The 57,671-nt window shown below is 64.9% G+C and carries 48 protein-coding genes and 1 pseudogene (2 of these 49 running past the window's edge); 15 read left to right on the plus strand and 34 right to left on the minus strand.

The annotated features are described in order from the left end of the window. The 3 genes in view from AC07YZ_RS02870 to AC07YZ_RS02880 are tightly spaced (at most 28 nt apart) and all read right to left on the minus strand, a layout consistent with a single transcriptional unit that may run on beyond the window. Positions 1-672, minus strand: the 5' end (the start) of a protein-coding gene (locus AC07YZ_RS02870) for an FAD-dependent oxidoreductase (protein WP_494793633.1). The gene continues 888 nt to the left of window position 1, outside the view; 672 of the gene's 1,560 nt are visible here — the first part of the coding sequence; the start codon lies at positions 670-672; its stop codon lies beyond the left edge, outside the window. A gap of 22 nt (positions 673-694) precedes the next feature. Beyond that, positions 695-1,279, minus strand: a complete 585-nt coding sequence (locus AC07YZ_RS02875) for a twin-arginine translocation signal domain-containing protein (RefSeq protein ID WP_494793634.1) — start codon at positions 1,277-1,279, stop codon at positions 695-697. Between the two features lie 28 nt (positions 1,280-1,307). After that, positions 1,308-2,768, minus strand: coding sequence for a benzaldehyde dehydrogenase (locus AC07YZ_RS02880; protein WP_494793635.1), 1,461 nt, complete (start codon positions 2,766-2,768; stop codon positions 1,308-1,310). A 296-nt stretch (positions 2,769-3,064) separates the two neighbouring features. Here AC07YZ_RS02880 and AC07YZ_RS02885 point away from each other — a divergent pair, with 296 nt between their 5' ends. Then, a complete protein-coding gene (locus tag AC07YZ_RS02885) occupies positions 3,065-5,002 on the plus strand; it encodes a sigma-54-dependent Fis family transcriptional regulator (protein WP_494793636.1) in 1,938 nt (645 codons plus the stop codon). Positions 5,003-5,207: 205 nt separating this feature from the next. On the opposite strand, the gene AC07YZ_RS02890 is transcribed toward AC07YZ_RS02885, so the two are convergent. The 4 genes and pseudogenes from AC07YZ_RS02890 to AC07YZ_RS02905 all read right to left on the minus strand — a co-directional run bounded on the left by AC07YZ_RS02890 (position 5,208) and on the right by AC07YZ_RS02905 (position 8,781). Further along, positions 5,208-6,344 (minus strand): aminotransferase class V-fold PLP-dependent enzyme, encoded by a 1,137-nt coding sequence (locus AC07YZ_RS02890; RefSeq protein WP_494793637.1) that lies wholly within the window; start codon positions 6,342-6,344, stop codon positions 5,208-5,210. A gap of 71 nt (positions 6,345-6,415) precedes the next feature. Further along, a pseudogene (locus AC07YZ_RS02895) lies at positions 6,416-6,799 on the minus strand (oxidoreductase dimerization domain-containing protein); the annotation flags it as partial. Positions 6,800-6,938: 139 nt separating this feature from the next. Beyond that, positions 6,939-7,802, minus strand: a complete 864-nt coding sequence (locus AC07YZ_RS02900; protein WP_494793638.1) for an N-formylglutamate amidohydrolase — start codon at positions 7,800-7,802, stop codon at positions 6,939-6,941. Between the two features lie 4 nt (positions 7,803-7,806). Continuing rightward, entirely contained in the window at positions 7,807-8,781 is a 975-nt protein-coding gene (locus AC07YZ_RS02905) for a Bug family tripartite tricarboxylate transporter substrate binding protein (RefSeq protein WP_494793639.1), read from the minus strand. 95 nt (positions 8,782-8,876) lie between these two features. Between AC07YZ_RS02905 and AC07YZ_RS02910 the strand changes: the two genes are divergently transcribed. Beyond that, positions 8,877-9,794, plus strand: a complete 918-nt coding sequence (locus tag AC07YZ_RS02910; protein WP_494793640.1) for a LysR substrate-binding domain-containing protein — start codon at positions 8,877-8,879, stop codon at positions 9,792-9,794. A gap of 90 nt (positions 9,795-9,884) precedes the next feature. Here AC07YZ_RS02910 and AC07YZ_RS02915 read toward each other — a convergent pair whose 3' ends face one another. Next, positions 9,885-10,364, minus strand: coding sequence for an Lrp/AsnC family transcriptional regulator (locus AC07YZ_RS02915; protein ID WP_494793641.1), 480 nt, complete (start codon positions 10,362-10,364; stop codon positions 9,885-9,887). Between the two features lie 138 nt (positions 10,365-10,502). Between AC07YZ_RS02915 and AC07YZ_RS02920 the strand changes: the two genes are divergently transcribed. Continuing rightward, positions 10,503-11,543 carry a zinc-dependent alcohol dehydrogenase family protein gene (locus tag AC07YZ_RS02920; protein ID WP_494793642.1) on the plus strand — a complete coding sequence of 347 codons (1,041 nt, stop codon included), beginning with the start codon at positions 10,503-10,505 and terminating at the stop codon, positions 11,541-11,543. A gap of 105 nt (positions 11,544-11,648) precedes the next feature. Here the strand turns inward: AC07YZ_RS02920 and AC07YZ_RS02925 are convergent, their stop codons facing one another. From AC07YZ_RS02925 to AC07YZ_RS02950, 6 genes are all read right to left on the minus strand, one after another. Next, on the minus strand, positions 11,649-13,025 hold the full coding sequence (locus tag AC07YZ_RS02925; RefSeq protein ID WP_494793643.1) for an AbfB domain-containing protein: 1,377 nt from the start codon (positions 13,023-13,025) through the stop codon (positions 11,649-11,651). Between the two features lie 315 nt (positions 13,026-13,340). After that, positions 13,341-14,621 (minus strand): TRAP transporter large permease subunit, encoded by a 1,281-nt coding sequence (locus AC07YZ_RS02930; protein WP_494793644.1) that lies wholly within the window; start codon positions 14,619-14,621, stop codon positions 13,341-13,343. After that, positions 14,618-15,187, minus strand: a complete 570-nt coding sequence (locus AC07YZ_RS02935) for a TRAP transporter small permease (protein WP_494793645.1) — start codon at positions 15,185-15,187, stop codon at positions 14,618-14,620. The genes AC07YZ_RS02930 and AC07YZ_RS02935 overlap by 4 nt, the downstream gene beginning before the upstream one ends. A gap of 22 nt (positions 15,188-15,209) precedes the next feature. Next, the gene (locus tag AC07YZ_RS02940) at positions 15,210-16,436 is read right to left on the minus strand and encodes a fumarylacetoacetate hydrolase family protein (protein ID WP_226492807.1); all 1,227 of its coding nucleotides are present in this window, start codon (positions 16,434-16,436) and stop codon (positions 15,210-15,212) included. 55 nt (positions 16,437-16,491) lie between these two features. Beyond that, a complete protein-coding gene (locus tag AC07YZ_RS02945; protein ID WP_494793646.1) occupies positions 16,492-18,273 on the minus strand; it encodes an IlvD/Edd family dehydratase in 1,782 nt (593 codons plus the stop codon). 89 nt (positions 18,274-18,362) lie between these two features. Beyond that, positions 18,363-19,376 carry a TRAP transporter substrate-binding protein gene (locus AC07YZ_RS02950; protein ID WP_494793647.1) on the minus strand — a complete coding sequence of 338 codons (1,014 nt, stop codon included), beginning with the start codon at positions 19,374-19,376 and terminating at the stop codon, positions 18,363-18,365. Between the two features lie 154 nt (positions 19,377-19,530). Between AC07YZ_RS02950 and AC07YZ_RS02955 the strand changes: the two genes are divergently transcribed. The 6 genes from AC07YZ_RS02955 to AC07YZ_RS02980 all read left to right on the plus strand — a co-directional run bounded on the left by AC07YZ_RS02955 (position 19,531) and on the right by AC07YZ_RS02980 (position 26,271). Continuing rightward, a complete protein-coding gene (locus tag AC07YZ_RS02955; protein ID WP_494793648.1) occupies positions 19,531-20,499 on the plus strand; it encodes a LysR family transcriptional regulator in 969 nt (322 codons plus the stop codon). A 151-nt stretch (positions 20,500-20,650) separates the two neighbouring features. Then, positions 20,651-21,361, plus strand: coding sequence for a FadR/GntR family transcriptional regulator (locus AC07YZ_RS02960; RefSeq protein WP_226492803.1), 711 nt, complete (start codon positions 20,651-20,653; stop codon positions 21,359-21,361). A 235-nt stretch (positions 21,362-21,596) separates the two neighbouring features. Next, positions 21,597-23,159, plus strand: coding sequence for a sugar ABC transporter ATP-binding protein (locus tag AC07YZ_RS02965; protein WP_494793649.1), 1,563 nt, complete (start codon positions 21,597-21,599; stop codon positions 23,157-23,159). An 18-nt stretch (positions 23,160-23,177) separates the two neighbouring features. Next, positions 23,178-24,161, plus strand: a complete 984-nt coding sequence (locus AC07YZ_RS02970) for an ABC transporter permease (RefSeq protein WP_494793650.1) — start codon at positions 23,178-23,180, stop codon at positions 24,159-24,161. 59 nt (positions 24,162-24,220) lie between these two features. Continuing rightward, the gene (locus AC07YZ_RS02975) at positions 24,221-25,165 is read left to right on the plus strand and encodes an ABC transporter substrate-binding protein (RefSeq protein ID WP_494793651.1); all 945 of its coding nucleotides are present in this window, start codon (positions 24,221-24,223) and stop codon (positions 25,163-25,165) included. Between the two features lie 95 nt (positions 25,166-25,260). Continuing rightward, positions 25,261-26,271, plus strand: a complete 1,011-nt coding sequence (locus tag AC07YZ_RS02980) for a zinc-binding alcohol dehydrogenase family protein (RefSeq protein WP_494793652.1) — start codon at positions 25,261-25,263, stop codon at positions 26,269-26,271. A gap of 30 nt (positions 26,272-26,301) precedes the next feature. On the opposite strand, the gene pdxR is transcribed toward AC07YZ_RS02980, so the two are convergent. Further along, positions 26,302-27,762, minus strand: coding sequence for a MocR-like pyridoxine biosynthesis transcription factor PdxR (gene pdxR, locus AC07YZ_RS02985; protein WP_494793653.1), 1,461 nt, complete (start codon positions 27,760-27,762; stop codon positions 26,302-26,304). A 101-nt stretch (positions 27,763-27,863) separates the two neighbouring features. On the opposite strand from pdxR, the gene AC07YZ_RS02990 reads away from it, so the two are divergent. Further along, on the plus strand, positions 27,864-28,514 hold the full coding sequence (locus tag AC07YZ_RS02990) for a pyridoxamine 5'-phosphate oxidase family protein (RefSeq protein ID WP_494793654.1): 651 nt from the start codon (positions 27,864-27,866) through the stop codon (positions 28,512-28,514). Between the two features lie 86 nt (positions 28,515-28,600). Here AC07YZ_RS02990 and AC07YZ_RS02995 read toward each other — a convergent pair whose 3' ends face one another. Further along, the gene (locus AC07YZ_RS02995) at positions 28,601-28,825 is read right to left on the minus strand and encodes an oxidoreductase dimerization domain-containing protein (protein WP_494794026.1); all 225 of its coding nucleotides are present in this window, start codon (positions 28,823-28,825) and stop codon (positions 28,601-28,603) included. A 61-nt stretch (positions 28,826-28,886) separates the two neighbouring features. On the opposite strand from AC07YZ_RS02995, the gene AC07YZ_RS03000 reads away from it, so the two are divergent. Continuing rightward, entirely contained in the window at positions 28,887-30,101 is a 1,215-nt protein-coding gene (locus tag AC07YZ_RS03000; RefSeq protein ID WP_494793655.1) for a hypothetical protein, read from the plus strand. Between the two features lie 688 nt (positions 30,102-30,789). On the opposite strand, the gene lpdA is transcribed toward AC07YZ_RS03000, so the two are convergent. The 3 genes from lpdA to aceE form a co-directional block, all read right to left on the minus strand. Next, positions 30,790-32,622: a dihydrolipoyl dehydrogenase gene (lpdA, locus tag AC07YZ_RS03005; RefSeq protein WP_494793656.1), complete on the minus strand. Its 1,833-nt coding sequence runs from the start codon at positions 32,620-32,622 to the stop codon at positions 30,790-30,792. 60 nt (positions 32,623-32,682) lie between these two features. Continuing rightward, a complete protein-coding gene (gene aceF / locus AC07YZ_RS03010; RefSeq protein WP_494793657.1) occupies positions 32,683-34,368 on the minus strand; it encodes a dihydrolipoyllysine-residue acetyltransferase in 1,686 nt (561 codons plus the stop codon). A 98-nt stretch (positions 34,369-34,466) separates the two neighbouring features. Continuing rightward, positions 34,467-37,181, minus strand: a complete 2,715-nt coding sequence (aceE, locus tag AC07YZ_RS03015; RefSeq protein WP_226492795.1) for a pyruvate dehydrogenase (acetyl-transferring), homodimeric type — start codon at positions 37,179-37,181, stop codon at positions 34,467-34,469. A gap of 218 nt (positions 37,182-37,399) precedes the next feature. On the opposite strand from aceE, the gene AC07YZ_RS03020 reads away from it, so the two are divergent. The 3 genes from AC07YZ_RS03020 (at position 37,400) to folD (ending at position 41,504) form a co-directional block, all read left to right on the plus strand. Then, positions 37,400-39,958 (plus strand): PAS domain-containing sensor histidine kinase, encoded by a 2,559-nt coding sequence (locus AC07YZ_RS03020; RefSeq protein ID WP_226492794.1) that lies wholly within the window; start codon positions 37,400-37,402, stop codon positions 39,956-39,958. Further along, positions 39,955-40,581, plus strand: coding sequence for a response regulator transcription factor (locus AC07YZ_RS03025; protein WP_226492793.1), 627 nt, complete (start codon positions 39,955-39,957; stop codon positions 40,579-40,581). Before AC07YZ_RS03020 ends, AC07YZ_RS03025 begins: the two co-directional genes overlap by 4 nt. A gap of 74 nt (positions 40,582-40,655) precedes the next feature. Then, positions 40,656-41,504 carry a bifunctional methylenetetrahydrofolate dehydrogenase/methenyltetrahydrofolate cyclohydrolase FolD gene (folD, locus tag AC07YZ_RS03030; RefSeq protein WP_226492792.1) on the plus strand — a complete coding sequence of 283 codons (849 nt, stop codon included), beginning with the start codon at positions 40,656-40,658 and terminating at the stop codon, positions 41,502-41,504. 104 nt (positions 41,505-41,608) lie between these two features. Here the strand turns inward: folD and AC07YZ_RS03035 are convergent, their stop codons facing one another. Both AC07YZ_RS03035 and greA read right to left on the minus strand, forming a co-directional pair. Further along, on the minus strand, positions 41,609-42,067 hold the full coding sequence (locus tag AC07YZ_RS03035) for a DUF4149 domain-containing protein (RefSeq protein ID WP_226492791.1): 459 nt from the start codon (positions 42,065-42,067) through the stop codon (positions 41,609-41,611). Positions 42,068-42,077: 10 nt separating this feature from the next. Further along, positions 42,078-42,554: a transcription elongation factor GreA gene (gene greA, locus AC07YZ_RS03040; protein WP_226492790.1), complete on the minus strand. Its 477-nt coding sequence runs from the start codon at positions 42,552-42,554 to the stop codon at positions 42,078-42,080. A gap of 194 nt (positions 42,555-42,748) precedes the next feature. Here greA and AC07YZ_RS03045 point away from each other — a divergent pair, with 194 nt between their 5' ends. Continuing rightward, on the plus strand, positions 42,749-43,456 hold the full coding sequence (locus AC07YZ_RS03045; RefSeq protein WP_226492789.1) for a carbonic anhydrase family protein: 708 nt from the start codon (positions 42,749-42,751) through the stop codon (positions 43,454-43,456). A 2-nt stretch (positions 43,457-43,458) separates the two neighbouring features. Here the strand turns inward: AC07YZ_RS03045 and AC07YZ_RS03050 are convergent, their stop codons facing one another. The 13 genes from AC07YZ_RS03050 to bamA form a co-directional block, all read right to left on the minus strand. Next, positions 43,459-44,187: an alpha/beta fold hydrolase gene (locus tag AC07YZ_RS03050; RefSeq protein WP_494793658.1), complete on the minus strand. Its 729-nt coding sequence runs from the start codon at positions 44,185-44,187 to the stop codon at positions 43,459-43,461. 126 nt (positions 44,188-44,313) lie between these two features. After that, positions 44,314-45,288, minus strand: coding sequence for a helix-turn-helix domain-containing protein (locus AC07YZ_RS03055; protein ID WP_494793659.1), 975 nt, complete (start codon positions 45,286-45,288; stop codon positions 44,314-44,316). Positions 45,289-45,353: 65 nt separating this feature from the next. Beyond that, entirely contained in the window at positions 45,354-48,605 is a 3,252-nt protein-coding gene (gene carB, locus AC07YZ_RS03060) for a carbamoyl-phosphate synthase large subunit (RefSeq protein ID WP_226492786.1), read from the minus strand. Positions 48,606-48,635: 30 nt separating this feature from the next. Beyond that, positions 48,636-48,998, minus strand: coding sequence for a hypothetical protein (locus tag AC07YZ_RS03065; RefSeq protein WP_226492785.1), 363 nt, complete (start codon positions 48,996-48,998; stop codon positions 48,636-48,638). Positions 48,999-49,028: 30 nt separating this feature from the next. Continuing rightward, complete coding sequence (carA, locus tag AC07YZ_RS03070) at positions 49,029-50,189, minus strand: glutamine-hydrolyzing carbamoyl-phosphate synthase small subunit (protein ID WP_494793660.1); 1,161 nt, start codon at positions 50,187-50,189, stop codon at positions 49,029-49,031. Positions 50,190-50,440: 251 nt separating this feature from the next. After that, positions 50,441-51,208, minus strand: coding sequence for a TrmH family RNA methyltransferase (locus tag AC07YZ_RS03075; protein ID WP_494793661.1), 768 nt, complete (start codon positions 51,206-51,208; stop codon positions 50,441-50,443). Then, entirely contained in the window at positions 51,205-51,867 is a 663-nt protein-coding gene (rnhB, locus tag AC07YZ_RS03080; protein ID WP_494793662.1) for a ribonuclease HII, read from the minus strand. Before rnhB ends, AC07YZ_RS03075 begins: the two co-directional genes overlap by 4 nt. After that, positions 51,839-52,981 (minus strand): lipid-A-disaccharide synthase, encoded by a 1,143-nt coding sequence (lpxB, locus tag AC07YZ_RS03085; protein ID WP_494793663.1) that lies wholly within the window; start codon positions 52,979-52,981, stop codon positions 51,839-51,841. Before lpxB ends, rnhB begins: the two co-directional genes overlap by 29 nt. Positions 52,982-53,012: 31 nt before the next feature. After that, a complete protein-coding gene (gene lpxA / locus AC07YZ_RS03090) occupies positions 53,013-53,807 on the minus strand; it encodes an acyl-ACP--UDP-N-acetylglucosamine O-acyltransferase (protein ID WP_494793664.1) in 795 nt (264 codons plus the stop codon). Between the two features lie 18 nt (positions 53,808-53,825). Further along, positions 53,826-54,266 (minus strand): 3-hydroxyacyl-ACP dehydratase FabZ, encoded by a 441-nt coding sequence (fabZ, locus tag AC07YZ_RS03095; protein WP_494793665.1) that lies wholly within the window; start codon positions 54,264-54,266, stop codon positions 53,826-53,828. Then, a complete protein-coding gene (lpxD, locus tag AC07YZ_RS03100) occupies positions 54,263-55,315 on the minus strand; it encodes a UDP-3-O-(3-hydroxymyristoyl)glucosamine N-acyltransferase (protein ID WP_226492779.1) in 1,053 nt (350 codons plus the stop codon). Before lpxD ends, fabZ begins: the two co-directional genes overlap by 4 nt. 15 nt (positions 55,316-55,330) lie before the next feature. After that, positions 55,331-55,849, minus strand: a complete 519-nt coding sequence (locus AC07YZ_RS03105) for an OmpH/Skp family outer membrane protein (protein ID WP_413465747.1) — start codon at positions 55,847-55,849, stop codon at positions 55,331-55,333. Then, a protein-coding gene (gene bamA, locus AC07YZ_RS03110) for an outer membrane protein assembly factor BamA (protein ID WP_226492778.1) crosses the window boundary here: on the minus strand, positions 55,849-57,671 show its 3' portion. 478 nt of this gene lie beyond the right edge of the window; only the last 1,823 of its 2,301 coding nucleotides appear in the window; its start codon lies off the right edge, out of view; its stop codon occupies positions 55,849-55,851. The genes AC07YZ_RS03105 and bamA overlap by 1 nt, the downstream gene beginning before the upstream one ends.

Raw genomic sequence — 57,671 nt, forward strand, 5'->3', positions numbered from 1 at the left:
GGTGTCCGAGTGGATGACGGCCCCGTGCGCCACCGCCCACGGCAGGTAGGTCACCAGCATGGACTGCTTGCGGTCGGTGGTGCAGCCGCTGAAGCAAAAGCCGGTCATGGCGCAGTCTTTGATGTTGCGCCGGGCCTTGCCCTGCGGGTAGCCCAGCTTGTCCATGCCCTGGCCGATCAGCAGCGCGCCCGGGCTGGTTTCCTGCGGCCCCACGGTCTTGATGTGCAGGTTGCGCTCCACCTTTTCAAAGATGGGCTTCATCACCGCCGGGGTGAGGTTGGTCAGACCGAATTCCTTGGCCCACAGCTTGAGGTAGTAGTCGGGCGTGCGAAAGCACAGCGCGGCGTTGACCACCGTGGAGCCGCCCACGCAGGCGCCCTGCAGCACCGAGATGTCGCCCGCCGAATTGGTCTGCCCGCCATGGTCCTGGTAGAGCGTGCCCATGGCCACGGCCAGCATTTCGGGGAACTTGTCGGAGGTGATGTACGGCCCGGCCTCCAGCACCACCACCTTCTTGCCGGCCTTGGCCAGCTCATAGGCGGCGATGGCACCGCCCGCCCCCGAGCCCACCACCACGGCGTCGGCCTTCAGGTGGAGCTGGCTGTCCTTGATGTCCGCGGCCTGGGTGACCTTGAGGCCCTGCTTTTCAACTTTGATCGCGTGTTTTTTCATGTTGTCTCCGATGTGGGGGGGCTCAGCGCGTGGGCAGCGGGGCGTTGCCGAGGGACTTCAGGCCGTTGCGTTTCGATATCGGTCCGTCGTATTCCAGCGGCGCCCAGGACGCGGGATTGGCCCAGTACGAAAGTTGCACCAGCTTCTTCAGGCCCGAAGCCAGGGCGCGGTGTGGCACCTCTTTGGCGTTGCCCCAGGCGTCCAGAAAGGCGGTGGCCGTGGCGTCGTCCAGCGCCGTGAAGCGCTTGCCGTGCTGCGCCACCGGGCCTTCGTTGAAATACTGCAGCCCGCCCTTGAGGCCCGCCAGCACGTGGGGCGCCATGGTGCCCAGCAGGGCCGCGTCCAGCGTGCCCAGCAGCACCTCGGGCGTCCAGGGCGCGAGCGCGCTGCCGCCCACCGGCAGCACCACCTCGGCCACGCGGCGAAAGATGTCGGCCTCGGCGGGATTGATGCTCTTGAGCGCCGGGGCCTGGGCCTGCGCCACCGACGCGGCGCCACCGGCGGCCACGCCCACGGCGGCACCGGCAAAGGCCATGAAGTCGCGGCGCGACAGGCGGGCGACGACCGTCAGGGCCTGGTTCAACGGGGATGGGGTGTCCAGATGCATGGTGTGTGTCCTCTTGGCGTGCGTGGGGTCAGAAGGGATAGACGATGGGTTGCTCCATCACACTGACCCACTGGGTCTGGGTGAACTCGTCCAGGTTGGCCGGGCCGCCAAAGCGCCCGCCGTTGCCCGAGGCGCCCATGCCACCAAAGGGCACGTGGAATTCGTTGTTCACGGTCTGGTCGTTGACATGGATCATTCCGGTGTGCAGCCGGTTGGCCACGGCCATGGCCCGCGACACGTTGGCGCTGTGGATGGCGGCAGCCAGCCCGTAGGGCGAAGCGTTGACCAGCTCGACCGCCTCGTCCTCGGTGTCGAACACCGTGATGGGGGCCACGGGGCCAAAGATCTCGTCGGCGAACGCAGGCATGTCGGCGGTCACGCCCGACAACACCGTGGGCTGGAAGAACAGGCCCTCGTGCGTGCCGCCGGTCAGCAGCCGGGCGCCCTGGGCCACGCTGCGGTCCACGATGTCCTGCACGCGGCTGCACTGCTTGGCGTTGATGATGGGGCCCAGGTGCGCGGGGCCGGCGTGCGGGTCGCCCACGTAGAGCGCCTTCGCCCGCTGGACCAGCTTGTCGGCATAGGCCTCGGCCACTTTGCGCTGCACCAGGTGCCGCCCGGCCTGCATGCAGATCTGCCCCTGGTGCAAAAAGGCACCCCAGGCGCCGTTGGAGGCGGCGGCGTCCAGGTTGGCGTCGTCCAGCACGATGAGGGCGTTGTTGCCACCCAGCTCCAGCGCCACCTTTTTCAGCAGCCCGCCACAGGTGGCGCCGATGCTCTTGCCCACCGCCGTCGAGCCGGTGAAGGAAATCATGGTCACGTCTGGGTGGCGCACCACGGCGTCCCCCGTTTCGGGGCCGCCCGGCAAGACGTGCAGCACGCCGTCGGGCAGGCCCGCGTCGGCAAACACCTGGGCAATCAGGTGGCCGCCAGTCACCGCCGTCTGGGCGTCGGGCTTGAGCAGCACGGCATTGCCCAGTGCCAGCGCCGGCGCCACCGAGCGCATGGCCAGCAGCAGCGGGAAGTTCCACGGGGCGATCACCCCCACCGTGCCCATGGGCACGCGGCGCCAGAGGTTGGTGCGCCCGGGCATGGACGAGGGAAACAGCTGCCCATTGGCCTGCATGGGCAGCGCGGCGGCCATCAGCATCTGCTCGTAGGTCGCGTGCAGTTCCCATTCGGCCTTGGGGCCGATGGAGCCGCATTCGCGGATGTTCCAGGTGTTGATCTCGGCGGCGCGCTCTTTCAGCAAACGGGCGGCCTCGCGCATCACCGCCGCGCGCTGGTCGAAGGGCGTGGCAGCCCAGGCGGCGCGGGCGGCCTTGGCGCCGGCGGCGGCGCGGTTCACGTCGGCCGGATTGGCGATGCCGGTTCGTTCCAGGGACTGGCCGGTGGCCGGTTCCCGCACGGCCTGCACGCCGCCAGCGGCGTCTGTCCATCCGTTGCTGAAAATCTTGCCTGACCAAATTGCGGGGCTGCTGACGCTCATGGGTTGTCTCCGTATCGGTATGTGTTCGTGGTGGGTCACCGGTGGCGTTTCTGCAAGCGGTGTGCCAAAACGGCAATCCAGTGCATGCGAGCCCTTTTTCTGCGGGTTTGTCCGGGGTTTTGTGCCCCTTGGCGGCTGCCCATCGCGCTTTCTCACCCTCTGCCACCGGCGAAAACGTCTCACCGAGACGCCTGTTTCGTCTCAACCCGGGACGATCCGTCTCAACGCCGGGTAAACCCGCATGAGACCGCCATCAGCATGAACTAAAGTGCATCAAACCCACCCCGCTGCCGCCCATGAACCACCGCACCCCAGTCCTGCCGAGTCCGCGCATCGACTACCGGCCCGAGCGCATCTGGGAAGCCCGCCAGCACTATTTCAACGAGGGCCAGCTGCCCGTCGGGCTGCTGGAGCAGCCCCTGCTGCGGTCGTGGGAGCGCTGCCGCCAGTCGGGCCGAGCGCCCCAGGAACATGTGGTGTTCGACCCGGTGGGGCGCAGCCACCTGAGCGCCCTGCTGGAGCGCGAACACCGCTTGCTGCAGGCCGCCCGCCCCGAGCTCGACGTGCTGGCCGGGCGCGTGTCCGACGTGGGCTACGCCGTGCTGCTGACCGACACCGTGGGCCAGGTGCTGGCGGTGGCCGGCGCGCTGGACCGCCACTGCCAACCCATGCGCCAGGCGTTTCGCCCCGGGGTCGATGTGTCGGAAGCGGCCATCGGCACCAGCGCCATGGCCGTGGCGCTGGCCGAACAACGCACGGTGCGCGTGCTGGGCCCCGAGCACTACTTCGCCAACAACCAGATCTTTCATTGCTGCGCTGCGCCGGTGTTCGACCCGCGCGGGCGCCTGATGGGCACGGTGGACGTGACCCGCGACGCGCCGCAGCTGGTGACCGGCGTGATGGGGCTCACCCACCAGTGCGCCCAGCAGATCGAGCAGCGGCTGTTCGACGCCCTGCCCGTCTTCATGAGAATCGAGCTGCCCGACACCCAGGGCGCCGCCCTCGCCTTTGACCGCGACGGCGTGCTGCTGGCCGCCAACGGCGCCGCCCGCCACCTGTTCGACATGCCGGTGCTCCGCGAAGGCTGCACCTTTGAAGACCTGTTCGAAGGGCGCTTTGACGCCTGGGCCTCCAGGGCCAGCCGCCAGCCCGCCGGCAGGCTTCCCCTGCAAATGCACGGCGGGGTGCGCCTGCAAGGCGTCTCCCTGCCCCAGCGCCCAGCGGCCCGGGCGTCGGTCAGCCCGGCGGTTCCCGCCAGCGCGCCCCGCACCGCCACCCCCACCGGGGCCACCACCCCGCTGGCGCCGGAGCACCCCGTGGCGCTGCGCGCCCTCGAAGCGGGTCTGCCCGTGCTGGTGACGGGCGAAACCGGTGCCGGCAAAGAGGTGGCGGCCCGCGCCCTGCACCAGGCCAGCCAGCGTGCGCAGGCGCCGTTCCTGGCCATCAACTGCGGCGCGCTCACGCCCGAGCTGATCGCGTCAGAACTGTTCGGCCACGTGGAAGGCGCCTTCACTGGGGCCGTGCGCGGCGGCAGCATCGGCAAGTTCGAAGCGGCGCGGGGTGGCACGGTGTTTCTGGACGAAATTGGTGACATGCCCCTGCCGCTGCAGGTGGCCCTGCTGCGGGTGCTGGACCGGGGCGAGGTGTTGCCCGTGGGCGCCACGCAGCCGCGCGCGGTGGACGTGCGGGTGGTCTGCGCCACGCACCGAAACCTGCAGGCCCTGGTGGCCGAAGGGCGCTTTCGAGAAGACCTGGTCTACCGCATCAGCGGCTTCGTGCTGGCGGTGCCCCCACTGCGCGAGCGCGACGACTTCGACGCCATCGCGGACAGCCTGTGCCAGCAAATCGGCGCCGACGCATCCCGCCTGAGCGCTCCGCTGCGCGCCCAGCTGCGCCAGCACCCCTGGCCCGGCAACGTGCGCCAGTTGCGGCACGCGCTGACGCTGGCTTTCGCGGTGGCCGAACCGCTGCGCCCCCTGACGCTGGACGACTTTGGGCAGGCTTTGCCTGCGGCGGCAGCATCCCCAACAACGCCGTCCCCCCCGCAACCTTCCGGCAACACAGCCGGACCGTCAATCCACGACGCCCAGCGCAAGGCCATCGCGACCGCCTTGCAACAGACCCGAGGCAACGTCACCGCGGCAGCGGCCTTGCTGGGCATGGGGCGCGCCACGCTGTACCGCCGGCTCAAGTCAGACCCGGAGTTGGCCGGCTGCGGCGATCCGCGCGGATAGTGCGACCCGTCGAACAGACAAAAAAGCCCCGGACCGCTTCCCGTCCGGGGCTTTTGTTCTTTGCGCGCTGAAGCCGCTTACGGCCTACTTTTTCGTAAGCGACTGGGGAACACAAGTTGTGCAGTAGACCCCGGGTGGTGAACAGCCGTCAATGCTGCCACGCAAGCTTCGCACCCGGTCAAGATGGGTTCACCGACCACTTGCACTACTTGGCCTTGAGGAACTCTTTCAGCGCATCGAGGCAATATTGAAGACTTTCCCAAGATGTGTCATGACCCGGGGAAAGGCGCAGGACAGCGCTCAGCTTTCGAGCTTGCATATCCCATGGAGTAAACGCGATGGGACTGAGCGCAGCCTCCACATTTCGCACCTGTAAGGCTCGATGGAGAGTAGTTGCGGAACAACTGGCGCACTCAAGAGTCACGATGCCGGAGGAATCATGCTGCCCAGTCCGGTGGGCGCGGATGCCTGGCAGAGTGTCCAGCATGGATCGAAGCCAGTCGGCGCGCTTCTGGATTTCGGAATGTATGTGTTCTATGCCGAAGGTATTCCAGACAGCGATCGAAGCTCCCAAGCCGAGCCGAAGAGCCACAGATGCTTCCGACTGCTCCAGGCGCCGAGCATCCTTGCGGTATGCCCAGGTATTCCCGGGTTGCCATGGGCGCGAGAAGTGATCTGCATTCAGTGGTCGCAAGCGAGGTAGAAAATCCGGGTGGACATAGACAAAACCCGTTCCACGCGGACCACGAAGCCACTTGCGTCCCGGCGCCGTCAATGCGGCGCATTGCAACCGCCGAACGTCCACGGGCCACTGCCCCACCACTTGAGCGCCATCCACCAACAAGGGCACACCAAACTTGGCACAGAGAGCGCCCAAGGCTTCTGCAGGCTGGACCAGCGGGCTATTTGCGGGCATCCACGTAAGAACCACGAGGCTAGCGGGGGTGCGCAACAGCACTTCAAGCGCCTCCAGATCCACTGCTCCATCGGAGTCGCTGGGGATTTCTTCCACCTGCACGCCGAACTGGGTCGACAGCTGCATCAGGATTCCAAGGTTACCGCCCCATTCAGTGCGAGCGACCAGAATACGCCCGCCGTCACTCCAGTCCAAGGCGCTCACAACACGGCTCCAGCCGTCGCTATTACCCTGAGTCAGGGCAATGTCCTCGGGCGAAGCGTGAATCGTTGCCGCGATGCTGCGGTATAGCCCCTCAATGTCGGCTTGCGCTTCTCTTGCCGCGCCGTAGCCACCCAGCTCCTGCTCGCGCTGCGCGTGGAGGTGCATGGTGTGGAGTGCTGCATCAGGAAGTGGCCCGCAGGCGGCATGATTGAAGTAGTGCATCAGGAGTGGACGTTTGGTGAGGCCACAAACGACAGCCGGGACGGCGGAGGCTATTGGTGCAGTTCGTCCAGCTAAGCGCCATGCGGGAAAGGCAGTTTTTGGCCGAGACCTGAAGTCTCGGCCTCCGCCGCCATGCCGATGCTCTCGCCCAGCGTGGGGCGGATGGATGGTCCGGCGCCCATCTCGATGGCCAGCGCGATCTCGCCAACCATGTCGCTGGCGTGCATGCTCGCGATGCCGCCGCCCAGGATCTTGCCGTGGCCGTGGGCCTCGGGCGATTCGTCGAACAGCAGCTTGGAGAAGCCCTCGTCGCAACCGTTGGCGATGGCGCGGCCCGAAGCCGTCCAGGGAAACAAGCCCTTCTTGACCATGATGCCCTGGGCCTGGTCCTCGGTCAGGCCCACGATCTTGAGCATGACACGAGGGTCGTAGGCGCTGGCGCCGGTTTCGTCGTTGCGAAAGCACGCATCCAGAGCGCGGAGATCGACTTCGTTGTCGACCAGGTGACTTTGAGCGTTGAAACATGGATTCCGCTGGTGGCTCTTCGTTCCGGGTCGGGGAGGTTTTTGCACAGCCTCAACGACCTTTACGCCGTCACACGCGCACTTGAGTGCCGAGCCGTGCGCACATATTGTCACGAACAAGCACTAGAACCTTGTTCAAGTCATCCTTCAAAGTCTGGAATCCGGGAGTGAGTTCGAGAGTAACCTCATCCATATACAGCCGGCGGTTGATTTCGAGCTGGATCGAGTGCCTCTCACGCGCTGGATCGGCATAGGCCCGCACCAACTCGACCCCTTTGTAAGGGCGGTTCACCCAGCAGGTGTACCCCAGAGCCTCGAAGGCCTCAGCCATGGATTGGGTGATCGCAGGGTCGGCGGTGGTGCCATCTCGATCACCCAAGACGATGTCCGGGTGAATCAGCCCTGGTTCGTCGGTGGCCAGCCGACCGGCCACGCTTGGCATGGAGTGACAGTTGATGTGCAGCACGCCCCCGCTGACCTCGGAGGTTCGATCCAAAAGTGTCTTCAGAGCCAAGTGGTAGGGACGCCAACAACGATCAATGCGCTCCCTGACTTCTGCCACAGACAGGTACCGTTGGTAAATCGGTGTACCGTCATCCATCAGACGCCACACCAGCCCCTTGCCCAACCGGCTTTTGCCGGAAGGCGCCACTGGCTGCGGCCATGACTGCGCCAGCAGCAGGTGGTCGACGTCATCCACCGCTCGATTGACGTCGATGTAAGAGCGGGGAAACTCCGCCGCCAGTAGCGCCATGCCAAGGAAGGGCCCCTGATCAAACAGCTGATCGACATGCGTGTCCTCTGCCGTGCGCAAATGGGACAGCGTCAGGCTGTAACCAAAGTCTTCGGGGTAATGGGTTCCGGAATGGGGCGAGTCCAACACCACGGGCACCGGATCGGTCACGGGATATGTGACTTGAAAAAAAGCGGGCATTTTGTTACTCGAATTTCAGTCCAGCCTTTTCGACCACCGTCCGATAGTTCTGAATGCCCTTGGCAACGGCCTGACGGAACTCAGCGGGCTGATTCCCCACCGGCTCGGCCATCACTGACTCCAGCCGCTTGGCGATGTCTGGCCTTCTCAGCGTTGCCTGCGTGGCTGCCAGCAGGCGCTGCTGCACTTCGGGCGCCAGTCCGACCGGCCCAACCAGACCGAACCAGGCGGCATCATTGGTCAGGGGCAGGCCAGCTTCAGTGAAGGTTGGCACATCGGGCAGTGCCGCCAACCGCTTGGGTGACGCCACCGCCAGCGCACGCAGCTTGCCCGCCTGAATGTGCGGCCACGATGAGGGCAGGTTGTCGAAGAACACTTGCGTTCCACCCCCCATGGTGTCATTCAGGGCGGGGCCTGCCCCACGGTATGGAATGTGGGTCATGAATACCCGCCCCTCATACTTGACGGTCTCACCCATCATGTGCCCAAGACTGCCGTTTCCAGGCGTTGCAAAGTTGAGTTTGCCTGGATTGGCACGGACATAGGCCAGAAACTCTGTCATGTTTCGGACAGGCAGACCAGGGTACACACTGACCACGTTCGGCACTGCGGCCACCTGGGTGATGAGTGTGAAGTCCTTGATGGCGTCGTACTTCAGGGTTGCGGCAGGCTTGATGGCCGGGTTGATGACGTGCGTGGAGACCGTGGCGAGTCCCAGCGTGTAACCGTTGGGTTCGGCCGTTGCCACCGCGCGGGCTCCGACCGTTCCACCTGCGCCAGCCTTGTTCTCCACCACCACGGGGGAACCAAGTTCTTTGCTGAGGCCATCAGCCAGGATGCGCGCCACCAGATCGGTGGAACCGCCGGGGGCAAACGGGACAACCAGAACCACAGGCTTGACTGGATAGGTCTGCGCGAACGCTGAGAGGGGGCCAAGCACCAGAGCCCATGCGCACATCGAACGTCTTGAAAAGATCATGAGAAAAGCTCCTACGTTGATTGAGAACGGCATTACACCCGAATACGACACCGGTAAGATAGCGAGAAGGATGCACAGGTTAATGAGCAATTTTCATGATCTTTTTGGACATACACGCCATGCGCCGCCTCTACCCGTCCACACTCGAACTGCTTGCTTTCGACACCACTGCGCGCCACCTGAGCATGTCGCGCGCAGCCAGCGAACTGTGCGTGACACAAGGCGCAGTGAGCCGGCAAATTAAGCAACTTGAACACTGGCTGGGTGTGAGGTTGTTCGAGCGGGTGCGCCAGCGGCTGGTGCTGACCGACGTCGGCAAGACCTACCTCGATCAGATCCGCCCCAGTCTGACCGCACTGGAACAGGCCACGCTGGCTTTGCGACAGAGCAACCCTGAGCAGGGATTGACGCTTTCGTGCGTCCCGACGTTCGGCGCCAAGTGGCTGATTCCGAGGCTCCCCGACTTCAAACGGGATCACCCCCATATCACGCTCACGTTTTGTCCGTACGGTCACGGACAGGGAACAGTGGACCTGTCCATACGGTACGGCGAAGGTGTCTGGCCTGGGATGACCGCCGACTACCTGGGCGGCAAAGAGCTGTCCGTGGTGTTCGCCGCAGGGATGGGACAATTGGACACGCCAGCAGGAGTACTTCGCCACCCACTCTTGCACCACGCAAGCCTCCCTCACGCATGGGAACAGTGGCACACCGCAAACGGTTTGTCGGGTTCAGCGTCTTACGCTGGTCCACGCTTCGAACAGTTCTCGATCCTGATTGAGGCCGTGATCGCCGGTCTGGGTGTTGGATTGGTACCGACCTGCCTGGTTGAACACGAGCTTCAACTGGGCAAGGTGAAAACGCTGCTGTCGATCTCCCCACCCAGTTGGAAGGGCTATTACGTCACTCAACCCTATTCGGCAACCCGGCACAAACCCGCTGCCCAATTCCACCACTGGTTGCTGCAGCAGGCCCAAATGACCGCGAATCACGAGCACAAGAAATCGGGTTGAATCTTTCCGATGCTCTCGCCCAGCGTGGGGTGCGGGTGGATGGTCTTGCCGAGATCCACCCCCCTCGGCCCCCAGCCACCGCCAACCGCGTCAGCCAGCGAGCAGATCCAGCACCGGCAACCGGTTGGACACCTTCATCTCACGCAATGAGATGTTCGATCGGATGCTCAACACGCCCGGCAACTGCCGCAGGACCCTGTCCACGAACCGGCTGTAGTCGTCCAGATCCTTGGCCACGACTTTCAGCAAAAAATCCGCCTCACCGGTGATGTTGTGGCAGTCCACGACGTAGGGGCAGGCCCGGATGATTCGCTCGAAATGGGCTGTGACTTCCTCACCGTGCTGGGTGCAGACGATCTGCACAAAGGCCATGACGCCGATGCCCAGCTTTCGGCGGTTCAAGTTGGCCTGGTAGCCCTCGATGATCCCCAGCTCTTCCAGGCGTTTTTGCCGTCGCCAGCACGAGGCTTCACTCAGCGCCAGTTCCTCGGCCAGCTTGGTGTTGGCCAGCCGGCCGTCCTGTTGCAGCCTGGCCAGCATGGCGAGGTCGGTTTTGTCCAGTGCGTCCATGTTTGAAAGATTCCTTCAGCGGCCACCCTTGGGTCGCGAAGGAGTTTATCGAAACTCGTCATAAATTCGACAAAAACCGCAAAACACCGCCACATGAAATCCGTAAACTGATGGAATCATTCACCCACTTGGAAACCCATGAAAGCCGTCCTCTACGAGTCCTTTGGCGCCCCACCCCGTTTGACCCAGGTTCCAGACCCCACACCCCAACCCCATGGCGTGGTCATCAAGGTCATGGCCACGGGGGTGTGCCGCAGCGACTGGCATGGCTGGATGGGCCACGATCCCGACATCCAGCTCCCCCACGTGCCCGGCCACGAGTTCTCGGGCGTGGTGGAAGCGGTGGGGCAGCAAGTGCAGAAGTGGAAAGTCGGCGACCGCGTCACGGTGCCGTTCGTGGCGGCGTGCGGGCATTGCCCCGAATGCCATGCCGGGCACCACCAGGTGTGTGACCACCAGTTTCAGCCCGGCTTCACGCACTGGGGTTCGTTTGCCGAGTACGTGGCCATCCACCAGGCGGACATCAATCTGGTGGCCCTACCGCCAACGCTCGATTTCGCCACGGCGGCCAGTCTCGGGTGCCGGTTTGCCACCTCGTTTCGCGCCGTGGTTGACCAGGGCAAGACCTCGGCCGGGCAGTGGGTGGCGGTGCACGGTTGTGGCGGGGTGGGCCTGTCGGCCATCATGATTGCCAACGCCATTGGCGCCAACGTCGTGGCGATCGACATTGCGGACTACAAGCTCAGCCTGGCGCGCTCACTGGGCGCGGTAGTGACGGTGAACGCCACGCAGGTGGCCAACGTGGCGGAGGCCGTGCGCGAGATCACCCAGGGCGGCGCGCATGTGTCGCTGGACGCGCTGGGCCACCCCACTACCTGTTTCAACTCCATCAGCAACCTGAGGAAGCGGGGCAAACACGTTCAGGTCGGCCTCATGCTGGGCGAACACACCACGCCAGCCGTTCCCATGAGCCGGGTGATTGCCCACGAACTGGAAATCCTCGGAAGCCACGGGATGCAGGCCCACCGGTACGGCGCCATGCTGGCGATGATGGATTCGGGAAAGCTGTCTCCCGAAAAGCTCATCGGCGAAAGGATCAGCCTCGCGCAATCCATCGATGCGCTGATGAACATGGACAACTTCTCGGTGGCCGGCGCCACCGTCGTGACCGAGTTTTAAGAGCCAGCGCTTTCAAGGGACGGGGTCAAGCACGCTGCGCCCGACCCCGAATCTGCCGAAGCCATCCACGCGAGCAGGCCGCTATATGGCCTGCTCGCGTCTGCGTCAGTTGGTGATGTCAAAAGTGGCATCGCTGCGATCGGTCTGGGTCTTGATGGGATCCAGGCGCAGCACGTAGCTGTAGTGGCGGATGTGGTGCGTCGGGTGGCTGTACGCCTGGAAGGAGAAGGCCTCCGCATCAGCCAAGCCCGGCACCTGCTTGAACGTCGCGTCGGTCGCGAACTGCGGCGAACCGTCATAGGGCGCCAGTTCGAAGACGAAGTTCTTGTGCCGCAGGTAGTAACCGGGGAAGTTCACCGAGGCGAAGGACACGTAGCCCGAGTTGTTCGCCAGGCCCTTCACCATCCGGAACTTCGAATCATCCAGTGGCGAGACGTTTGCATCGATGCGCACCGCGAAGGAGGCATGCCGCACGTACCGGTCCGGAAAGTTGGAGGACTGGATTCGGTTGATGGGGGTGCTTCCTCCCCACTGTGCGTTCAAGCGGCTCAACTCTGCGGCGCTCAGGTTCAGGATGCCGCCGTGCCGCTTGCGACTCGAGCCCAGGTTGTACGAGCCCGACGGCACTTTCTGCCAGTTCTGCGCGCTGCCCATGTTGATCGAGGTCAGCGGCAGATAACCCTTGCCCGCAGCGTACTGGTCAACCCACATGCCCCACTTGTTCTCGTTGTTGAACTGGAAAAGGATGGGCCCTTCCACCATGCTGCCCGTCAGGCCGATCTGAGACAGATCGCCGATGGTCGTCCACGCGCCCAGCACCGACTGGCTGCCTTCGACGGTGATCTGGCCGTCGCCCGAGGCCCGCACGTACTTGTAGCCGCCGACGCTGCCTGCGACCTCAAGAATCTGCGTGTCGATGATGCCTTGAGTTCCGGGCCGGTCGATGTACATCTGCGGTGCGGTGAAGGTGCGGAAGTCGGTCGTCTTCGCGTAGTAGATGCGCGCTTTGTCGACGCCGTTGAGCGGCGAGATGGTCGCCCAGTACACGATGTAGGCGTTTGATGCCGGGTCCCAGATGGCTTCGGGCGCCCAGGCGCAACCCGCGTTCGGGATGGCGCCGGCGACGTCGACCAGGCGCGGTTCAGACCAATGCACGAGGTCCGTGGATTCCCAGATGACCAGCTTGGTGCTGGCGCGGTGCTGGGCGGCGTCCCAGCCCTTGCCGCTGGCGATGCGCAGATCGGTGGCGAGGATCCAGTACTTGGAACCATCGGGTGAGCGCACGATGGTGTGGTCACGCACGCCCTTCTCGCCCACGGTCGACATGAGGACGGGCTGGCTGTTGTTCAGGTCCGTCCAGTACATGCCGTCGGTGCTGACGGACATGTAGGTTTGCTCACCTTGCGCGGATTCCCCGGTGAAATGAACCAGCAGATAGCCCGCCGACTGCGCCTGCGCGCCGCCGAAAGCAGCGGCGAGCATGGTTGCGGCAACAGCCGACCGAATCGATTTGAAAAAAGTTTTCACAAGTAATTTCCTGTCTCCGTGGAAGGCAGCCTCTTTTTGTTCGCACCTCATTGGCAGGCGGTCGTTTTGAAAGGCTTGCCCAATTCCCGCTATCGCAAGTGCAGCGCCGTTTAACGCACGGACTCACGATTTGACGGGCTCGTTGCTTCTCGCTCATCTCGGCGAGTTGGCGACGGCGATGCTAAAGAGGCACCGGTATAAGCGCCAATCGTTTTTTTCCGTATTGCGATAACAGATCGGGCATCCGGGAATACCCCCGACCAAGGCGCACTACCCCGTGAACCACCGCATGGGCACCAGCACGATGGAGGGGAACAGCACCATCAGGAACATCATGGCAAATTGCGCCGCCATGAAGGGGAGCACGCCTCGGGTGACCTCGTCCATGCGCATCTTTCCCACCCCGGCCACCACGTTCAGCACCGTGCCCACCGGCGGCGTGATCAGGCCGATGGCGTTGTTCATGATGAACAGCACGCCGAAGTAGACCGGGTCGATGCCCGCGGCCTTGATGACCGGCATCAGCATGGGGGCCAGGATCAAGATGGTGGGTGTCATGTCCATGGCGGTACCCACAGCGATCACCAGCAGCATGATGGCCATCATCAACAGCATGGGGTGGTCCATGAAGGGGCGCAGCAGCTCGATCAGTTGGCGGGGAATCTCGGCCACCGTGATCAGCCAGGCGCTGACCATGGCGGCTGCCACCAGAAACATGATCACGGCGGTGGTTTTGGCCGCGCTGACAAATACGGCCGTCAACTGGCGCCAGTGCAGTTCGCGGTAGACCAGCGTGGCCACCAGCAGCGCGTAGACCGCGGCAACGGCCGCCGCCTCCGTGGGTGTGAACACCCCCATCTTGAGACCCACGATCACGATCACCGGCAGAAACAGCGCCCAGGTGGATTCCTTGAGCGCCCGCAGCTTCTCTGCGGCAGAGGCCTTGGGGGGCGGCGTGATGCGCTCGCGCTGTGACACCCAGTACCACGCCACCGCAATGGACACACCCATCAGCAGTCCCGGCACGATGCCCGCCAGAAATAGCTTGCTGATCGACACATTGGCCGCCACGCCAAACACCACGAAGCCAATGGACGGAGGAATGACGGGTGCGATGATGCCGGCCGAGGCAATCAGCCCCCCGGCACGGGCCTTGTCGTGGCCGGCCTTCACCATCATGGGCAGCAGCAGCGCGGCCAGCGCCGCGGTGTCGGCCACGGCAGAGCCCGACAGTGCCGCGAGCATGCAGGCCGCCAGGATGGCCACAAACCCCAGGCCACCGCGCCGGTGCCCGACCAGCGTGAGCGCCAGCTTGACAATGCGCTGAGACAAACCACCCACGTTCATGATCTCGCCCGCCAGCATGAAGAAGGGCACCGCCAGCAGCGGAAACGAATCCGCGCCGTTGATGACGTTCTGCGCCAGGATCTGGGCGTCAAACAGGTCCAGGTGCCACATCAGTGCGACGCCAGACGCCAGCAGCGCGTAGGCGATGGGCACACCAATGGCCATGGCTGCCAGCAGCGAGCCGAGGAAAATGAAAACAGTCATGGAATGTCTTTCCCGGGGCCGGTGGTGCGATCAAGGCGGAAATCGGGGGCAGCAACCAACTCTTCGGACCCGATGGCCTGCACCAGCTGATCGTCGGGCACCTGCCCGGACAACAGGCGCCAGAGGTCCAGCAGCAGCAGCAGCCCCGACGCCACGGCAAACACCACCCCGGAGGCATAGAAGATGGCGACGGAGGCCCCGGTGACGGGTGCTTCCACATCCCAGTTGATGCGGGCCTGTGCCAGCGCACCACTGAACAGCAGCCAGGTGCAGAACAGCATCAGCCCATGGCTGGCCACCAGGCAGATGCGCCGACCGATGGGGGGCAGCTTGGTGAGCAGGATGTCGGTGCCCAGGTGGCCATGCTCCTTGACGGCGATGATCGCGCCCAGGAAAGTGATCCACACGAAGAGCCAGCGCGACAACTCCTCGCTCACGGAAATGCCGGAGTTGAAAGCGTAGCGCAGCACCACGTTGCCAAACACCAGCAGCAGCATCGCGGCCAGTGCCAGGGCAATCAGCACATGGATCCACCGGGCGCAACGGTCTATGAGGACGGTCAGCATGGGGCGTCTCCTCTTTTTTGCTTCAGAGTGCCGTGCCCTGCAGCAGCCCGCGCTGCGTCAGATTGCCGATGAAGGCGCGCAAACCAAAGCGCCAAGGCGCCGCTGTTTCGCAGTGTGTCACGCGGTTGTGCAAGCCGCCCAGCCAGGCGCTCTGGATGGTGACGACATCCCCCAGCTTGTGGGTAAAGCCGCTACCGGGCTGGTCGCGGTCTTCGATGGGCGCGAACAAGGTGCCTAGAAACAGCATGAACCCGTCGGGGTACTGATGCGCTGCCAGGGTCTGCGCCACCAGGTCGGTCGGGTCGCGGCTGATGCTGGCCATGGTGTTGATGCCGCGCAGCTCATAGCCGTCCACACCCGCCACGTGCAGGTGCACGGTTTCATTGCGCACCTGGTCCATGCCAAAGCCGGCATCGAACAGGCGGATGAAGGGGCCCAGTGCGCACGATGCGTTGTTGTCCTTGGCCTTGCCCAGCAGCAGCGCGCTGCGGCCTTCGATGTCGCGCAGGTTCACGTCGTTGCCCAGCGTGGCACCCACGATGTCGCCCCGGCTGTTCACCGCCAGCACCACCTCGGGTTCGGGGTTGTTCCAGGCCGAATCGGCGCGAATGCCGATGTCCTCGCCGCAGCCGACCGAGGCGAGCACGGGCGCCTTGGTGAACACCTCGGCGTCGGGGCCAATGCCCACCTCCAGGTACTGGGACCACAGCCCCTTTTCTTGCAGCAAGGTCTTCAGGGCCATGGCTTCTGGCGACCCGGGCCGGATGTCAGCCAGGTTCTCGCCGATCAGACCGAGCACCTGGCTGCGTAGCCCTTGCGCGCGGCCGGCATCGCCCCGTGCCTGCTCTTCAATCACGCGTTCGATCAGGCTGGCCGCAAAGGTGACGCCAGCGGCCTTCACCACCTGCAGGTCGCAAGGTGCCAACAGCCAGGGGGCTTCGGCGGTGCGCTGGCCGGGCAGGCTGTTCTGGACCAGCTCATCCACACCGCACAGGCGCCGCCCAGGGGTGTCGTGCACGGCCTGGGCGGGCTGGGCGGTGTCGAGCAGCGTGCTCATGGTCGGATAGCTTTCGCTCAGGTCAAACACCCCCTCGGGCCGCAGCGCCACCACGGCCGGGCCAGGAATGGCGCCATGCGCCCACACGCGGCCCACCAGGGTGCCTTGCAGGCCGTCGGCAGGCAAAACCCGGGCAAGCGCTTGGGCGTGGTCGTCCGCACCGGTCAAAGTGGCCGCTGTCATGTCGTTCATACGAGTCCTTCAAGGGTTCAGGTCGCCACCCACGCGCGGCAGTGTGCGGTGGGGTTCAGTGGTTGTGGCGTGGGGTCTTTTCCGAGATGCGCCGGTACGCCAGCGCAAAGTCCAGCGTCGCGCCGTCGGCCAACTGCCCGGTTTTTTCGCGGTACAGGGCTTCCCAGGGGGAATGGCTTTGGGGAATGGGCGGCGCAGGCAGCTCGCGCCGGCGGCGTTCGATTTCTTTGGGCGCCACCAGCGCATCGCAGCGGCCGGTGTTCAGGTCGATGCGGATCGTGTCGCCGCTCATCAGCCAGCTTAAGCCCCCGCCCACGGCGCTCTCTGGCGACGTGTTGAGGATGGAGGGGCTGTCTGCCGTGCCCGACTGGCGCCCGTCGCCCAAGGTGGGCAGGGTGTTGATGCCACGGCGGATCAGCGCGTCGGGCGGCTGCATGTTGACCACTTCGGCAGAGCCGGGCCAGCCAATCGGGCCCGCGCCACGCATCACCAGAATGCAGCTTTCGTCGATGTTCAGCGCCGGGTCGTTGATGCGTGCGTGGTAGTCGTCCGCACCCTCAAACACCACGGCGCGGGCTTCGAAAATGCCCTCTTGCCCAGGGTGGCTCAGGTAGCGCGCGCGGAAGGCTTCGGAGATCACCGAGGTCTTCATGATGCCGAAGTCGAACAGGTTGCCGCTGAGCACCATGAAGCCCGCCCTCTCCATCAGCGGCTCGTTGAATGGGCGAATCACTTCGCGGTCGCGCGTTTCGCGGCCTTGCAGGTTCTCGCCAATGGTCTTGCCGGTCACGCTGGCGCAGTCGTTGTGCAGGCGGCCCGCCTGCTGCAACTCCCACATCAGCGCGGGCACACCACCGGCGCGAAAGAATCGCTCCCCGAGAAATTTGCCCGCGGGCTGCATGTTCAGCAGCAACGGCAGGTCGTAGGCATGTTCGGTCCAGTCCTTGGCCTCCAGCACCACGCCCGCATGGCGCGCCATGGCCATGATGTGCACCTGCGCGTTGCTGGAGCCCCCGGCCACACTGACCACCGACAGCGCATTCAAAAAGCTCTCGCGCGTCAGGATGCGCGAGGGGCGCAGGTCTTCGTAGGCCATCTCGACGATGCGGCGACCGCTCTCGTAGGCCATCTGGCCGCGCTCGCGGTAAGGCGCCGGAATGGCGGCGCAGCCGGGCAGCGACAGTCCCAGCGCCTCGGCCACGGCGTTCATGGTGGAGGCCGTGCCCATGGTGTTGCAGTGACCCGCCGAGGGCGCGCTGCTGCAGGCGCGCTGCAGGAATTCTTCCTCGTCGATCTCGCCCGCTGCGAGCTGGCGGCGGCTGCGCCAGATCACGGTGCCCGAGCCCACCAGCTCGCCATCGTGCCAGCCGTCCAGCATGGGCCCACCCGACAGCACGATGGCCGGAATGTCCACGGTGGACGCCGCCATGATCCCGGCCGGTGTAGTCTTGTCGCAACCGGTGGTCAGCACCACCGCGTCGATGGGGTAGCCGTACAGGATTTCGACCAGGCCCAGGTAGGCCAGGTTGCGGTCCAGCGCCGCCGTGGGGCGGCGGCAGTTCTCAAAGATGGGATGGACCGGAAATTCCATCGGAATGCCCCCCGCATCGCGGATGCCGTCGCGCACACGGCGCGCCAAATCCAGGTGGATGCGGTTGCAGGGCGACAGGTCGCTGCCCGTCTGCGCAATGCCAATGATGGGCCGGCCCGAGCGCAGTTCTTCGGGCGTGAGCCCGTGGTTCATGAACCGTTCCAGGTACAGCGCGGTCATGTCCGAGCGCGCGGGGTCGGCAAACCAATCGCGTGAACGAAAGGGGCGACGGGGTGTCTTTTGCATGGTGCTACCAGTGGCGCAGAGCGGGAAGACGGAGGCTGCCTGCGCGCGGCATCGGGCCGCGCGCGTGGCAGGTGGGTGGCGAAGGCGGTCTACTTGGCGGCGGTGCCGCGCGCCTTGGCCAGTTCGCCCATCAGCTCGCTGGTCGTCTCTTCGCCAAACTCGCGTCCGTACTTGATCAACACAGGTTGCAGTTTGGCGCGCAGCTTGGCCTGCTCGGCAGCGGGCATCTCGGTGATCTGCATGCCCGCCTTCTTCAACTCGCCCAGGGCGGTTTCGCTGAAGGCGCGGATGGTCTTGCGCTCGAACAGCGTGGCTTCGCGCGCGGCCTCCTGCACGATCTTCTGCTCCTGGGGCGACAGGCCATCCCAGGTCTTTTTGGACATCAGCAGCACCCAGGCGCTGTACATGTGGCGCGACAGCACCAGGTGCTTCTGCACCTCAAAGAACTTGCTGGCCAGGATGGTGGCAGGCGGGTTTTCCTGCCCGTCCACGGCGGCTTGTTCCATGGCGGTGTACAGCTCGGTGAACGGCATGGGCGTGGCGTTGGTGCCCAGGGCGTTGAAGGTGTCCAGGAACAAGGGGCTCTGGATCACGCGCAGCTTGAGACCCGCCAGGTCGTCGGCCTTGTTGATGGGACGGCGCGAGTTGGTCACATGGCGAAAGCCGTTTTCCCAGAAGCCCAGCCCGATGAGGCCCTTGTCCGGCAGCATGGCCAGCAGCTTCTGGCCAAATGGGCCGTCCAGCACGGCGTCGGCTTCCAACTCGTTGTTGAAGGTGAGCGGCAGGTTGAGCGCGCCAAACGGTTTGATCAGCGACATCAGCGTGGAAGAGTCCGGAACGGTCATCTCCAGCGTCCCGCCGCGCAGGGCCGAGGTCATGCTCACGTCGTTGCCCAGCGTGCCGCTGGCAAACAGCTTGGCGTTCATCTTGCCGCCGCTCTTGGCCGCGAGCTTTTCGGCAAAGTGCCGCACGGCCTGGGCCTGCGGGTGGTCGTCGCTCAGGCCGATGCCGACCTTGAACGTGTGTTCCTTGATTTGTGCTGACACGGGTGCGGCCAGGGCGGCCAGCACGGTGGCGACCACGGCGAGGGTTTTGAACTTCATGCTTTTGTCTCCGATGGAATGGTTGTTTCGCGACGGGAGAGGCCGTCGGCGCCCTGCAATTCCTTGGTGGAAACGTCTTGACGCAGGCCAGAGGTTAGGGATGGCACCGGTGCGGGTCCACTGAATCTTTTGCTACGATCCATTCCAAACGCTTATGAGTCCAGACGAATTTCCGGGCAAACCCTTGTCGCTGGCACAGGCGTGTGCGCGGCTGCGGTTCCGGCATCTGCAGTTTCTGGACATTCTGGGGCGCACCCGCAACCTGCGGCTCACGGCCGAGCAGATGCATGTGACGCAGCCTGCGGCCACCAAGATCCTGATGGACATCGAAGAGATCCTGGAGGCACGCCTGTTCGACCGCCTGCCACGCGGCATGCGGCCCAACGAACTGGGGCTGTTCACCTTGCGCTATGCCAGCACCGCGCTCGACGGTCAGCGCAGGTTTGTCGATGAGTTCAACGCCCTCAAGCAAGGCGGGCACGGCCATCTGACCATTGGCGCGATCACCGGCTCCGCCGCCCATCTGCTGCTGGCCTCCGTGGTGGAAGTCCAGCGCCTGCGGCCGTTGCTGGTGCTCAAGATCCTGGAGCAGAGCAGCGATCAACTCATCTTGTGGCTGGCCGAGCGCAAGATCGACCTGATGATCGGGCGTTTCACCGACGAGGAGCAGCGCAGCCAGTTTCACTACGAGCGCCTGTCTGACGAACCGCTGTGTGTGGTGGGTGGTCTGCGCCACCCCTTGCGCGGCGCGACGGACCTGACGCTGACCGAACTCGCCCACTGGCCCTGGATTCTGTACCCGCCCTCCACCGCGGTGCGCAAAGTGTCGGACGACCTTTTTGGCGGTGCCGGGCTGGCGCTCACCGCAGGGGTGGTGGAAACGCCCTCCTTCCTGTTTGCGCTGGAGCTGATGAACACCACCAACATGATGTCCCTGCAACCCGCCGCCCTGGTCGAAAAATACGTGAACAGAGGCCTGCTGGCACGCATCCCGGTGAGCTGGCCGGACCGCATGCCCGACTACGGCCTCATCTCGCGGCTGGGAGAGCCGCTCACGCCGTCCGCACAGGCGTTCATCGTGGTGCTGCGCGAGACGGCGAACCTGGCACCTGACGTGGTGTGATGAGAACGCCAACGGACGGGTGCGTCAGCGCCCCCATTGCATAAACTGGTAAGGCCAGTACAGTGGAGCATAAATTGGCCTGACCACATGGGCCACCCCACCCTGGGCCTCGCCTTGCCGTCGCATAAACTGCAGCCCACGCGGAGAACTCATGCTGGACCCACTCAAACAGGTTGACAACCGTCGGCTGTACCAACAAATTGCCGACCAGATACGCGCCTACATCGACAAGGGCAATTACACCGCCGGCATGCGCCTGCCACCCGAGCGAGACCTGGCCCAGCAACTGGGTGTATCGCGCCCCTCGGTGCGCGAAGCCCTGATTGCGCTGGAGATCGAGGGCAGCGTGGAAGTGCGCATGGGCGCTGGCGTGTATGCGTGCAACCAGGCCCAGCGCAAGCCGCAGGCCCTGGCCACCATGGGCGAAAGCCCTATCGAACTGATGCAGGCCCGCGCAGCCATAGAAGGCACGGTGGTGATGATGGCCTGTGGCAAGGCCACGCCGGAGGCACTGCAGGCGTTGCGCCAGATTCTGGACGACATGCTGGCCGCCATCGCGCAAAACCGTTCTCCACTGCCGTTCGACCGCCAGTTCCACCAGGCTCTGGCCGCGATGACCGGCAATGCCGTGCTGGAGCGCCTGGTGGGCGAGTTGTTCGACGAGCGCCACAGCCCGATTGCCGCACGGCTCAGCGCCCATTCCGAATCGGGCCAGACCTGGGCCGCCGCACTGCAAGAACACGAAGCCATCCTGCGGGCCCTGGAAAACCGCGATGTGCTGGCCGCGCAAACCGCCCTGCGCATGCACCTGCTGGCCTCGGAACAGCGCTGGGTCGAAAACAATCGCCGCGAATGGTCTTGACCCCCTGAACGCCAACCGCCGCACCACGGCCCGCGTGGTCAGGCCTGTGCACTTGCACAGGCTTTTTTTTGCGCCATTTTTCCCCTTGACCAACCAAGATCCCGGGTAAATACCGATACATCCGCCCACATTGGTAAGGCCAAATTACCCTGATCGCGTCAGGCAGCCTTACCAATTTGCCGTGGCGCAAACCTCCGCTGTTTCGGTGCTTTTGACAGCCCTACAGGAGTTTGCATTGCCGCCATCCGCGCCCGATCCCGTCCATGCCGAAGCGCCCAGCCCAGCAGCCACCGCTGCCGTGCTGTTGCGCCTGGAGGGCATCACCAAACGCTTCCCCGGGGTACTGGCGCTCGACGGTGTGAGCCTGGAGGTGCGGCGCGGCGAAGTGCATGCGGTGTGCGGTGAGAACGGTGCGGGCAAATCCACGCTGATGAAGGTTATCAGCGGCCAGTACCCGCCCGACGCGGGCGCCCTGCACTACCGGGGCGAGGTCTGCCAGTTCCGCTCCACCGCCGATTCCGAGGCGGTGGGCATTGCCATCATCCACCAGGAGCTGAACCTGGTGCCCCATCTGTCGGTGGCCGAAAACATCTTCCTGGCCCGCGAGCCGCGCAAAGGCTGGCTGATCGACCGCGCTGCGCTGCGGCGCAACGCCCAGCACTGCCTGGACCGGCTGGGCCTGCACATTGCACCGGATGTGCTGGTCAAAACCCTGTCGGTGGCGCAGCAACAGATGGTGGAGATTGCCAAAGCGCTGTCGCTCAACGCGCAGGTGCTGATCATGGACGAGCCCACCTCGTCGCTGACCGAGTCGGAGACGGAAAAACTGTTTGCCATCATCCACGAGCTCAAGCGCGCGGGCGTGGGCATCGTCTACATCTCGCACCGGCTCGACGAGTTGACGCACATCGTGGACCGCGTGACCGTGCTGCGCGATGGCCGCTATGTGAGCACCGACCGCTTTGCCGACACCACCGTGGAGCAGATCGTGGCCAAGATGGTGGGGCGCTCGCTGGACGATGTGTTCCCCAAACGCAGCTCGGTGCCCACGCCGGAGGTTCTGCTGCGCGTGCAGGGGCTGACGCGCCAGGGCGTGTTCCACGACGTGAACTTCGAGCTGCGGCGCGGCGAGATTCTGGGTTTTGCGGGCCTCATGGGTGCGGGCCGCACCGAGGTGGCGCGCGCCATCTTTGGTGCTGACCCGCTGGATGCGGGCGAGGTACAACTGGGCGGGCAGACGCTGCATATCCGCAACCCCATGGACGCCGTACGCCACGGCCTGGCCTATCTGTCGGAAGACCGCAAGCACGATGGTCTGGCGCTGAAGATGACGGTGGCGCAGAACATCACGCTGGCCAACATGAAGGCGGTGTCCAACCGGGTCGGCATGATCCGTTTTGACCTGGAGCAGGCCGCCGCGGCGCGCTACATCAAGGCCCTGGACATACGCACCCCCAGCAGCGACCAGATCGTGCGCCTGCTCTCGGGCGGCAACCAGCAGAAGCTGGTGATCAGCAAGTGGCTGTTCCGCGAATCGCGTGTGCTGTTCTTCGACGAACCCACGCGCGGCATCGACGTGGGCGCCAAGTACGCCATTTACCAGTTGCTGGACGAACTCGCCGGCCAGGGCATTGGCGTGGTGATGATCAGTTCGGAGCTGCCCGAAATCATGGGCATGACCGACCGCGTGGCAGTGTTCCACGAAGGGCGACTGGTCACCGTGTTGAACACCCGCGAGACCAGCCAGGAGGAAGTCATGCACTTCGCCTCGGGCCGCAGCATCCCCTGCCCCGTCTGAAACGCCCCGGACCACCCCATGACCGAACGACAGAAAGACCTGCTCCAGAAATTTGCCGCGCTCGCCAGCCTGCTGGGCCTGATCGTGATCTTTTCCTTCACGAGCGACGCCTTCTTCACGGTGGGCAACGGCATGACCGTGGCCCTGCAGGTGACCTCCATCGCCTACCTGGGCATTGCCGCCACCTGCGTGATCATCACCGGTGGTATCGACCTGTCCGTGGGCGCCATCCTGGCGCTGGCGGGCGTGGTGGCTGCCCTGGCCGTGAAGGCCGGTGTGCCCGTTCCGCTGGCCATGCTGGCCGGACTGCTGGTGGGCGCCTTGTGTGGCCTGATCAACGGCCTGTGCGTGACCGTGCTCAAGCTGCCGCCCTTCATTGCCACCCTGGGCATGATGCTGGTCGCACGGGGCGTGGCCCTGCAGATCACCGATGCCAAGGCCATTGGCGGCCTGGGCGACAGCTTTGCCGAACTGGGCAACGGCTCGCTGTGGCGGGTGGTGAACATCGGCGCCGACGGTTTTCCCGACGTGGTGTTCGTCGGCATACCCTACCCCGTGCTGCTGATGGTGGTGCTGGCCGTGGCGGTGTCCATCCTGCTCAACCGCGCCACGCTGGGCCGGCACCTGTATGCCGTGGGCTCCAACATGGAAGCCGCCCGCCTCTCGGGCGTGAACGTGCAGCGCGTGACGCTGTTTGCCTATGTGTTGTCCGGCCTGCTGGCGGGTCTGACCGGCTGCGTGCTGATGTCGCGCCTGGTCACCGCCCAGCCCAGCGAAGGGCTGATGTACGAACTCGACGCGATTGCGGCCGCCGTGATTGGCGGTACCTCGCTCACCGGGGGCGTCGGCACGATCTCGGGCACCGTGATCGGCGCCTTCGTGATCGGCATCCTGCGCAACGGTTTGAACATGGCCGGCGTCTCGGCCTTCACGCAACAGATCCTGATTGGCCTGGTCATCCTGCTCACGGTGTGGATCGACCAGATGCGCCATCGCAAGTGATCCCTACCGGCAGGGTTTACCGGGACATTCGCACCACCCCACCCACAAAGAGGAATGACATGAAACAACTGCTGAGCACCCTGATTGCGTCCACTCTGGTGGCCGCGTCGTCCCTGGCCATGGCGGCCGACAAGGAAATCGCCGTGATCGTGAAGACGACCAACTCCGACTTCTGGCAAAACGTGAAGAAGGGCTCGAACGATGCCGCGAGCAAAGCGAAAGGCTACACCGCAACCTTCCAGGGCGCGGCCTCCGACACCGATCTGGCCGGCCAGGTCGCCCTGGTGGAAAACGCCGTGAACCGCAAAGTGGCCGGCATCGTGCTGGCCCCTTCCGACCCGGATGCTCTGATCCCCGCCATGAAAAAAGCCTGGGAAGCCAAGATCCCCGTGGTGCTGATCGACTCCGCCGCCTCCGACGCCGGCAAGGCCTACTACCAGTCGTTCCTGGCCACGGACAACAAGGCCGCTGGCGAAATGTCGGCCAAGACCCTGATCGACAAGATTGGCACCACCGGCAAGATCGCCGTGATGTCCTACACCGCCGGCTCGGGTTCGGAAATCGGCCGCGTGGGCGGCTTCACCGACTACATCAAGAAGCACTCCAAGCTGCAGATCGTCGGACCCTTCTATTCCAACTCGCAGATGGGCACGGCGTTGAACCAGACCACCGACGTGCTGGCCGCCCATCCCGATCTGAAGGGCATCTTCGGCGCCAACGAACCCACCGCCATCGGCATGGGCCGCGCGCTGGCCCAGGCTGGCAAGGCAGGCAAGGTGGTGGCCATCGGTTTTGACGGCAACGCCGACCTGCAGGGCTTTGTGAAGGACGGCACCATCGAAGCCATTGCCGTGCAAAGCGCGTACGAGATGGGCAACCTGGGCGTGAAGACCGTGATGGAACTGGTGGAAGGCAAGAAGGTTCCCGCCTTCCGCGACACCGGTGTGTTGATGGTGAACAAGAAAAACATCGACAGCCCCGCCGCCAAGAACGTCCTCTACTGACGCGCCCCCACCTCTTCTCCTGCAGCACACCTCCGGCGCCGCACGCCGGGGGATGGCGTCCCCTGGCCCGATCGACTTGAACCCAAAGGACACGTATGCTGACCGTGATCTGCGAAAGCCCCGGCGTGCTGCGCGCCCAGGAGAACCCCCGCCCGACCCGCCAGGGCCATGAGGTGCTGCTGCGCGTGCGGCGTGTGGGTGTGTGCGGCACGGACCTGCACATCTTCACCGGCAACCAGCCCTACCTGGCCTACCCGCGCGTCATGGGCCACGAAATCTCAGGCACCGTGGAGGAGGCGCCCGAGGGCAGCGGCCTGGCCACGGGCGACGAGGTGTTTGTCATGCCCTACCTCTCCTGCGGCGACTGCATCGCCTGCCGGCAAGGCAAGACCAATTGCTGCGTCAACATCCAGGTGCTGGGCGTGCACCGCGACGGCGCCTTCACCGAGTACCTCAACGTGCCCGCCCCGTTCGTGCGCAGGGCCGAAGGCGTCTCGCTGGACCAGGCCGCCATGGTGGAATTTCTGGCCATTGGTGCCCACGCGGTGCGCCGCGCCGAAGTGCTGCCCGGCCAGCGCGTGCTGGTGGCAGGTACCGGCCCGATTGGCATGGCAGCCCTGCTGTTTGCGCGCCTGCGCGGCGGCCAGGTGACGGCGCTGGACACCCGGCCCGAGCGGGTGGCGTTTTGCCAGCAGCACCTGGGTGCCCACGCCGGCGTGCTGATTGGACCGAACGATCTGGAGGAACTGCGCGCGCTCACAGGCGGCGACTTCTACGACGTGGTGTTTGACGCCACCGGCAATCCGCGCGCCATGGAACGCGGCTTCCAGTTCATCGCGCACGGCGGCAAGTACGTCATGGTGTCGGTCGTGCGGGACAACATCACGTTCTCCGACCCTGAGTTCCACAAGCGCGAGGCCACGCTGCTGGGCAGCCGCAATGCCACCATGGAAGATTTTGAAACCGTGTTGAACGCCATGCGCGCCGGCCAGGTACCTACAGCGGCCCTCAACACCCACCGCATGCCGCTGGCCGACGTACCCACGGCGTTTGCCACGCTGATGGACCCGGCGCAGGGGGTGGTCAAGGCGCTGATCGAATGCTGACCGGGGCTCAGAGGCAAGAGGGCGGCATCTCTAGCCAAAGCGGCGCACTGCGGTGGCCAGTTGTTTCACCAGCCCGGGCATCTGTTCCACCGGCACCTGTGCATACCCCAACAGGAAGCCACGCCAGGGTTGCACGCGCTGGCCCATGGCCCGCTCGCTGAGCGCCGGGGCCACGATGCCCTGGGCCTGCAGCGCGCGGCTCATGGCGGCATCGTCCGCACGCGGGTTGCGCAGGCGCAGCGCCAGGTGCATGCCGGCGGAGCCGCCGTACACATCGGCCACATCGCCCAGCTCTTGCTCCAGCGCTGTCACCAGGGCATCACGGCGTTGGCGGTACAGCCGGCGCATGCGCCGCAGGTGCAGGCTGAACTGCCCGCTGTGCATGAACTCGGCCAGCGCCAGCTGGTCAGCCGCGCGCCCACGCGGCGTGGTGCGCGCCAGCATGGCGCTGAGCGGCGTCACCAGCGCCGCGGGCACCACCACAAAGCCCATGCGCAGCGCGGGGAACATGGTCTTGCTGAAAGTGCCCAGATAAAGCACAGGCGCATCGGGCGCCAGACCCTGCACGCAGGAGAGCGGTGGCCCGTCGTGGCGGAACTCGCTGTCGTAGTCGTCTTCGATGATGAGCGCGGCTGCACTGCGCGCCTGCGCAATGAGGTTCATGCGCCGCTCCAGGCTCAGCACGCTGCCCGTGGGGTACTGGTGTGAGGGCGTGACGTAGATCAGCTTGGGCGGGTGGCGCTGCCAGTCGGTCGCGGTGGGGGCGATGCCTTCGCTGTCCACCACCATGCCCATGGGTTTGAGCTGTGCGGCCTTGAAGGCGGCCAGCGCGCCCTGGTAGCCGGGGCTTTCGATCCACACCTTGTCGCCCGCATCGGCAAAGGCGCGGGCGCACAGGTCCAGGCTGCTCTGCGTGCCGTCGGTGATGATGACCTGGCTGGCATCCAGCAGGGCGCCGCGCGCCACGCGCAGGTGGCTGGCAATCGCCTCGCGCAGCGCCAGTTCGCCGGTCGGCTCGGCGTAGTTGAGCTGTGCGGTGCGCAGGCCGCGCCAGGCGCGGTCCAGCAAGCGGCGCCACAGCGTGACCGGAAACTCTTTGAGCGCGGGCACACCGGGCGCAAAGGCGGCTGGGGTCTCGGGCGCGTCGCGGGTGGGCACGGTCACTGCGCGTTTGGACAGGCCAACGCGCAGTGGCGCGGTGGTGTGCGCCAGAGGCACAGCGGCCAGTGCGGCGGCCTGCGCCACCACGGTGCCACGCCGGTCGGGCAGCACAAAGCCTTCGGTGGCGAGCTGGTCGTAGGCGTAGAGCACGGTGTTGCGCGACACCCCCAGCTCTTGCGCCAGCGTGCGCGTGGCGGGCAGGCGCACACCGCTGCCCAACGTGCCCGCACGGATGGCGCTGCGCAGGCATTCGTGCAACTGGCGCTGACGCGACCAGCGCGCGTGGGCCGGGGTGGCGGTGTAGCGGGAGAACAGCAGTTGGTAGTCCACAGCGGGCTTTGGTTCGTGGCACCAAAAAATAGTGCAATCCTGGATCTTAATTTGGAACCACATGCGTTCTACAGTGCAGCCCTTCCTTCATTTGCGCTGCCATGACCACTCCCGCCTCCAAGCCCACCGCCCCCAGCGACCGCACCCGCGTGCGCCGCATCGCCGAAAACGCCCACTACGACACCCCCACGCTGCACGCCATTCTGGACGCGGCCTATGTGTGCCACGTGGCCTTTGCCGACGAGAAAGGCGCACACTGCATTCCCACCGCCTGCTGGCGCGAGGACGACCATCTCTACATCCATGGCTCCAACGGCGGGCGCCTCATCAAGCTGCTGGCCAAGGGCACGCAGGCCTGTGTGACGGTGACCCACATCGACGGCCTGGTGCTGGCGCGTTCGGCGTTCAACCATTCGATGAACTACCGCTCGGCCATGGTCTATGGCTCGTTTGAAAAGGTGGACGACAAGCGCGCCGCCCTCGACACCTTCATGCGCCACCTGGCCCCAGGCCGCGAGCACGAGGCCCGCCCCGGCAACGACAAGGAGTTGGCCGCCACCACGGTGATGCGCATCAGCCTCGCCGAGGCCGCCTGCAAGGTGCGCACCGGCGGCCCCAACGACGATGCCGAAGACATGGGTGTGGCGGCCTGGGCCGGCGTGCTGCCGCTGGTGCAGCAACGCGGGGCACCCGTGGCCGACCCGCTGTGCACGGTGCCCGCACCGGACTATGTGCGAGGCTGGGGTGCATAAGCGGTGCAACCAGGTTGGGGGCTTTTGACAAAAAGCCCCGGACAGTTTCCCGTCCGAGGCTTCTGTTTTCTGAGCGCTCAGGCCGCTTACTTCTTCTGCGGCGGCAGATCGGTACAAGACCCGTGCGCCACTTCCGCCGCCATGCCGATGCTCTCGCCCAGCGCGGGGTGCGGGTGGATGGCCTTGCCAATGTCCACGGCGTCGGCACCCATCTCGATGGCCAGCGCGATCTCGCCGATCATGTCGCTGGCGTGCCGGCCGCCACATGCAGCAGCGCCTTGGCAACCGCCATGCACATGATGAGTGAGAATTCAGGCGCCAATACAAAAATTGGGTATATCGCCCACTTATATTAGTACTTAGGAATTCATTATGATGAATCGACGGAATCTCACTCTTGGTGCTTTGTCATTCGCAAGCATTGCATCGGCTGCCCCTGCTTACTTCTCTGCGAGCCTCGGTACGCAGTCTGAATTCTTTGACTGGCAGTTCTACGCCAATCACAACCCTGATTTGATCGTCTCTAATTTTCTGTCAGCAACGCAACTCCGCAATCACTGGCTTCAGTTTGGGCGGGCTGAGGGTCGGTATGCTCACCCTGCACTCCACGTGCAGAGCTACCGAAGCCGCTATCCAGACCTGCAGGCAGCTTTCGGCAGCAACTGGCTGGCTCTGTACGACCACTACGTTCAGCATGGCCAGTACGAGGGGCGTGACGGGACGATGATAGGCGAGATGGTCGCCAGACTTGGCGAAGTTTCGCTGCGCGCAACCCCGCGTTGCGCTGGCGCCATTGACTCCCTCGTGATCGGTGGGGTCGAGAGCGTCAACAGCTTCGACCATGGTCGCCAGATTCAAACCTGCTGCGTGGACACCCGATACGACGCATGCTACAACCCGACGCAGGCCGGCCGGCGTGCAGATGGTCGCGGGTACCCGTCGTCGTCACAGCTGCTGTCGAGTGTGGTATCCAATGGCGGGAAGACCTTGCGCACCCGGACGCTGTGCGCTTATTGGGCCGGCCCGGGTGAGACGATTGGTGACCCTGGTATGTACCACTGCACGGCCACCACTGGCACGGTGCTAAGTGAGTACGTCGCTGACACCACGTACACCCTACTTCCTGGGGCAGACGGCACAACCATCATCCAGTACGACATTGAGTGGACGCTCGGTAGCGATCTGCCAGGCGGGGTTTTCATGTCTGAGCTGGTCACTGGCTATCACGGATACGACATGCGCACCGGATACGAGGTCCTACCCGACGGATCGGCCCAACTGCGCCATATGGCAAACCTCACAGACCCGGGACAGGAGCGCGAGCACCCCATGCTGCTGACCAGCCCGACCGGTAGCAGGTCCATCGGCGTCTACTCGGCTCCGGTTCCAGATGCCTACACCCGATACTGCGGCTGGGCTTGGAACTTCGGGACGGGACGTGACGCCGACAATGCCAGTAAATGGTCGTTGATTCGTCGCTACCAGGGCTCATTCCTCAAGGGGGACAAGGTTCAGGCCAGGGCCTACATCGTTGTCGGCGAAGTGACACCGGTTCATCTTCAGATTGCGTCTTTATTGGATTCTTGAAAATGGCAGAAGCCGAACCCCAGCAAAAAAACCAGCAGCTTTGGCCAACTCGTGCTGTACCGGTAGTAGCCAGCGAGTTGGGCTGACGCGCGCGTCTCTCGGGCCGCGCATTGATGCTGCCGTGCCCGGTGGGCGATTGGTTCGTGGCTCACCGGCTGCGCCGCTACATCGCCGGTGGTCCGGCGCTGGGCTGGCGCTACGGGTGAGTCAACTCCAACTCCAACGTCAATGCCACTACTTGGTCGACCCTTTTAACCAGACGGGAGGGTGCATTGCGACGCTGACTAGCCGACGCTTGACGATCTCATAGGCCTACATGTCGCTATGGCACCGTCCTTGAGACTTAACCATGCCTGAACCCGTCACCCCAGCCGTAGCCACCATGGCAGCCGCCACGCCCGCGGTGGCCATGATCACCGCCTTCGGCATCAACCTCGGCCTGCAGACCGATGCACTGGTGGCCAGCGTGCTGGCGGGCTCCGTGCCTGCAAATGGCGACACTTGGCGCCAGCTGCTGCGGATGGGATGCGATGGGAAATTCAACCACATGAGCGCATGCATGGGGCTATGGTGGTCACCCTGCCCGTCGAACTGGCCTGAGCTGGCAAGCTCAATCCAGCTCTCGCTCAGCATAAAGCCCCGAACGGTTTCCCGTTCGGGGCTCTTGTTTTCTGAGCGCAGAAGCAGCTTACTTCTTCTGCGGCGGCAGGTCCGTACAGGACCCGTGTGCCACCTCCGCCGCCATGCCGATGCTCTCGCCCAGCGTGGGGTGCGGGTGGATGGTTTTGCCGATGTCCACGGCGTCGGCGCCCATCTCGATGGCCAGCGCGATCTCGCCGATCATGTCGCCCGCGTGCGTGCCGACCATGCCGCCGCCCAGGATCTTGCCGTGGCCATGGGCTTCCGGACTGTCGTCGAACAACAGCTTGGTCACGCCTTCGTCGCGGCCGTTGGCAATGGCACGGCCTGAAGCGGTCCAGGGGAACAGGCCCTTCTTGACCTTGATGCCCTGCGCCTTGGCCTGGTCTTCAGTGAGGCCCACCCAGGCCACCTCGGGGTCGGTGTAGGCCACGCTGGGGATCACGCGGGCGTTGAAGGCGGCCGCGGCCAGTTCCTTGTTGCCCTGCAGTTCCCCGGCGATGACCTCGGCCGCCACGTGTGCCTCGTGCACCGCCTTGTGCGCCAGCATGGGCTGGCCCACGATGTCGCCGATGGCGAAGATGTGCGGCACGTTGGTGCGCATCTGGATGTCGACGTTGATGAAGCCGCGGTCCGTCACCGCCACGCCGGCCTTGTCGGCGGCGATCTTCTTGCCGTTGGGCGTGCGCCCCACGGCCTGCAGCACCAGGTCGTAGACCTGCGGCGCAGGGGCGGTGCCGCCCTCTTCCGCCGCAGCGAACGTCACCTCGATGCCTTCGGGCGTGGCCTTGGCCCCCACCGTCTTGGTCTTGAGCATGATGTTGTCGAAGCGCTTGGCGTTCATCTTCTGCCAGATCTTGACGAGGTCGCGGTCGGCGCCCTGCATGAGGCCGTCGAGCATTTCCACCACGTCCAGGCGCGCGCCCAGCGTGCTGTACACCGTGCCCATTTCCAGGCCGATGATGCCGCCGCCCAGGATCAGCATGCGTTTGGGCACTTCCTTCAAGGCCAGCGCGCCGGTGCTGTCCACCACGCGTGGGTCGTTGGGCATGAAGGGCAGGCGCACCGCCTGCGAGCCAGCGGCGATAACGCACTTCTTGAAGGCCACGACCTTCTTGCTGCCGGTCTTCTCCTGCCCGGTGCCGGTCGTCTCTTCCACTTCGACGTGGTTGGGGCCGACGAAGGCGCCATAGCCGCGCACGGTGGTGACCTTGCGCATCTTGGCCATCGCGGTCAGGCCGCCGGTGAGCTTGCCGAGGACCTTTTCCTTGTGGGCGCGCAGCTTGTCAATATTGACCGAGGGCGTGCCAAAGTCGACGCCCAGATCGGCCATGTGGCTCACCTCGTCCATCACGGCGGCCACGTGCAGCAGCGCCTTCGACGGGATGCAGCCCACGTTCAGACACACGCCACCCAGCTGGGCGTAACGTTCGACCAGCACGACTTTGAGGCCAAGGTCGGCGGCGCGGAAGGCAGCCGAGTAGCCACCGGGGCCGGCGCCGAGCACGAGTACGTCGCATTCGATGTCGGCGCTGCCAGCGAAGCTGGCGGCGGCCGCAACCGGCGCGACAGCAGGGGCAGAAGCAGGTGCCGACGCAGCAGCTGCGGGCGCTGCGACTGGTGCGACTGGAGCGCTGGCAGCGCCCTCACCTTCCAGCACCAGCACCACCGAGCCTTGTTTGACCTTGTCTCCCAGCGCGACCTTGAGCTCTTTCACCACGCCGGCGTGCGACGAGGGAATCTCCATCGAGGCCTTGTCGGACTCCACGGTGATCAGGCTTTGTTCGGCCTTGACGGTGTCGCCGGGTTTGACCAGCAACTCGATCACGGCCACTTCGTCGAAGTCGCCAATGTCGGGAACCTGAATATCGATCAGTGCCATATGTTTCCTTGTTCAGTTGGGGTCAGAGCACCGCTGCGCGGTGGTCTGACCCGCAAGGCATTAGAGAAGCACCCGACGGAAGTCGCCGAGGATCTGGCCGAGGTAGGCGTTGAAGCGGGCCGCAGCGGCGCCGTCGATCACGCGGTGGTCCCAGGTCAGCGACAGCGGCAGCATCAGGCGCGGCTGGAAGGCCTTGCCGTCCCACACCGGTTCCATCTGGCTCTTGCAGACGCCCAGAATGGCCACCTCGGGCGCGTTGATGATGGGCGTGAAGTAACGCCCACCAATGCCACCCAGGCTGGAGATGGTGAAGGTGGCGCCGCTCATTTCGGCCGGGCTCAGTTTGCCGTCGCGCGCCTTCTTGGCCAGCTCACCCATTTCCTGGCTGATCTGCAGCACGCCTTTTTTGTCGGCGTCCTTGATCACCGGGACCATCAGGCCGTTGGGCGTGTCGGCCGCGAAACCGATGTGCCAATACTGCTTGTAGACCAGCGCGTCGCCGTCGATCGAGCTGTTGAACTCGGGGAATTTCTTGAGCGCAGCAACCGATGCCTTGATCAGGAAAGCGAGCATGGTCACCTTGACTCCGCTTTTTTCGTTCTCCTTGTTGGTGGAGACGCGGAAGGCTTCGAGGTCGGTGATGTCGGCATCGTCGTGGTTGGTGACAGCCGGGATCATGATCGCGTTGCGCAGCAGGTTGGCGCCGCTGATCTTCTTGATGCGGCCCATCTCCTTGCGCTCGATCGGACCGAACTTGGCGAAGTCCACCTTGGGCCAGGGGATCAGGCCCAGCTCGGAACCGCCACCGCCGGTGGACGCCGGGGCCTTGGCCTTTTGAGCGGCGGTCTGCACCGCGCCGGCCATGACGGACTTGGTGAAGCCCTGCACGTCGTCCAGAGTGATGCGGCCCTTGGGGCCTCTGCCCTGTACCTCTTCCAGCGGCACACCGAGTTCGCGGGCGAACTTGCGCACCGAGGGCGAGGCGTGCGGCAGGCCCAGTGGCGCTGCCGTCGGGTTGTGAGCGGGTGCTGCGGCCACGCTGACAGCAGCAGTGGGTGCGGCCACTACAGCTGCCGGAGCCGGTGCCGGTGCGGGTGTGGCAGCGGCAACAGGTGCCGGAGCCGCTGCGCCCGCGGCGCCCGCGGCGCCCGCGGCGCCCTCCAGGATCGCCAGCAGGTCGCCGATGTTGACCTTGTCGCCGACCTTGACCTTGAGTTCCTTGAGCACGCCCGCGGCGGACGACGGGATCTCCATCGAAGCCTTGTCGGACTCGACCGTGATCAGGCTCTGCTCGACTTTGATGGCATCGCCGGGCTTGACGAACACCTCGATGACGGCGACGTCCTTGAAGTCGCCGATGTCGGGCACGCGCACTTCCACCGGGCCGGAAGCCGTGGGTGCAGCCACAGGCGCCGCAACGGCAGCGGCCGGCGCTGCGGCAGGAGCCGCCGCCGGAGCGGGGGCCGCAACAGCTGGCGCAGCGGCGGGCGCTGGGGCAGCGGCGTCGCCAGCGGCTTCCAGCACCAGCACCACCGAGCCTTCTTTCACCTTGTCGCCCAGGGCGACGCGCAGTTCCTTCACCACGCCAGCGGTGCTGGAGGGGATTTCCATCGAGGCCTTGTCGGACTCGACCGTGATCAGCGACTGTTCGGCCTTGACCGTGTCGCCGGGTTTGACCAGCAGTTCAATGACCGCCACCTCGTCGAAGTCGCCGATGTCCGGGACCTTCACTTCTACCAGTGCCATATTCGTCTCGCTTATGTGGGTGGGAGACACCTTGTAGCTACGACATCACATCGCTTCGCGATATGAGTCTTCGCTGAAAAGTGCATCCCGTTTTCCGCTTACGCGTAAAGGGGATTCACTTTTTCGGTCTTGATGCCGTACTTGGCAATGGCTTCAGCCACCTTGGCCATCGGGATGGCGCCCTCATCGGCCAGCGAGCGCAGTGCGGCGATGGCGATGTAGTGGCGGTTGATCTCGAAGTGCTCACGCAGCTTGCTGCGGAAGTCGCTGCGGCCAAAACCGTCGGTGCCCAGCACCTTGTACGAACGGCCTTTGGGCACGAACGGGCGGATCTGCTCGGCGTAGTTTTTCATGTAGTCGGTGGACGCGACCACCGGGCCGGCGTGCTTGTCCAGCTGCTGCGTCACGAAGGGCACGCGCTGCGGCTCGGTCGGGTGCAGCAGGTTCCAGCGCTCGGCGTCCTGGCCGTCGCGGGTCAGTTCGTTGAAACTCGGGCAGCTCCACACGTTGGCGGCCACACCCCAGTCCTTCTCCAGCAGTTCCTGAGCAGCGATCGACTCGCGCAGGATGGTCCCCGAACCCAGCAACTGCACCTGCGGCGTCTTGGCCGTGATCTTGCCGGCGGCCGGCTTGCACAGGTACATGCCCTTGATGATCTGGTCTTCGGTGCCGGCGGTCAGGCCCGGCATGGCGTAGTTTTCGTTCAGCAGGGTTAGGTAATAGAAGACGTTGTCCTGCTTTTCCACCATGCGCTTCAAGCCATGGTGCAGGATCACGCCGACTTCATGCGCGAAGGTCGGGTCGTAGCTGATGCAGTTCGGGATCGTGCCGGCCAGGATGTGGCTGTGGCCGTCTTCGTGCTGCAGGCCTTCGCCGTTGAGCGTGGTGCGGCCGGACGTGCCGCCGAGCAGGAAGCCGCGCGCCTGCATGTCGCCCGCCGCCCAGGCGAGGTCGCCGATGCGCTGGAAGCCGAACATGGAGTAGTACACATAGAACGGCACCATGATGCGGTTGCTGGTGCTGTAGCTCGTGGCAGCCGCGATCCAGCTGCTCATGCCGCCGGCTTCGTTGATGCCTTCCTGCAGGATCTGGCCGGCCTTGTCTTCCTTGTAGTACATGACCTGGTCTTTGTCGACCGGGGTGTACTGCTGGCCTGCGGGGTTGTAGATGCCGATCTGGCGGAACAGGCCTTCCATGCCGAAGGTGCGTGCCTCGTCCACCAGGATGGGCACGACGCGCGGGCCCAGGGCCTGGTCGCGCAGCAACTGGGTCAGGAAGCGCACGTAGGCCTGCGTGGTGCTGATCTCACGGCCTTCGGCGGTGGGCTCCATCACGGCCTTGAAGGTCTCGATGGAAGGCACGGTGAAGCTCTCGTCGGCCTTGGTGCGGCGCTTGGGCAGATAGCCGCCCAGGGCCTTGCGGCGCTCGTGCAGGTACTTCATCTCCGGCGTGTCGTCGGCCGGCTTGTAGAACGGGATCTTGGAGAGTTCGCTGTCGGGGATCGGCAGGTTGAAGCGGTCGCGGAAGATCTTGATGTCTTCATCGGTGAGCTTCTTGGTCTGGTGCACCGTGTTCTTGCCCTCACCCGACTTGCCCATGCCAAAACCCTTGACGGTCTTGATCAGCAGCACGGTGGGCTGGCCCTTGTGGTTGACGGCCTTGTGGTACGCGGCGTAGACCTTCTGCGGGTCGTGGCCGCCGCGCTTCAGGTTCCAGATGTCGTCGTCGCTCAGGTGCGCCACCATTTCCAGCGTCCTGGGATCGCGGCCGAAGAAGTGCTTGCGCACGTAGGCGCCGTCGTTGGCCTTGAACGACTGGTAGTCGCCGTCGACCGTGTCCATCATGATCTTGCGCAGGGCGCCTTCCTTGTCGCGCGCCAGCAGCGGGTCCCAGTTGGAGCCCCAGAGCAGTTTGATCACGTTCCAGCCCGAGCCGCGGAACTCGCCTTCGAGCTCCTGGATGATCTTGCCGTTGCCACGCACCGGGCCGTCCAGGCGCTGCAGGTTGCAGTTCACCACGAAGATCAGGTTGTCGAGGTTTTCGCGCGCAGCCAGGCTGATGGCGCCCAGCGACTCGACCTCGTCCATCTCACCGTCGCCGCAGAACACCCAGACCTTGCGGTTCTCGGTGTTGGCGATGCCGCGGGCGTGCAGGTACTTCAGGAAACGCGCCTGGTAGATCGCCATCAGCGGGCCCAGGCCCATGGACACCGTGGGGAACTGCCAGAACTCGGGCATCAGCTTGGGGTGCGGGTAGCTGGAGAGCCCCTTGCCGTCCACCTCCTGGCGGAAGTGCAGCAGCTGTTCTTCGGTCAGCCGGCCTTCCAGGTAAGCGCGGGCGTACACGCCGGGCGACACGTGGCCCTGGATGTAGAGGCAGTCGCCGCCGTGGTTTTCGCTCTCGGCGTGCCAGAAGTGGTTGAAGCCAGCGCCGAACATGTGGGCCAGCGAGGCGAAAGAACCGATGTGGCCGCCCAGATCACCACCGTCTTCGGGGTTGTGGCGGTTGGCCTTGACCACCATCGCCATCGCGTTCCAGCGCATGTAGGCACGCAGGCGCTCTTCGATCTCGATGTTGCCGGGGCAGCGCGCTTCTTCGTTGGCTTCAATGGTGTTCACGTAGCCGGTGTTGGCCGAGAACGGCAGGTCGATGCTGTGCTGGCGGGCTTCCTCCAGCAGCTGTTCCAGCAGGAAGTGCGCACGCTCCGGGCCCTCCCGCTCGATCACGGCGGCCAGCGCCTCCATCCATTCACGGGTTTCCTGGCTGTCCGCATCGGCGGCAACACGGGCATTGGGAGCGTCGGACGCTGACATGTATGTCTCCTGTTGGTTTGAAATCGAGCTTAAGGCGGGCATTCCGCAGTGTCACGGATTTTTCCACAGAAGCTTTTTAATTTCAATATGTGCTTTCGTTTCTTGCAATGTGAAATATTAGTTGTTTCCATGCCAACGGTTTTTCCGCCGTCCCTGATCGACGCTTGGCATCCGGTTCACGCCGGCAACGGCATGCTCTCACGTAGACTCAAAGACCCATGATTCCCCTGCCCAGCCATCCCCCCAGCCCCCCGCCCCGGACACCCAGCACCAACTGGTGGAAGCGCTGGTGGCGGCGCCTGCCGCCTTCACGGCAGGACCGCTTCGCCACACTTGCGCCCCTGCTGGCGGTGTTGTTATTCCTCTCGGCGATCGCGGTGGCCATCACCTACCTGCGCTACGAGGAGTTGGAGCGCGAGCAGGAGGCGGTCACACGCGATGTGGAATACGCGCAGCAGCGCCTTCGCCTGCGCCTGCTGGAGCGCCAGGAACAGCTGATGCGTCTGGCGCGCGAAGTGGACAACAAGGAGATCTCCACCGAAGAGTTCGTGTTCCAGGTCGAGTCCCTGATCAGCCAGTTCCCCGAACTGCTGGCGATCAGCTGGGTCGATACCCGCCGCAACGTGGTGGCGGGCTATGCGTCGCCCAGTGCACCGCCGTCGCTGATCCGCCCGACCGGCAGCACACTCGCGCCCAACGAGACCGATGGCTCCTTCGATCTGGCGCGCGACCTGCGTCAGCCCATCTACTCCCGGCCTTTGGGGGAAGACCCACGCACGGCCACCCTGATGCTGCAGGTGCCCCTGAGCGAACAGGGGCGTTTTGCCGGCACGGTCATGGGCGAATACTCCATCGACGGCCTGATGCGTTTCGGCATGCCGCCCGAGATCATGGCGCGCTACGCGGTGGCGCTGCTGGACGACCGCGGGCGGGTGCTCGCCGGCAGCCTGCAGGCCCCCAACACCGTGCTGCGCCTGCTGCCCTGGTCCAACCAGGCGCTGGAACACGAGGCGCCCGTCTCGCCCGTGGGCAACGGGCTGATCCTCAAGGCGCAGGGTTACCGGACCTCGCAGGACATCGTGGGCAGCGGCTTCTTCTGGGTCATCGGGGCCCTGAGCGCGCTCACCGTGTGGATGCTGCTGGGCACGTGGCGCCACACGCGCCGGCGCGTGCAGGCGCAGCAGGCATTGGTGGCCGAGACCAACTTCCGGCGCGCGATGGAAAACTCCATGCTCACCGGCATGCGCGCGCTCGACATTCAGGGCCGCATCACCTACGTGAACCCGGCGTTCTGCTCCATGACCGGCTGGACCGAAAGCGAGCTGGTGGGCCGCACCGCCCCCTTCCCATACTGGCCCGACGAGGACCACGACCAACTGGCCGCGCGCCTGGAAGACGAGCTCAATGGCCGCTCCACGCCGGGGGGCTTCGAGGTGCGCGTGCAGCGGCGCGACGGCAGCATCTTCGACGCCCGCATGTACGTCTCGCCGCTGATCGACCCCAAAGGACACCAGACCGGCTGGATGACGTCCATGACCGACATCACCGAGCCCAAGCGCATCCGCGAGGAACTCTCGGCATCCTATGAGCGCTTCACCACCGTGCTGGAGAGCCTGGACTCGGCCGTGTCGGTGGCGCCGCTGGGCAGCGACGAGATGCTGTTCGCCAACAAGATGTACCGCCTGTGGTTCGGCACCCGCGGCCAGGGCCACCGGCATCTGGTGGATCTGGCCGGCACCCAGCCCACGCCCAATCCGGACGATGGCGATGCGGTGGATGCCTTTGCCGGCATGCCCACCGACACACTGACCGACGCCGGCTCCGAGAACGCCGAGGTGTTCGTGGAAGAGCTCGACCGCTGGCTGGAGGTGCGCACGCGCTACCTCACCTGGGTGGACGGCCGGCTGGCGCAGATGGTGATCGCCAGCGACATCACGCCACGGCGCAACGCGGAGGAGCAGGCTTCCCGCCAGGCCGAACGCGCACAGACCGCGAGCCGCCTGATCACCATGGGCGAGATGGCGTCGAGCGTGGCCCACGAGCTCAACCAGCCACTGACCGCCATCAGCAACTACTGCAACGGCATGATCTCGCGCGTGCAGGAACAACGCATCAGCCCGGAAGAACTGCTGGGCGCGCTGGAGAAGACCGCCCGCCAGGCACAGCGCGCCGGCCAGATCATCCAGCGCATCCGCGCCTTCGTGAAACGCAGCGAACCCAACCCGACGCCGTCGGACGTGGCGCTGATGGTGAGCAACGCCATCGAGCTGGCCGACATCGAACTGCGCCGCCAGCAGGTGCGGCTCTCGCCCTACGTGGCCGCGCGCCTGCCCAGTCTGATGGTGGACCCGATCCTGATCGAACAGGTGCTCATCAACCTGCTGAAGAACGCCGGCGAGGCGATCGCGCAGGCGGGTCGCCCGCCGGGCGAGCGCTACGTGGAGCTGCGCGTGGGTCCGCGCCGGCAAGACGACCAGGACGTGGTTGAGTTCTCGGTGCGCGACTCCGGCAACGGCGTGCCCGACGAGATGATCGAACGCATCTACGAAGCCTTCTACAGCACCAAGAGCGAGGGCATGGGCATCGGCCTCAAGCTGTGCCGCAGCATCGTGGAGTCGCACCACGGAAGGATGCAGGTTCAGAACATCTACAATGGCGAAGAGGTGGTGGGCTGCTGCTTCAGCTTCTGGATTCCCGTGGTCTCGCGACTGCGCACAGACGGCACAGTGGACGGCCCCGCCACGCAGTCGTTGACGGACACTGAAAGAGCCAGATGAGTTTGATCCCCAAAAAAGGTATCGTCTACGTGGTCGATGACGACGAAGCCGTCCGAGACTCCCTGCAATGGCTGCTCGAAGGCAAAGACTACCGGGTCCGTTGCTTTGAATCCGCCGAAGCCTTCCTGAGTCGCTACGACACGCGCGAAGTGGCCTGCCTGATCGCCGACATCCGCATGGGTGGCATGACCGGTATGGAGCTCCAGGAACGCCTGATCGAGCGCCAGTCGCCGCTGCCCATCGTCTTCATCACCGGCCACGGCGACGTGCCCATGGCGGTGGAGTCCATGAAGCGCGGTGCGCTGGACTTCATCCAGAAGCCGTTCAAGGAAGACCAGTTGGTGGCGCTCGTCGAACGCATGCTGGAGCACGCCAAGGACGCCTTCGCCACCTACCAGCAGGCCGCCAGCCGCGATGCGCTGCTCTCCAAACTGACCAGCCGCGAAGCCCAGGTGCTCGAACGCATCGTCGCCGGGCGCCTGAACAAGCAGATCGCCGACGACCTGGGCATCAGCATCAAGACGGTGGAGGCGCACCGCGCCAACATCATGGAAAAGCTCGGCGCCAACACCGTGGCCGACCTGCTCAAGATCGCTCTGGGACAAACACCCGCAAAAGCCTGAACCGGCAACCAACTCCCCAACGCCCGCCCATACTGGCGGGCGTTTCCGTTTTTCAACCCCATCCCCACACCACCATGACCGCCCAACTGATCGACGGCAACGCCCTCTCCCGCCAACTGCGCGCCGACGTCAGCGCGCGCGTGGCGGCCCTCAAGACCCAAGGCATCACCCCTGGCCTGGCCGTGATCCTGGTGGGCGAGAACCCGGCCTCGCAGGTCTATGTGCGCAACAAGGTCAAAGCCTGCGAAGACACGGGCATGCACTCGGTGCTGGAGCGCTGGCCCGCGACCATGTCCGAGGCCGAACTGCTGGCCCGGGTGGACGCGCTCAACCACGATGCGAGCATCCACGGCATCCTGGTGCAATTGCCGCTGCCCGCGCACATCGACGCACAGAAGGTGATCGAAGCGATCTCACCCACCAAAGACGTCGATGGCTTCCACATCGCCAGCGCCGGCGCGCTGATGACCGGCCTGCCCGGCTTCTGGCCCTGCACGCCCTACGGCTGCATGAAGATGCTGGAGTCCATCGGCTACGAGCTCAAAGGCAAACACGCGGTCGTGATCGGCCGCAGCAACATCGTGGGCAAACCCATGGCGCTGATGCTGCTGCAGAAAAATGCCACCGTCACCATCTGCCACAGCGGCACGCAGGATCTGAAAGCCATGACGCTGCAGGCCGACGTGATCGTCGCCGCCGTGGGCAAGCGCAACGTGTTGACCGCCGACATGGTCAAACCCGGCGCCGTGGTGATCGACGTGGGCATGAACCGCAACGACGAGGGCAAGCTCTGCGGCGACGTGGACTTCGAGGGTGTCAAGGAAGTGGCGGGCTACATCACCCCGGTGCCCGGGGGCGTCGGCCCCATGACCATCACCATGCTGATGGTCAACACCTTAGAGTCCGCTGAACGCTTGAAGTAAGCCTCTCCGACGCGCGAGAACCTGGGCCCAGGGCACCGCGGAACCGGCTTAGCCGGGCCGTCAGTGCCGCCCCCTTGGGGGTGACGCCGCAGGCGGCGCGGGGGTTACTTCGATACGCGCCAGAGCACCGCTCCGGCGCACAACCACTGACCCAGCACCATCACGCTGCCCACGCTGTGCCACAGGCGCAGATTGCCGCCGGTGGCGCGGGCAGAAACGATCTTCTGTGCCACACCGAATTCCTGCAACAGCGCCAGCAGCATAGCCGCCAGCACGAACCCCATGGTGGTCAGCACGCGCTGCATGGCCTCCAGGCGCTGCGGGTCCACGGTTTCACCCGCCAGCGGAAACTGCCCCATTGAACGCTGACGGCGCAAGATCAGCAGCAAGGCCAGACCCAGCAAAAGCCCGGCCCAGCATTGCAGGGAAAACAGTTTCGCGGCCACCGGGCCAGCCACCGCCGGGCTGCCCAGACTGGCGAACAGCGTCGGCACGGCGACAAAACTCAGGCCCGAGAGGCCGCCCCACCAGAGAGCGGCCACAAACACCGCCAACCGCTGCATCACGCGGCCTTCACTCGTAGCGCACGGTCACGATTTCGTAGCGCCGCGTGCCGCCCGGTGCCTGCACCTCGGCCACGTCGCCCTCTTCCTTACCGATCAGCGCACGCGCGATCGGGCTGCTGATGTTGACCAGCCCCAGCTTCAGGTCGGCCTCGTCCTCACCCACGATCTGATAGGTCATGGCCGCGCCGCTGTCCTCGTCTTCCAGTTCCACCGTGGCGCCAAACACCACCCGGCCACCCGCGTCCACGCTGGCCGGGTCAATGATCTGGGCGGCCGAAAGCTTGCCTTCGATTTCGGCGATGCGGCCTTCAATAAAACCCTGGCGGTCCTTGGCCGCGTCGTATTCGGCGTTTTCGCTCAGGTCACCCTGTGCGCGGGCTTCGGCGATGGCGCCGATCACCGATGGGCGATCCACGGTCTTGAGACGCTGCAACTCGTCCTTGAGTTTTTCAGCGCCGCGCTTGGTGATGGGAATGGTGGCCATGACAGTGCTCCGTGAGATCTCAGCACGCAAACAACGGGGGTCTGCAGGGGTACAAAAGGAAACCGCCGAGCGTTGCCGGTCGGCGGTGTGGAGGACCTGATTATGCCTTCATGGTCAAGCCCATCGAGAGGATTTCGGTTTTCGGGATTTTCCAGTATCGTGGCGTCCCATTTCATATTTCGGGAGGATCCACCATGTTGTTGAACCGTCGCCAGTCCATTGGACAACTCGTCACCCTGGCCGGCATCGCGACCGCGGGCACCGCGCAGGCCCAGCAGAGCTGCGCCGTCTTCACCAAGGAAACACAGGCCGGGCTGTCCCCCGATGACGCCCTGCAACGCCTGAAGGATGGCAACGCGCGCTTTGTCACGGGAAAGACCGTCAACTGCGACCTGTTGAAACAGGTGAGGGACACGGCAACGGGACAGGCCCCGTTCGCCGCCATCGTCGGGTGCATGGACAGCCGTGTGCCGCCCGAGCTGGTGTTCGATCAGCGCATCGGCGACATCTTTTCCGCACGCGTTGCGGGCAATTTCGTGAACACGGACATCATCGGCAGCCTCGAATACGCGACCGCAGCCGCGGGGTCCAAACTCATCGTCATCCTCGGGCATTCGGACTGCGGCGCGGTCAAGGGCACCGTGGACAACGTCAAGCTGGGCAACCTCACGGCCACCCTCGCCAACATCCGCCCCTCGCTGGAGAAGCTCAACTACCAGGGTGTCCCCAGCTCCAAGGACAAGGCCCTGGTGCAGAAGGTGGCCGATCAGAACGCGCGCGACGCCGCGACCGCGATCCTGACCCGCAGCGATGTGATTGCCCAGCAGGTCAAGGACGGCAAGGTAAAGATCGTCTCGGCCATGCACGACGTGGCCACCGGCCAGATTTCCTGGTTCGCCTGAGTTCAGTCGCGCCCGGCCTCCTCGATTTTCTGCGCCAGCAGCTCCGGGTTGGTGAAGCACAACTCGTGGCTGCCCGAGCAGGCCACCAGGCGAAACAGCCCCAGCCGCTCGGACAACCGGGGATGCCAGGGCATGCTGTGTGGCATGGCGGTGTCTTCGGTGCAGAGCAGGTAACTTTTGCCCAGGGGCTTGGCGGCGAGCTCGGTCTGCAGCCGCACGGGCTCGGTGAAGGTGCGGTAGGGCTGCGGGTTGAGCTGGTCGTAGGCGCTTCGGGCCAGCGCGGCGTCGGCGTCGTTGATGAAGGCCTCGCGCCAGATCGGGTACGGCAGCATCACGGCGTTGCCGTTGCCTGCCGCGACCGCATCGAACAGCGCTTTGTACGGCGGCGGCGCCATGTCGTTGAGACATTCACCGCTGAGCGGCACGAACGCGTTCCAGTAGACCAGCCGGGCGATGCGCTCCGGCACCACATCGACGGCTTTGCTGATGACCATGCCGCCGTAGCTGTGCCCCATCAGCCGCACGTCGCGCAGATCGTGCTGCACGAGGAAGTCCACCAGCGACTGTGCCGCTTCGCTCAAACCCAGCACGGAACAGTCGTCGCCCGGCCGATTGCCCGCCAGCGTGGGGCAATGCACCACATGCCCACGCGCGCGCAGGTGGCTCGCGACGGGTTCCAATTGTTCACCGGTGTGCCATGCGCCGTGCACCAGAACATAGGTATCTGCCATTGTGTGTCTCCATCGGGTTGCTGGCTCCGGCAAGGGCCGGAGCACCGACGAAGAGCGTAAACAGAGAAGGCGATTGGCAATGGCGCCACCGTGCCACCAACATGGCCCATGCGCGCCAGAAGAATCTCAACGCGACAGCCGTTCGCGCCGCCAGCGCGCGGGCGTGGTCCGGTGGTGGCGCTGGAACTCGCGCACGAAATGGGACGCGTCGGCGTAGCCGCAGCGCCGCCCCAGTTCGGCCACCGTGACGTGGGCCAGGCGTGGCTGGGCGAGCAGCTGCGCGGCACGCTCCAGGCGCAGTTGGCGAAGGCTGAGCGCAAAGCTGGTGGAGCCGGCGGCAAAAGCCCGGTGCAGGCTGCGCACCGAAACCCCCAGCAGCGCGGCCACGCGCTCTGAGGTGAGGCCCGGCTGATCCAGCACATCCTGCAACAGCCGCTGCGCCCGCTGTCGCAGGTCGTGCGCGGGCGCCACAGGCCTCGAAGGTTCTGGCTCCAGCGTAGCCGCCAGCATCGCACCCAGCTGGTCGCACAGCAGTCCCGCCGGGTACCGCGCGGACAACAGCGGGTCGGCGGCGAACTGCAGCGACAAGGCCGACAAAGCCTGGCCCCAGCCTTGGTCCCGGTGGACCACACGCGGCGCCGGGTCGTCCACCCGTGCCAACCACTGCCCCACCCAGGCCCGCGGCAGCTGGATCGACAAGCCGTTCACCGCTTCGGGGAAATGCAGTTCGTAGAGCTGTGCCGAGTCCACCAGCACGCCATCGCCCGGACGCAGCTGCACCCCGTGCCCGCCCTGGCGCACGTGCCAGGGCGTCAGACGCTGGGTGATCAGATAGAACGGGTGCTGCGCACCGCGGGTGATGCCGGCACGGGTGCGGAAAACGTCCTGGGTGGATGCCTGCACCTGGTTGAACGACACCGGCCCCACGCCAACGCTGGTCAGGCGACCTTCAAAAGCGGGCGCCTGGCGCGAGCTGCAGTCCATCTCCAGAAAAGCCTCGCAGATCGCACCGACCCAATAGTCCAGCCGCTCGGCGGGTCTGGCTTGCGCGGTGGTCCATTCCCGGACACAGGGCTCGGCTGCGGCAAGAACAACGGGCATGGCCGCAATCTAGCGCCCATGCCCGTGGCATTCAAGAGGGGAAGTCCCTCTCCGGCAGATGGCGCTCAGGCCGCCAGCTGCGCGTGCATCTCCTGCACCGAAATCACGCCCAGGTTGTCCAGGTACTTCATGCCCTCAACGGCGGCTTCCGCGCCGGCGATGGTCGTGAAGGTGGTCACACGGGCCAGCAGGGCCGAGGTGCGGATGGCGCGCGAGTCGGTGATGGCATTGCGGCGCTCTTCCACCGTGTTGATGACCAGCGCGATCTGATTGTTCTTGATCGAGTCGACGATGTGCGGGCGGCCCTCGGTCACCTTGTTCACCGTCTGCACCGGCACACCGGCCGCGGCAATGGCCGCTGCCGTGCCGCGCGTGGCCACGAGTTCAAAACCCATGGCCACCAGCTCGCGGGCGATCTCCACGGCGCGGGGCTTGTCGCTGTTCTTCACGGTCAGGAACACCGTACCCGAGGTCGGCAGTTTGGTGCCGGCGCCGAGCTGGCTCTTGACGAAGGCTTCGCCAAAGGTCTTGCCCACGCCCATGACTTCGCCGGTGGACTTCATCTCGGGGCCGAGAATGGTGTCCACGCCGGGGAACTTGACGAACGGGAACACTGCCTCTTTCACGCTGAAGTACGGCGGGGTGACTTCGGCGCCGATACCCTGGGCATCGAGCGACTGGCCGGCCATGCAACGTGCCGCCACCTTGGCCAACTGGATACCCGTGGCCTTGGAGACGAAGGGCACCGTGCGCGAGGCACGCGGGTTGACCTCCAGCACGTAGATCACGTCCTGGCCGTCCACTTCCTGGATGGCAAACTGCACGTTCATCAAGCCGATTACGTTCAAACCTTCGGCCATCGCCGCGGTCTGGCGCTTGAGTTCGTCCACCGTGGCTTGCTTCAGGTAGTACGGCGGCAGCGAACAGGCGGAGTCGCCGCTGTGCACGCCGGCCTGCTCGATGTGTTCCATCACGCCGCCGATGAAGACGCGGCCGGTGTGGTCGCGGATCGCGTCCACGTCGCACTCGATGGCGTCGTTCAGGAAACGGTCCAGCAGCACCGGCGAATCGTTGCTCACCTTCACCGCTTCGCGCATGTAGCGCTCCAGGTCGCGCTGCTCGTGCACGATTTCCATCGCGCGGCCACCGAGCACGTAGCTAGGGCGCACCACCAGCGGGTAGCCCAGGGCGGCGGCTTTTTCCAGCGCCTCGGGTTCGGCGCGCGCCGTGGCATTGGGCGGCTGGCGAAGCTTCAATTCGTGCAGCAGCTTCTGGAAACGCTCACGGTCTTCGGCCGCGTCGATCATGTCGGGGCTGGTGCCGATGATGGGCACGCCCGCGGCTTCCAGGCCGAGCGCCAGCTTCAAAGGCGTCTGGCCGCCGTACTGCACGATCACGCCGGTGGGCTTTTCCTTGTCCACGATCTCCAGCACGTCTTCCAGCGTCAGCGGCTCGAAGTACAGGCGATCGGAGGTGTCGTAGTCGGTGGACACGGTTTCGGGGTTGCAGTTGACCATGATGGTCTCGTACCCGTCTTCGCGCATCGCCAGCGCGGCGTGCACGCAGCAGTAGTCGAATTCGATGCCCTGGCCGATGCGGTTGGGGCCGCCGCCGAGCACCATGATCTTCTTGTTGGTCGTCGGCTCGGCTTCGCACTCGCCGTCGCCATGGCCCTCGTAGGTCGAGTACAGGTAGGCGGTGTCGGTGGCGAACTCGGCCGCGCAGGTGTCCACACGCTTGTAGACCGGGCGGATGTTCTGCGCGATGCGGCGCGCGCGCACGGCGGCGTCGGTGGTCTTGAGCAGCTTGGCGAGGCGGCGGTCCGAGAAGCCCTTCTTCTTCAGACCACGCAGGGTCTCGGCGTCGATGGCGTCGAGGCTGGTCTTTTCCAGCGCGAGTTCGATCTTCACGATCTCTTCGATCTGCACCAGGAACCACTTGTCGATCTTGGTGAAGTGGTGCACTTCGTCGATGGTCCAGCCGGCGGCAAAGGCGTCGCCCACGTACCAGATGCGCTCGGGGCCGGGCTCGCCCAGTTCCCGCTCCAGGATCTCGCGGTCCTGGGTCTTTTCGTTCATGCCGTCCACGCCCACTTCCAGGCCGCGCAGGGCCTTCTGGAACGACTCCTGGAAAGTGCGGCCCATGGCCATGACCTCACCCACGCTCTTCATCTGCGTGGTCAGGCGGCTGTCAGCGGCCGGGAACTTCTCGAAGGCGAAACGCGGGATCTTGGTGACCACGTAGTCGATCGAGGGCTCGAACGACGCCGGCGTGGCGCCACCGGTGATTTCGTTGCGCAGCTCGTCCAGCGTATAGCCCACGGCCAGCTTGGCCGCGACCTTGGCGATCGGGAAACCTGTGGCCTTGGAGGCCAGGGCCGAGGAGCGCGACACGCGCGGGTTCATCTCGATCACCACCATGCGGCCGTCGGCCGGGTTGATGGAGAACTGCACGTTGGAGCCACCGGTGTCGACACCGATTTCGCGCAGCACGGCCAGCGAGGCGTTGCGCAGGATCTGGTATTCCTTATCGGTCAGCGTCTGGGCAGGCGCCACGGTGATCGAGTCACCGGTGTGCACGCCCATCGGGTCCAGGTTTTCGATCGAGCAGATGATGATGCAGTTGTCCGCCTTGTCGCGCACCACTTCCATCTCGTACTCTTTCCAGCCGAGCAGCGATTCTTCGATCAGCAGCTCGTTGGTCGGCGAGGCTTCCAGGCCGCGCTTGCAGATGGTCTCGAATTCTTCCGGGTTGTAGGCGATGCCGCCACCGGTGCCGCCGAGCGTGAAGCTGGGGCGGATCACGACCGGGAAGCCCACGGTCTTCTGCACACCCCAGGCCTCTTCCATGCTGTGGGCGATGCCCGAACGCGCGGAACCCAGACCGATCTTGGTCATGGCGTCCTTGAACTTCAGGCGGTCTTCGGCCTTGTCGATCGCTTCGGGCGTGGCGCCGATCAGCTCGACGTCGTACTTGGCGAGCACGCCGTGGTGCCAGAGGTCGAGCGCGCAGTTCAGCGCCGTCTGCCCGCCCATGGTCGGCAGGATCGCGAAGCCGCCGCCGTTGAGCGGGCGCTCCTTGGCGATGATCTTCTCCACCGTCTGCCAGGTGATGGGTTCGATGTAGGTGACGTCGGCCGTGGCCGGGTCGGTCATGATCGTGGCGGGGTTGCTGTTGATCAGGATGACCTTGTAGCCCTCTTCGCGCAGGGCCTTGCAGGCCTGCACGCCGGAGTAGTCGAACTCACAGGCCTGGCCGATGATGATCGGGCCGGCGCCGATGATGAGGACGGTCTGGATGTCTGTTCTTTTGGGCATGGTTCGCTTGTGTGTCTTGTTGCGCGGGCTTCAGCCCTGGCGCTGGGTGTCCAGTTTGTTCAGCAGCGCCTGGATGCGCTCGACGGGCACGTTTTTCTGCATCAGCTGCAGCAGGCCGTCGCCTTCGATCATGGGGCGCAGCACCTCGACCTCCGCCGGGTAGAACAACGCGTCCCAGGCGGCCATCTCGGTGTTGAAGGTCTCGTCGTCCCAGGTCTTGCCCTTGGCGAGCAGGGTCACCAGGGGCATGGCCTTGTTTTCCACGAAGGCCTTGCGGTACGGCTTTTGCGCCCAGCGCTGCGCGAACCAGTCGCGGTGCGGCGACTCCAGCGAGAGCATGCGCTTGGCGATCGCCTTTTCAATGGCGAAGACCGGAAAACTGAAGAGTTTCATGAAGGCGTTCCAGGTGGGGCTCGGCCGCTGTCAGGCAACGGCGTGTTTCTGCATCAGCTCGATGAAACGATCGAACAGGTAGCCGATGTCGTGCGGGCCGGGCGAGGCCTCCGGGTGGCCCTGGAAGCAGAACGCGGGCCGGTCGGTGCGGGCCAGTCCCTGCAGTGTGCCGTCGAACAGGCTCACATGGGTGGCGCGCAGGGTGGCGGGCAGGTCTTTCTCGTCCACCGCAAAGCCGTGGTTCTGACTGGTGATGCTCACGCGACCGCTGTCCAGGTCCTTCACCGGGTGATTGGCACCGTGGTGGCCGAACTTCATCTTGAAGGTCTTGGCACCACTGGCCAAGGCCATGATCTGGTGGCCCAGGCAGATGCCAAAGGTGGGCACGCCGCTGTCGATGATTTCGCGTGTGGCGGCGATTGCGTAGTCGCAAGGTTCCGGGTCGCCCGGGCCGTTGGACAGGAACACGCCGCTGGGTTTGAGTTTGAACACGTCGGACGCGGACGTCTGCGCCGGCACCACGGTGATCTTGCACCCGCGTGCACTCAGCATGCGCAGGATGTTGTGCTTGACCCCGAAGTCGTAGGCCACCACATGGAAACGCGGGGCGATCTGCTCGCCGTAGCCAAAACCCAGTTGCCACTCGGTCTGGGTCCAGGCGTAGGGTTCCCGGGCCGACACCACCTTGGCCAGGTCCTGGCCGGCCATGTTGGGCGCGGCCTGGGCAGCGGCCAGGGCGCGGGCACGGTGCTCGTCGGTGATGGACTCGCCCGGGGCCAGTGCAAGGATGCAACCGTTCTGCGCGCCATGGGTGCGCAGGCGGCGCGTGAGCGCGCGGGTGTCGAGGTCGGCGATGGCCACGGTGCCTTCGCGCTGCAGGTAGTGCGACAGCGTCTCTTCACTGCGGAAGTTGGACGCGAGGAGGGGCAGGTCTTTGATGATCAGGCCGGCGGCATGGACGCGCGAGGCCTCCACGTCTTCACGGTTGACACCGGTGTTGCCGATGTGCGGGTACGTGAGCGTGACGATTTGCTGGCAGTAGCTCGGATCGGTGAGGATTTCCTGGTAACCGGTGAGCGCGGTGTTGAACACCACCTCGCCCGTGGTCTGGCCGGTCGCGCCGATGGAAATGCCTGTAAAGACCGTGCCGTCGGCGAGCGCGAGAAGGGCTTTCGGATGGACGGGAAGCACGGTTTTCTCCAGATGATTTTGTGGGTGCATCCGCGCCCGCCATGGGGCACAACCAGGGAGGATCCGCAGCTTTTCACGGCGTCTCGGGCGACCAAAACGTGGTGAGTGGAGGCGGTGAACCTGGGCAGGAAGCCGGGGCGGACGCAGGGGTTGCGCCGATTGCGGGTAAACCCCGGAATTATAGCCTGAGGGCCTGTTCCCACCGGCCGGTTTCAGCTGCCCCAGCCCCGGGAACGGGTGCAAAAAAACCCTCAGCGACCGGTCGCGCTGGCGTGCAGGCAGATGGCGGCGGCGGCGGCCACGTTGAGCGACTCTTCACCGCCCGGCTGCGCGATGCGCACCGACTGCGAGGCCATGGTCTGCAATGCGGCATTCACGCCCTGCCCTTCGTGGCCCAACACCCAGGCACAGGGCCAGGGCAGACGGGCCTGGTGCAGAAAATCGCCTTCGTGGGAACTGGTGACGAGCAGCGGCACCGACAACGCGCCCAGGTCGTCCACCGACAGCCCTTCAACCAGATGCAACCCAAAGTGCGCGCCCATGCCGGCACGCAGCACCTTGGGTGACCACAAGGCCGCCGTTCCTTTGAGCGCCAGCACCTGAGCAAACCCCATGGCTGCTGCGCTGCGCAGGATGGAGCCGACGTTGCCGGCATCCTGCAGGCGGTCGAGCACCACGGTGGCGCCGTCCGCCCGCAGCCCACCCGTCTCGGGCAAATTCCAGACAAAACCCACGCCAGAGGGGGACTCAAGCCCGCTGATGCCTGCCATCAGCCCATCGGGCACGGTGACGATGTGGTCGGCGGCGTCGCGCAGGTCGTGCGGTGCCTGGGGCCAGAAGTTTTCGGTGAACACCGCCGTGGCCGGCCGGTGCCCACGCGCCAGCAGCGCCCGGCACAGGTGGTCGCCCTCGAGCCAGACCTGGCCCTGCTTTCGATAGGCCGTGCTGTCCTGCGCCAACAGCCGCAGCCGCTTGAGCAGCGGGTTGTCGCGCGAGGTGACGGAAAGCGGTGTGTTCATGGGGTTTTCGCCGCAACGCGGGACGCCTCGACGATGGCGGCGGCGTCCAGCGCACGTGCCACCGGCGCGAACGAGCGGCGATGGGCCGCCAGCGCCCCATGCGTCTGCAACGCCTGCAGGTGTTGCGCGGTGCCATAGCCCTTGTGTCGGTCAAAGCCAAACTCGGGGTGCAGGGCATGCAGCTCCAGCAGCATGCGATCGCGCGAAACCTTGGCCAGAATGGAGGCCGCCGAGATAGCCGACACGAGCGCATCGCCCGAGACGATGGCCTCGGCCAGCACGTCCAGCGCCGGCAGGCGGTTGCCGTCCACCAGCACCTTGGTCGGTTTGAGCCGCAGCCCCTGCACCGCGCGCTGCATGGCCAGCATCGTGGCCTGCAGGATGTTGAGGCGATCGATCTCCTCCACCGTCGCATGTGCGATGCTGCAACACAAGGCCTTGGCGCGAATTTCGTCGTACAGCTTTTCGCGCCGTTTGGCCGTGAGCTGTTTGGAATCGGCCAGCCCCTTGATCGGTTTGAGGTCGTCCAGAATCACGGCCGCGGCCACCACCGGCCCGGCCAACGGTCCGCGACCGGCCTCGTCCACCCCCGCGACCAGACCAGGCACATCCCAGACCAGCGCGGCCTGCTCAGCTTTGAAGAACTTTTTCGATCGCATCGGTGGCGAGTTGGGCGGTGTCGCGCTTCAGGGTGTGGTGCAGCGTGGTGAAACGCTGCTGCAAGGTGGTGATTCTCTCAGGCGCGTCGAGCCAGTCCAGCACACCGCGCGCCAGGGCCTGGGGCGTGGCGGCATCCTGCAGCAGTTCGGGCACGACAAACTCGCCACACAAGATGTTGGGCAGACCCACCCAGGGCTGCAATTGCTTGCGCCGCATGATCTGCCACGACAGCCAGTTCATGTTGTACGCGATCACCATGGGCCGCTTGAACAACGCGGCCTCCAGCGTGGCCGTGCCGCTGGCGATCAAGGTCGCGTCGCACGCCGCCAGCGCATCGTGCGAACGACCGTCCAGCACCGTCACGCCCTGCAGCCCGCTGGCGCGTACCAGTCCGTCGATGCGCGGCCGCAGCGCCGGCAGGGCCGGCACAACGAAACGCAGCCCGGGCCGCTGGCGCTGCATGAGCACGGCTGCGTCAAAGAAGCGGCGCGCAATGTACTGCACCTCCGACTGCCGACTGCCCGGCAGGATCGCCACTACCGTATCGTCGTCGCCCAGGCCCAGGCGTTTGCGCGCCGCCCGGCGGTCCGGCTCCAGTGGAATCACCTGGGCCAAGGGGTGGCCGACGTAGGTGGAGTCGATGCCGTGCTGCGCGAGCAAGGCGGGCTCGAACGGGAACAGGCACAGCACGTGGTCAGCGCTCCGGCGCAGCTTCAGGACCTTCTTCGGGCGCCAGGCCCAGAACGACGGGCAGACGAAATGCACGGTCCTGATCCCGCCAGCCTTCAGCGCCACCTCCAGGTCGAAGTTGAAATCGGGCGCATCGACGCCGATGAACAGGTCCGGGCGCTCGCCGGACAGCAGTCGATCCCGCAACTGTTTGCGGATGGACAGGATTTCCCGAATCTTCGGCAACACCTCGATATAGCCACGCACCGCCAGCTTCTCGCTCGGCCACCAGGCCTCGAAGCCGTGCTCGGCCATCCGGGGGCCGCCGATGCCGAAGGACGTCAGGTCGGGCCAGCGCTGCCGGACACCACCCAGCAGCAGACCCGCCAGAAGATCGCCAGACGTCTCGCCCGCCACCAGGGCAAAGCGCTTGGAAGGCGTCATTTCAGTGCTCCATCGCGCAGCGCGCGACACATCAGCGAACGATGCCGCGCTGGGGCGATGCCTGCCGCAGGAAATCCAGCATCATCGCCACATCGCGCGCGGCCTCGGGGGTCTTGTCCGTCAGGCCACCGATGCGTTCCATGGACTGCTCAAGCCTCAAGTCGTCCCGGTACAGCGCCTTGTGCATGGCCTTCACGGCCGCGATGCGCTCGGGTGAAAACCCCCGGCGGCGCAGGCCTTCGAAGTTCATCGAGCGCGCGGCGGCGGGTTGCCCCTGGCACATCACGAACGGCGGCAGATCGGCGAACAACAGCGAGCACATGGCCGTCATGGCATGCGCGCCGATGCGCACGAACTGGTGCACCACGGTGAACCCACCGAGGATCACCCAGTCGTCCACCACCACATGGCCTGCGAGCTGCGAGTTGTTGGCGAAGATGGTGTGGTCGCCCACCAGGCAATCGTGCGCCAGGTGCACGTAGGCCATGATCCAGTTGTCGTTGCCGATACGGGTCACGGCCCCGCCTGTGGGCGAGCCGATGTTGAAGGTGCAGAACTCGCGGATGGTGTTGCGGTCCCCGATGACCAGTTCGCAGGGTTCACCCGCGTACTTCTTGTCCTGCGGGATCGCGCCCAGCGAGTTGAACTGGAAGATGCGGTTGTCGCGCCCGATGGTGGTGTGACCCTCGATCACGCAGTGCGCGCCGATCGTGGTGCCCGGGCCCACTTTCACATGCGGGCCAATCACCGTGTACGGGCCGACGGTGACCGACGCATCGAGCTCGGCGGCGGGGTCCACCAGGGCGGTGGGATGGATATGGGACACGAGACGCCTCCTGCCGAATCAGGCGATGGTGCGCATGGTGCACATCAGCTCGGCCTCGCAGGCGATCTCGGTGCCGACCCGGGTGACGGCCTTGAATTTGAAGATGCCGGCCTTCATTCGCTCCAGCGTCACGTCCATCACCAGTTGGTCACCGGGTTCAACCGGGCGCTTGAAGCGGGCGCCATCGATGCCGGCGAAGTAATACACCGTCTTGTCATCGGGTGTCACACCCACGGTATCGAAAGCCAGCAGAGCCGCCGCTTGCGCCATGGCCTCCAGCATCAACACGCCCGGCATGACCGGGCGGTGGGGAAAATGGCCGATGAAGAAGGGTTCGTTGATGGTGACGTTCTTCAGCGCCTTGATGCTCTTTCCCTTGTCGAGTTCAAGCACGCGGTCCACCAGCAGGAACGGGTAACGGTGGGGCAGTTGCTTGAGAATCTGGTGAATGTCCATCATGGTTTGGGTGTGTTGTTCGATGCTTGTGCGATGGCCTGCTCGACGGCTTTGAGCCGTTCGCGCAGGCGGTTGAGCTGTTTGAGAGAAGCGGCATTCTTTTCCCAGCTCGCATTGTCGTCGATGGGGAACACACCGGTGTAGTGGCCTGGCTCGCGGATGGAACGCGTCACCACCGTCGCGGCCGATATGTTCACCCCGTCGGCCAGGCTCAGATGCCCCAGCACCACCGCACCACCACCCACGGTGCAATGGGCACCAATGGTGGCGCTGCCGGCCACCCCCACACACCCGGCCATGGCGGTGTGGGCGCCGATGTGCACGTTGTGGCCAATCTGGATCAGGTTGTCGAGCTTGACCCCGTCTTCGATCACGGTGTCGTCAAGCGCACCCCGGTCGATGCAGGTGTTGGCTCCGATCTCGACATCGTTGCCAATGCGCACCGCACCCAATTGCTCGATCTTGACCCACTGCCCCTGGTGCGGGGCAAAGCCGAAACCGTCGGCACCGATCACCACCCCCGGGTGCACGGTGCAGCGCGCACCGATCACGCAGCGCTCACCCACGGTCACGCGCGCATGCAGCGTGGTATCGGGCCCCACCACGGCGTCGCGCCCCAACACCACATGCGCACCGATGCGCGCGCCACGCGCGACCCGGGCACCTGCACCAATGACCGCGAAGGCGGCGATGTCCACATCCGGTTCAATCACGGCCAGGGGGTGGATGCTCGACAACGGATCGATGGCGGGCTCGGGCAGAGGCTCATGCTCGGAGCGCCACCATTGGGTGAGCCGCGCGAAGTACAGGTAAGGGTCGTCGGTGACGATGCAGGCGCCGCGCTCAGCAGCTGCGTCCTGCAAGGCGGGCGTGACAACCAGCGCACCCGCCTGGGTGGTCCGGATCTGATGGGCATAGCGGGCTTGCGCCACAAAAGCCAGCTCGTCCGGTGCCGCACTGGCCAGCGGAGCCAGGCGGGTAATCATGGTGTCGGGTGAGCCGACAAGCGTGCCGCCCAAGGCGGCAACAATGGAGCCCAGTGGCCGCGACACGCCCGGGCCCTGCGCTTACTTGGCGCTGTTCAAGCCGCTGAGCACCTTGTCGGTGATGTCGTGCTTGGGATTGATGTAGACCGCTTCCTGAATGACCAGGTCGTATTTCTCCGCCTCGGCCACCTGCTTGATGACGCGGTTCGCGCGTTCCAGCACCTGCTGCAGCTCTTCGTTCTTGCGCAGGTTGAGGTCTTCCTGGAATTCGCGCTGCTTGCGCTGGAACTCCTGATCCTGGTTGACGAGCTGGCGCTGGCGCGTCACACGCTGGGCTTCGGGCAGCGTGGGCGCTTCGCGCTCGAACTTCTCGGAGGCCGCCTTGAGCTGGCTGGCCTGATTCTGCAGTTCCTTCTCGCGCCGCGAAAACTCCTGCTCAAGCTTGGTCTGCGCGGCCTTGGCCTGATTGGCCTCGCGAAAGATGCGCTCGGTGTTCACGAATCCGATGCGGAAGTCCTGCGCCATGGCGGTCGACACCACCAGACCCGCGACCGCAACCACCAGCGCCCGGCTGAAGAAACGAAAGAAAGAAGACGTCATCAAAAAGAGGTTCCGATCTGAAACTGGAATCTTTGGATTCTATCGCCTGAGAACTTGCGAACCGGGTTGGAATAGGCGAACCGCAGGGGACCGATGGGTGAAATCCAGCTCACACCGACACCGACGGAAGCCCGCATATCGGAGAAGGTGACCTTCTGATCTTCACCGTACACGTTGCCCAGATCGAAGAATCCAAACCACCGCAGGGTGCGGTCGTTGCCCGCCCCCGGGAAGGGCGCAATGAACTCGGCGTTGAGCACGAAGTTCTTCGCACCACCGATGTTGACCGTCTCTCCCGTGGTCGAACCGATGACGGCGGAAGTGGGGCCCAATGTGCCCTGCTCGAAACCGCGCACGGAGCCCAGACCACCACCATAGAAGTTGCGCAGCACCGGGTAAGGCTTGCCCCCCAGACCCTTGCCGACACCGAGTTCGGTGTTGAACGCCAGTGTGTATTGTTTGGTGAGCGGAATGTACTGCTGGAACTGGTAGCTCAGCTTGACGTAGCGCCTGTCGCCGCCCAACCCCATTTCGGTGTTGAAACGCTGGAGCCGCCCGGTGCTGGGCACCAACGCGCTGTCACGGCCATCCCGCGCCCAGCCAATCGTGGCGGGCAGGTAGGTGCCACCCTGGTCCCGGTAAGCCTCGGGCAGCTCGGCACCCTCCTCCACGGTCACACGCTCGGCGCCGACACCGAAAAACACGGTGTCGGTTTCGGTGAAAGGAACACCAAAGCGCACCCCGACGCCCGGGGTGGAGATTTCATAGTCGCCGCCTTGCGCGTCGTAGGGACGGGTGGTCTTGTAATACAGGTCGAAGCTGCGTGAGATGCCGTCGGCCGTGAAGTACGGATTGGTCGTGCTCAGCACGAACTGCCGGTTGAACTCGCTGGTGTTGAGGTCCAGCCCCAGGTAGTTGCCGCTGCCAAACACGTTTTCCTGCTTGATGCTGCCGATGAAGGACAGCTTGTCCGCCTGGGAATAACCGGCGCCAATGGACAGGTTGCCGGTGGGTTTCTCGACCACAGAGACGGTCAGATCGACCTGATCCGGAGAACCCGGCACCTGCTCGGTATCAATCCCCACTTCGGTGAAGAACCCCAGCCGGTCCACCCGGTCGCGCGACAGGCGGATGCGGTCGCTGTCGTACCAGGCCGACTCCAGTTGGCGGAACTCGCGGCGGATGACTTCATCGCGCGTGCGGTTGTTGCCCTCGACGTTGATGCGACGCACATAGACCCGCCGGGCCGGCTGGGCCCGCAGCACAAACGCGACCCGGTTGTTGACGCGGTCGATCTCCGGCGTGGCCTCGACCTGGGCAAAGGCATACCCAAAGGCGCCAAAGTAGTCGGTGAAGGCCTTGACCGTGCGGGTCACGTCCTCGGCGTTGTAGGCCTCGCCAGCACGCATCGCCACCAGCGTCTTGAACTCTTCTTCCTTGCCCAGGTACTCGCCTTCCAGTGCCACCGAGGACACCACATAGCGCTTGCCCTCGGTGATGTTGATCGTGACCGACATCGCCTCTTTTTCAGGGGTGATCGCCACCTGGGTCGAATCGATGCGGAACTCAAGGTAGCCGCGTGTGAGGTAGTACGAACGCAGACTCTCGAGGTCGGCGTTGAGCTTGGCACGCGAATAGCGATCGGACTTGGTGTACCAGCTCAACCAGCCACCCGTGTCCAGGTCAAACAGGTTGCGCAAGGTGGATTCGGGAAACGCCTGGTTGCCCACTATGTGGATTTCGCGAATCTTGGCCACATCGCCTTCGACCACGCTGAAGTTCAGGTTGACACGGTTGCGCTCGATGGGCGTGACCGTCGTCA

The sequence above is a fragment of the Hydrogenophaga sp. GW101-3F08 genome, from assembly GCF_059424585.1.

Bases quoted from the DNA above. Each gene is read 5' to 3' on its own strand.
- AC07YZ_RS02875 (WP_494793634.1), bottom strand. From the start codon at position 1,279: ATGCATCTGGACACCCCATCCCCGTTGAACCAGGCCCTGACGGTCGTC.
- AC07YZ_RS02880 (WP_494793635.1), bottom strand. From the start codon at position 2,768: ATGAGCGTCAGCAGCCCCGCAATTTGGTCAGGCAAGATTTTCAGCAAC.
- AC07YZ_RS02885 (WP_494793636.1), top strand. From the start codon at position 3,065: ATGAACCACCGCACCCCAGTCCTGCCGAGTCCGCGCATCGACTACCGG.
- AC07YZ_RS02890 (WP_494793637.1), bottom strand. From the start codon at position 6,344: ATGCACTACTTCAATCATGCCGCCTGCGGGCCACTTCCTGATGCAGCA.
- AC07YZ_RS02900 (WP_494793638.1), bottom strand. From the start codon at position 7,802: ATGCCCGCTTTTTTTCAAGTCACATATCCCGTGACCGATCCGGTGCCC.
- AC07YZ_RS02905 (WP_494793639.1), bottom strand. From the start codon at position 8,781: ATGATCTTTTCAAGACGTTCGATGTGCGCATGGGCTCTGGTGCTTGGC.
- AC07YZ_RS02910 (WP_494793640.1), top strand. From the start codon at position 8,877: ATGATCTTTTTGGACATACACGCCATGCGCCGCCTCTACCCGTCCACA.
- AC07YZ_RS02915 (WP_494793641.1), bottom strand. From the start codon at position 10,364: ATGGACGCACTGGACAAAACCGACCTCGCCATGCTGGCCAGGCTGCAA.
- AC07YZ_RS02920 (WP_494793642.1), top strand. From the start codon at position 10,503: ATGAAAGCCGTCCTCTACGAGTCCTTTGGCGCCCCACCCCGTTTGACC.
- AC07YZ_RS02925 (WP_494793643.1), bottom strand. From the start codon at position 13,025: ATGCTCGCCGCTGCTTTCGGCGGCGCGCAGGCGCAGTCGGCGGGCTAT.
- AC07YZ_RS02930 (WP_494793644.1), bottom strand. From the start codon at position 14,621: ATGACTGTTTTCATTTTCCTCGGCTCGCTGCTGGCAGCCATGGCCATT.
- AC07YZ_RS02935 (WP_494793645.1), bottom strand. From the start codon at position 15,187: ATGCTGACCGTCCTCATAGACCGTTGCGCCCGGTGGATCCATGTGCTG.
- AC07YZ_RS02940 (WP_226492807.1), bottom strand. From the start codon at position 16,436: ATGAACGACATGACAGCGGCCACTTTGACCGGTGCGGACGACCACGCC.
- AC07YZ_RS02945 (WP_494793646.1), bottom strand. From the start codon at position 18,273: ATGCAAAAGACACCCCGTCGCCCCTTTCGTTCACGCGATTGGTTTGCC.
- AC07YZ_RS02950 (WP_494793647.1), bottom strand. From the start codon at position 19,376: ATGAAGTTCAAAACCCTCGCCGTGGTCGCCACCGTGCTGGCCGCCCTG.
- AC07YZ_RS02955 (WP_494793648.1), top strand. From the start codon at position 19,531: ATGAGTCCAGACGAATTTCCGGGCAAACCCTTGTCGCTGGCACAGGCG.
- AC07YZ_RS02960 (WP_226492803.1), top strand. From the start codon at position 20,651: ATGCTGGACCCACTCAAACAGGTTGACAACCGTCGGCTGTACCAACAA.
- AC07YZ_RS02970 (WP_494793650.1), top strand. From the start codon at position 23,178: ATGACCGAACGACAGAAAGACCTGCTCCAGAAATTTGCCGCGCTCGCC.
- AC07YZ_RS02975 (WP_494793651.1), top strand. From the start codon at position 24,221: ATGAAACAACTGCTGAGCACCCTGATTGCGTCCACTCTGGTGGCCGCG.
- AC07YZ_RS02980 (WP_494793652.1), top strand. From the start codon at position 25,261: ATGCTGACCGTGATCTGCGAAAGCCCCGGCGTGCTGCGCGCCCAGGAG.
- AC07YZ_RS02990 (WP_494793654.1), top strand. From the start codon at position 27,864: ATGACCACTCCCGCCTCCAAGCCCACCGCCCCCAGCGACCGCACCCGC.
- AC07YZ_RS03000 (WP_494793655.1), top strand. From the start codon at position 28,887: ATGATGAATCGACGGAATCTCACTCTTGGTGCTTTGTCATTCGCAAGC.
- lpdA (WP_494793656.1), bottom strand. From the start codon at position 32,622: ATGGCACTGATCGATATTCAGGTTCCCGACATTGGCGACTTCGACGAA.
- aceF (WP_494793657.1), bottom strand. From the start codon at position 34,368: ATGGCACTGGTAGAAGTGAAGGTCCCGGACATCGGCGACTTCGACGAG.
- aceE (WP_226492795.1), bottom strand. From the start codon at position 37,181: ATGTCAGCGTCCGACGCTCCCAATGCCCGTGTTGCCGCCGATGCGGAC.
- AC07YZ_RS03020 (WP_226492794.1), top strand. From the start codon at position 37,400: ATGATTCCCCTGCCCAGCCATCCCCCCAGCCCCCCGCCCCGGACACCC.
- AC07YZ_RS03025 (WP_226492793.1), top strand. From the start codon at position 39,955: ATGAGTTTGATCCCCAAAAAAGGTATCGTCTACGTGGTCGATGACGAC.
- folD (WP_226492792.1), top strand. From the start codon at position 40,656: ATGACCGCCCAACTGATCGACGGCAACGCCCTCTCCCGCCAACTGCGC.
- AC07YZ_RS03035 (WP_226492791.1), bottom strand. From the start codon at position 42,067: ATGCAGCGGTTGGCGGTGTTTGTGGCCGCTCTCTGGTGGGGCGGCCTC.
- greA (WP_226492790.1), bottom strand. From the start codon at position 42,554: ATGGCCACCATTCCCATCACCAAGCGCGGCGCTGAAAAACTCAAGGAC.
- AC07YZ_RS03045 (WP_226492789.1), top strand. From the start codon at position 42,749: ATGTTGTTGAACCGTCGCCAGTCCATTGGACAACTCGTCACCCTGGCC.
- AC07YZ_RS03050 (WP_494793658.1), bottom strand. From the start codon at position 44,187: ATGGCAGATACCTATGTTCTGGTGCACGGCGCATGGCACACCGGTGAA.
- AC07YZ_RS03055 (WP_494793659.1), bottom strand. From the start codon at position 45,288: ATGCCCGTTGTTCTTGCCGCAGCCGAGCCCTGTGTCCGGGAATGGACC.
- carB (WP_226492786.1), bottom strand. From the start codon at position 48,605: ATGCCCAAAAGAACAGACATCCAGACCGTCCTCATCATCGGCGCCGGC.
- AC07YZ_RS03065 (WP_226492785.1), bottom strand. From the start codon at position 48,998: ATGAAACTCTTCAGTTTTCCGGTCTTCGCCATTGAAAAGGCGATCGCC.
- AC07YZ_RS03075 (WP_494793661.1), bottom strand. From the start codon at position 51,208: ATGAACACACCGCTTTCCGTCACCTCGCGCGACAACCCGCTGCTCAAG.
- rnhB (WP_494793662.1), bottom strand. From the start codon at position 51,867: ATGCGATCGAAAAAGTTCTTCAAAGCTGAGCAGGCCGCGCTGGTCTGG.
- lpxB (WP_494793663.1), bottom strand. From the start codon at position 52,981: ATGACGCCTTCCAAGCGCTTTGCCCTGGTGGCGGGCGAGACGTCTGGC.
- fabZ (WP_494793665.1), bottom strand. From the start codon at position 54,266: ATGATGGACATTCACCAGATTCTCAAGCAACTGCCCCACCGTTACCCG.
- AC07YZ_RS03105 (WP_413465747.1), bottom strand. From the start codon at position 55,849: ATGACGTCTTCTTTCTTTCGTTTCTTCAGCCGGGCGCTGGTGGTTGCG.